The sequence below is a fragment of the Kitasatospora sp. NPDC049285 genome (assembly GCF_040678815.1).
Taxonomy (GTDB): domain Bacteria; phylum Actinomycetota; class Actinomycetes; order Streptomycetales; family Streptomycetaceae; genus Kitasatospora.
Genome location: NZ_JBFAQR010000006.1, coordinates 1 through 57,671, shown reverse-complemented (window position 1 = coordinate 57,671; position 57,671 = coordinate 1). Strand labels below are relative to the sequence as shown.

Sequence of the window (57,671 nt, the reverse complement as noted above, 5' to 3'; positions counted from 1 at the left end):
GCCGGCTCCCACTTCGCCACCTGGGACGCCACCAGCCCGGGCAGGCCGGATTGGGAAGAAGCAATGAGCCAGTTGCAAGCGTCCAGGGGCCCGGGGAACGGCGGGGGCACGGGGCGGTGACGGTTCCGGGGCGCTGAAAGGTCTGGGCGCATAGAGGTCTCCAGAGACCTACAGCCAAGCTCAGACCACCACGCACTCGCCTCGCAGTTCCCCGAGCCCCTTGATGGTGCAACTACTCTGGGGGCGTGAATGTGGAGATGGATGCGCCGCTGGCCCCGCTGACCACGCTGCGGTTGGGCGGGCCGGCGAGGCGGTTGGTGACGGCGGAGACGGACGCCGAGGTGGTGGCGACGGTTCGCGAGGCGGACCAGGCGGGTGAGCCGCTGCTGGTGATCGGTGGTGGCTCGAACCTGGTGATCGGCGACGCCGGCTTCCCGGGGACGGTGCTGCGGATCGCCACCAAGGGGTTCGCGCTGGACGGGACCCTGCTGGAGCTGGCGGCCGGCGAGGTGTGGTCCGAGGCGGTGGCCCGCACCGTCGCGGCGGGCCTGGCCGGGATCGAGTTCCTGGCCGGCATCCCGGGCTCCGCGGGGGCGACCCCGGTGCAGAACGTGGGGGCGTACGGGCAGGAGGTCGCCGAGACCGTCAGCGAGGTGGTGGCGTACGACCGCCTGCTCGGCGAGACGGTGACGCTGGCCAACGCCGACTGCGCGTTCTCCTACCGGCACAGCCTGTTCAAGGCCGACCCGGACCGCTACGTGGTGCTGCGGGTGCGGTTCCGGCTCGCCGACGAGGGCGGGCTGTCCGCGCCGGTGAAGTACGCCGAGGTGGCGCGCTCGCTGGGGGTCGAGGCCGAGCAGCGGGTGAAGCTGCAGGACGCGCACGACGAGGTGCTGCGGCTGCGTGCGGGCAAGGGCATGGTGCTGGACCCGGCGGACCACGACACCTGGTCGGCGGGCTCGTTCTTCACCAACCCGATCCTGACGGAGGGTCAGTTCGCCGCGTTCAGCGCTCGGTTGGGCGAGCTGCGGGCGCCGAGCTACCCGGCGGGGGAGGGGCGGACCAAGACCTCCGCGGCCTGGCTGATCGACAACGCGGGCTTCCGCAAGGGCCACGGCAGCGGCCCGGCGACGCTCTCCACCAAGCACACGCTCGCCCTGACCAACCGTGGCGCGGCCACCACCGAGGACCTGCTGGCGCTGGCCCGCGAGGTCCGCGACGGCGTGCGCGCGGCGTTCGGCGTGGAGCTGGTCAACGAGCCGGTGATGGTCGGCGTCACCCTCTAGGGTCGGCCTCGCGCTAGGCGTCCAGCAGCCAGCCGTCGATGTCGGCGAGCAGTTCCTTGACGACGTGCTCGGGGGCCCGCGACGAGCGGACCGACTGGCGGGCCAGTTCGGCGAGTTCGGCGTCGGTGAAGGCGTGCGACTCGCGGGCCAGGGTGTACTGGTCGGCGAGCCGGGAGCCGAACAGCAGCGGGTCGTCGGCGCCGAGGGCGAGCGGGACGCCGGCCTCGAAGAGGGTGCGCAGCGGGACGTCCTCGGGGCGCTCGTAGACGCCGAGGGCGACGTTGGAGGCGGGGCAGACCTCGCAGGTGATCTGGCGGTCGGCGAGGCGTTGGAGCAGCCGGGCGTCCTCGGCGGCGCGCACCCCGTGGCCGATCCGGCCGGCGCCGAGGTCGTCCAGGCAGTCGCGGACCGAGCCGGGCCCGGCGAGCTCGCCGCCGTGCGGTGCGGCCAGCAGTCCGCCGTCCCGGGCGATGGCGAAGGCGCGGTCGAAGTCCCGTGCCAGGCCCCGGCGTTCGTCGTTGGAGAGGCCGAAGCCGACCACCCCCCGGTCGGCGTAGCGGACCGCCAGGCGGGCCAGCGTGCGGGCGTCCATCGGGGACTTCATCCGGTTCGCCGCGACCAGCACCCGGATCCCCACCCCGGTCGCCTCCGAGGCGTCCCGGACCGCGTCCAGGATCAGCTCCAGCGTCGGGGTCAGGCCCCCGAGCAGCGGGGCGTACGAGGTCGGGTCGACCTGGATCTCCAGCCACCGGGAGCCGTCGGCGCGTTCGTCCTCGGCGGTCTCCAGGACCAGGCGGCGGATGTCGGACTCGTCGCGCAGGCAGGACCGGGCGGTGTCGTAGAGCCGCTGGAAGCGGAACCAGCCGCGCTCGTCGGTCGCCCGGAGCTTGGGGGGATGGCCCGAGCTGAGCGCCTCCGGCAGCCGGACGCCGTGCTTGTCGGCGAGTTCCAGCAGGGTGGCGGGGCGCATCGAACCGGTGAAGTGCAGGTGCAGATGGGCCTTCGGCAGGCTCCGGACATCACGCAGGCGATCCATTCACCGATCCTGCCGTAAAACCCGCCCGATGTGGAACCGCCCTCCGCACATCCCCCGAAGGGGTGAGATGCGGAGGGCGGCTCCGAAAGGCGTCGGAGGCGTCGGGAGGCGTCAGGCGCGGGCCTCGCCGAGCAGCTTCTGCAGCCGGCTGATGCCCTCCACCAGGTCGGCGTCGCCCAGCGCGTAGGAGAGCCGCAGGTAGCCGGGGGTGCCGAAGGCCTCGCCGGGGACGACCGCGACCTCGGCCTCGTCCAGGATCAGCGCGGCCAGCTCGGCGGAGGTCTGCGGGCGCTTGCCGCGGAGCTCCTTGCCCAGCAGGGCCTTCACCGACGGGTAGGCGTAGAACGCGCCCTCCGGCTCGGGGCAGTAGACGCCCTCGATCTCGTTCAGCATCGCCACGATGGTGCGGCGGCGGCGGTCGAAGGCGGTCTTCATCTCGTCGACCGCGGACAGGTCGCCCGCGACGGCGGCCAGCGCGGCGCGCTGCGCCACGTTGGAGACGTTCGAGGTGGCGTGCGACTGCAGGTTCGCGGCGGCGTTGACGACGTCCTTGGGGCCGATCATCCAGCCCACCCGCCAGCCGGTCATCGCGTAGGTCTTGGCCACGCCGTTGACCACGATGCACTTGTCGGCGAGCTCGGGCAGCAGGGCCGGCAGCGAGGTGAACTTCGCGTCGCCGTACACCAGGTGCTCGTAGATCTCGTCGGTGAGCACCCACAGCCCGTGCTCCAGCGCCCAGCGGCCGAACGCCTCCGCCTCGGCCTCGGTGTACACCGCGCCGGTCGGGTTGGACGGCGAGACGAACAGCACCACCTTGGTGTTCTCGGTGCGGGCCGCCTCCAGCTGCTCCACCGAGACCTTGTAGCCGGTGGTCTCGTCGGCGACCACCTCGACCGGGGTGCCGCCCGCGAGCTTCACCGCCTCCGGGTAGGTGGTCCAGTACGGGGCGGGGATGATCACCTCGTCGCCCGGGTCGAGGATCGCGGCGAAGGCGTTGTAGATCGCCTGCTTGCCGCCGTTGGTCACCAGCACCTGCGAGGCGTCCACCTGGTAGCCGGAGTCGCGCAGCGTCTTGGCGGCGATCGCGGACTTCAGCTCCGGCAGGCCGCCGGCCGGGGTGTAGCGGTGGTTGGCCGGGTCCTGGCAGGCCGCCACGGCGGCGTCCACGATGTAGCCCGGGGTCGGGAAGTCGGGCTCGCCGGCGCCGAAGCCGATCACCGGACGGCCGGCCGCCTTGAGGGCCTTGGCCTTCGCGTCCACGGCGAGGGTCGCGGACTCGGCGATGGCGCCGACCCGGGCGGAGACCCGGCGGTTTGCGGGGGAGACGTTCTCGGGGGTGGGTGCGCTCATGCCTGCATGGTCCCAGAACGCAAGGGGGCGGAGCACGACGGTTTCAGCATGCGTACCGCTGCGTCCACGATCCGTACGCCCGTCGCCGTGGACTCCGGATTGGCGGTTACGGAAAGGCGGTGAATGAGGTTCGACCAATCGGCGAAGAACCCGTACACTCACTGCTCGATGGCTCCCGAAGTGCGGATCCGTCCGCCGGGTTCACCACTTGGCGGTCCGGATGCGGTAGGTTGGGGGCCGCGCCGGAGCCGCAAGGTTTCGAAGGGCACTAGCTCAATTGGTAGAGCACCGGTCTCCAAAACCGGCGGTTGGGGGTTCGAGTCCCTCGTGCCCTGCTGCTTGATCCGTACCAAGCCCGTTCGCTCCGCAGAGCGAGCGGGCTTGATGCGGAGAGGGCCCCACCCAGCACTGCTTTCGCCGGATCGCCCGTGCACCAGGCACGGAAGCTCCGCAGGACCCGGATTCAGGTGAGGACGAGTGACGGAGACCACGGGCTCCACCGCAACGCCTGAGAGCGGCAACCCCGAGGGGACCGACGGCGCGGCGGACGAGACCACCGCGGCGGACGGCAAGCTGTCCCGCCGCGAGCGCCGGCGGGCCAACAAGGCCTCCGGCGGTGACGGCAAGAAGTCCGGCAAGCGGGCCAAGAAGGGCCTGTTCGCCCGGATCGCCGTCTTCTACCGGCAGATCATCGCCGAGCTCCGCAAGGTGGTCTGGCCGACCCGCAGCGAGCTGATCCAGTACACCACCGTCGTGGTGACCTTCGTGATCGTGATGATGCTCCTCGTCGCCGGTCTCGACTGGTGCTTCTCGAAGCTGAGCTTCTGGGTCTTCGGCTGACGCCGGACCCCCATACCGAACTCACCGGGATCCCGCGGGATCCTCGCGCGAACTCCACCCGACCCGGGCCGAACCCTTCGGCCCGGGTCGAGCTGTCGGCGCGAAGCACCGCGGGCGACTACCGTTGAGTCGGTACTGTTGAGGTAACCGTTCCAACCAGGAAAGAAGCAGCGACCGTGTCTGAGTCCCCCCTGTACGACGCCGACGAGACCGTCCGCGAGGCGGATGTCGCCGCCGAGCTGGACGCGGCCGAGGCTGCCGACGTCGAGGCCGCCGAGGAGATCGTGGACGAGGCGGACGCCGCGGAGGACGAGGTCGAGGCCGCCGACGAGGAGGCCGGCGAGCCGGCCGAGGTCGCCGCCGTGCACGAGGTGGACGAGGCCGAGGCCGCTGCGGAGGAAGCCGTCGCCGAGGAGGCCGCGGACGCCGAGGAGACCGAGGAGCCGGCCGAGGAGGTCGAGAGCGACCCGGTCGCCGAGTTCCGCGAGCAGCTGCGCCGCGCCCCGGGCGAGTGGTACGTCATCCACACCTACGCGGGCTACGAGAACCGGGTGAAGCAGAACCTGGAGCAGCGCTCCGTCTCGCTGAACGTCGAGGACTACATCTTCGAGTCCCAGGTTCCGCAGGAGGAGGTCGTCCAGATCAAGAACGGCGACCGCAAGACCATCCGGCAGAACAAGCTCCCCGGCTACGTCCTGGTGCGCATGGACCTCACCCCGGAGTCCTGGGGCGTCGTGCGCAACACCCCCGGTGTCACCGGCTTCGTGGGCAACGCCTACGACCCGTACCCGCTGACCCTGGACGAGGTCGTCAAGATGCTCGCCCCGGACGTCGAGCGCGCCGCCGCCAAGGAGGCCGGCAAGCCGTCTCCGGTCAAGCCGAGCGAGATCCAGGTGCTGGACTTCGAGGTCGGCGACTCGGTCACCGTCACCGACGGTCCGTTCGCCACCCTGCAGGCGACCATCAACGAGATCAACCCCGACTCGAAGAAGGTCAAGGGCCTGGTGGAGATCTTCGGCCGGGAGACCCCGGTGGAGCTCTCCTTCGACCAGATCCAGAAGAACTGATCCACGCGCTTCGGTTCCGGGGCGGGGGCGAAGGCCTCCGCCCCGGAACCGTTTTGGTCCAGCACCGCATCAGCGGTTAGCCTGGTCGGATGTGTGCCTTGGCGGCCGGGTTTCGCCCCGGAGGCCGGGCGCATCAGCACTCACCTCTCGGAAGGACCCGGAGAGACATGCCTCCCAAGAAGAAGAAGGTCACGGGGCTTATCAAGCTCCAGATCAACGCCGGTGCGGCCAACCCGGCGCCGCCGGTCGGCCCCGCGCTGGGTCAGCACGGCGTCAACATCATGGAGTTCTGCAAGGCGTACAACGCGGCCACCGAGTCGCAGCGCGGCATGATCGTGCCGGTGGAGATCACGGTCTACGACGACCGTTCCTTCACCTTCGTCACGAAGACCCCGCCGGCTGCGCGCCTCATCCTGAAGGCCGCGGGCATCGACAAGGGCTCCAAGGAGCCGCACAAGACCAAGGTCGCCAAGCTGACCTCGGCCCAGGTGCGCGAGATCGCCACCACCAAGATGCCCGACCTGAACGCCAACGACCTGGACGCCGCGGAGAAGATCATCGCCGGCACCGCCCGGTCGATGGGCATCACCGTCGAGGGCTGATCAGCCCGTACGTCCTCCGTGGTAGGGCCGGCGCGGCCCGTGAATACCACGAACTCCAATAGCCACCAGGAGCAGCAGTGAAGCGCAGCAAGGCCCTCAAGGCCGCGGACGCCCAGGTCGACCGCACCCGGATCTACGCCCCCCTCGAGGCCGTTCGCCTCGCCAAGGCGACCTCCACCACCAAGTTCGACGGCACCGTCGAGGTCGCCATGCGTCTGGGTGTCGACCCGCGCAAGGCCGACCAGATGGTCCGCAGCACCGTCATCCTCCCGCACGGCACCGGTAAGACCGCTCGGGTCCTGGTCTTCGCGAACGGTGAGCGTGCCGAGGCCGCGCGTGCCGCGGGCGCCGACATCGTCGGCTCCGACGAGCTGATCGACGAGGTCGCCAAGGGTCGTCTGGACTTCGACGCCGTCGTCGCCACCCCGGACCTCATGGGCAAGGTCGGCCGCCTCGGCCGCGTGCTCGGTCCCCGTGGCCTGATGCCGAACCCGAAGACCGGCACCGTGACCCCGGACGTCGCCAAGGCCGTCAACGAGATCAAGGGCGGCAAGATCGAGTTCCGCGTCGACAAGCACTCGAACCTGCACCTGATCATCGGCAAGACCTCGTTCTCCGATGAGCAGCTGGTCGAGAACTACGCCGCCGCGCTGGACGAGGTCCTCCGGGCCAAGCCGTCCGCCGCCAAGGGCCGCTACATCAAGAAGATCGCGTTCTCGACCACCATGGGCCCGGGCGTCCAGGTGGACCCGAACCGCACCCGCAACCTCCTCGTCGAGGAGGACCCGGCGGCGGTCTGACCTCCGGTCAGTTCGTAGCACGGTCGAGCCACCGGGCCCGCACCCCATTGGGGTGCGGGCCCGGTGGCGTTTGCCATTGGTTTGCACAGCGGTCGGGGGGATCGGATACAGTCCGCGTCGCGTCTCTTCAATGAGAATCGGATTAGAGGGGGGATATCCGTGCGCACCCTGCGTACCGTTGCCGCCGCCTGTCTGGCGGCCGGACTGCTCACCGCCTGCACGTCCACCGGGTCGACCGGGGGAGCCTCCGACAACAAGCCCGGCGGCGCGGCCGCCGCCTCGGGCAGCGCCGCGGCCGGCGGATCGGCCGGCGCCACCGGGTCCGCCGCCCCCGGGTCGGCCGCCCAGGGCGGGGCCGCCAAGCCGGCGCCCAAGGAGGCCCTGCTGGCCTCCGCCGCCGTCATGGAGAAGGCCGGCAGCGCCAAGGTCACCGTCACCCCCGGGGACGGCAACGGCAGCGGCGGCACCGGCGAGTACGTCTGGAAGAACCCGCCGTCCTTCCTGCTGAACACCGAGATCGACGGCCAGCAGGGCAAGATCCTGTTCGTCGCCGACGCGATGTACCTCGGCGCTCCGGCCGAGCTGGCCACGCTGGCCGGCGGCAAGAACTGGATGAAGCTCGACCCGCGGGACGCCGTGACCGGTGTGCCCGGCAGCACCGACATCGTGCCGTTCGCCACGATGATGCAGCTGATGGACCCCGGCGTGCAGCTGGTCGCCGCCGCCCCCACCGCCACCCTGGTCGGTCCGGAGACCGTGGCCGGTCAGGCCACCGTCCACTACCGCAGCGAGGTGCAGGTGGACACCCTGGTCGGCGCGATGAAGCTGACCCCCGAGCTGAAGACCAAGGTCAACGCCCAGCTCAAGGCGAGCGGCGCCAGCGCCGTCACCGACTACTGGATCAACGCCAAGGGCGAGCTGGTGCAGCAGTCGAGCACCGACCTGGCCACCACGAAGACCGACAAGCCGAGCACCGTGGTCTACAGCGCGCTCGGCACCGTCCAGGCCACCAAGGCCCCATCCGCGTCCGAGGTCTTCAACCTCGGCGACATCCTGAAGTGAGTTCCCGCAAAGTGCGTCTGCTCCGCTCCGTCCCCGCCCTCGCCCTCACCGCCGCGCTGGTCGGCGGCCTGACCGCCTGCACCGGCGGCGGCTCCGGCAGCCACGACGCCGCGCCGGCGGCCTCCTCGGCCGCGGCCAAGCCGTCCTCCGCCTCGCCGAGCCCCACCCAGGACCCGGCCACCCTGCTGCGCACCGCCGCCGCGAGCCTGCAGCAGGCCGGGGGCGCCAAGTTCACCATGTCCGGCGGGGTCGAGGACGGCTCCGGCGTGATGGTCTGGAAGAGCCCGGTCGGCTTCTCCTTCGTCGGCTCCGACGGCGCCGAGGAGTCGCAGTACCGGTTCGTCGACGGCACGGTCTACCTCGCCACCTCGGCGAAGGACCGCGACAGCACCTTCAAGGGCAAGCACTGGCTGAAGTACGACGCCAAGTCGGTCACCGACAAGGCGGCCGGCGCCGACTCGGCCGCGCTGGTCGGCGTGCTGTTCCTGTCCCGCAACCCGGTGGCCGACCTGACCACCGCGGTCGAGAAGGGCACCCCGACCCTGGTCGGCCCCGAGGCGGTCAAGTCCGTCCCGGCCACCCGCTTCAAGGCCACCTTCACCGCGGACGACCTGGTCGGTGCGCTCGCCGGCCTGACGGACGATCAGAAGGCCCGCACCGTGGCCGACTACAAGAAGAACGGCACCGGCAGCATCACCGTCGACTTCTGGCTGAACGCGAAGGGCGAGCTGATCCAGCTCCGGGAGACCGCCGGCTCCGGCAAGCCCACCGTGATCGGCCTGACCGAGTACGGCACCACGACGCTGGAGGCCCCGGCGGCGAGCGACTGCTTCAACCTGGCCGATCTGCTCAAGGGCTGATCCAGGGCCCACCGGGGCCGCATGGCATGGTGGGGGTGTGACGGACCGGACGGCGGCGGGAGGAGGGGCGATGGCGGTGCGCTGGCAGGTGGCGGCGGCCGGGCTGACGGCCGGGCTGCTGCTGGCCGGGTGCGGCGGCTCCGGCGGGGGCGGCGCCACGCCCGGGCCGAGCAGCCCGCCGTCCTCCTCCTCCGCCCAGCCGACGCCCACCGACCGCTCCCCGCACGGGGTGCTGCTCTCCGCCCAGCTGGTGCTGCACGACGCCCGGCGCGCGGAGTTCCGCTCCACGCTGGGAGGGGAGCGCGCCAAGGGGGCGCTGTTCTGGGCGCCCAAGACCGTGCTGCAGTACCGGCCGGACACCGAGACCCGCCAGCTGATCGTCCTGGACACCTCCGCCTACCTGGGCGGCGACCCGGACACCGCGGCCCGGCTCGGCGGGCCGCACTGGCAGAAGTACGTCGCCAAGGACATCCCGTACGCCGGGCTGGCGGACCGGCTCAACCCGCTGGTCGCCGCCACCGCCGCGGCCGCCGCCGCCCAGCCCGAACTGGTCGGCGACGAGAAGCTGCAGGACAGCACCGTGCACCACTACCGGGCGGTGCTCAGCGCCGCCCGGTACGCCGCCGCGCAGACCCAGCTCACCCCGGCCCGCCGGCAGGCACTGGAGACCGCGCTCGGCCCCGGCGACGTGGTGCTCGACCTCTGGCTCAACGACCACGACCAGCTGGTCCAACTCCGCCGCGCCGCCGCCGACGTGGACACCATCGCCTACACCGAGTTCGGCGCCTCCTCGCTCTCCGTCCAGGCCCCGGCCGAAGCGGACGTCCAGGACGCCGGCACCGCCACCCCGCCCCCGGTGCCCGGATAGGCGATTTGGTCCAGCCGGACGGGTCCCGTAAGCTGACAGAGCCAAAGACCGCTGGTCGTCGCCGTGTCCCCGCAAGGGTGGACGGCACCGAAGGATCCGTACCTCATTCGGATCGCCCGCGCAGGTTATGGAGCAGAGAAGATCTCCGGACCGTTCCGGTCCGTCGAGGTCGTTTCAAGCCCCGTGCGCCTGCGCGCCGGGGCTTCTTCGCTTCCTGGGGTCCGCGGTGTTTGATGGTCGACTTCTCGAAGGTCGGCCCGACTTCGACATCACGGAAGGAGGCGTAAGCCTATGGCCAGGCCCGACAAGGCTGCCGACGTCGCCGAGATCACGGACAAGTTCCGTGCCTCCAGCGCCGCCGTTCTGACCGAGTACCGCGGTCTCACGGTGAAGCAGCTGAAGACGCTGCGTCGCTCGCTCACCGGCAACGCCGATTACGCCGTGGTGAAGAACACGCTGACCAAGATCGCGGCCAACGAGGCCGGGATCTCCGAGCTCGACGACCTGTTCGCCGGTCCGACGGCTGTCGCCTTCGTCACCGGTGACCCGGTGGAGTCGGCGAAGGCTCTGCGTGACTTCGCCAAGGAGAACCCTGCTCTCATCATCAAGGGCGGTGTCCTTGAGGGTAAGGCGCTGACCGCCGATGAGATCAAGAAGCTCGCGGACCTCGAGTCCCGCGAGGTGCTGCTCGCCAAGCTGGCGGGTGCGATGAAGGCCAAGCCGTCCCAGGCTGCCGCGGTCTTCCAGGCGCTCCCGTCCAAGCTCGTTCGCACCGTGGAAGCGCTGCGCGAGAAGGTCGAGCAGGGCGGTGCCGGTACTCCGGCTCCCGCCGAGGACGCGGAGTAACCACTCCCCGTCCCAGCGGGCCCGTATGCACGCCCGCCAATCCGTACATCCGGCACCTGCCGATTTAGTGGAAGGACGCCAATCATGGCGAAGCTCAGCACCGAGGACCTGCTCGAGCAGTTCGAGGGCATGACCCTGATCGAGCTCTCCGAGTTCGTGAAGGCCTTCGAGGAGAAGTTCGACGTCACCGCCGCCGCCCCGGTCGCCGTTGCCGGCCCGGCCGGCCCGGCCGCCGCCGAGGCCGCTGTCGAGGAGCAGGACGAGTTCGACGTCATCCTCGACGGTGCCGGCGACAAGAAGATCCAGGTCATCAAGGAGGTGCGCGCCCTCACCTCCCTCGGCCTGAAGGAGGCCAAGGACCTCGTCGACACCGCCGGTGCGAAGGTTCTCGAGAAGGTCGCGAAGGACGTCGCCGAGAAGGCGAAGGCCCAGCTCGAGGGCGCTGGCGCCAAGGTCACCGTCAAGTGACTCGTTCCTCTCTCTGAGAGGTTCTCCGCAGGCCGGGTCGGCCACCCTTCGGGGTGGCCGACCCGGCCTGCTTTCGTCCCCGGCGGCCACCTGACGGCCATCGGGCCGTCCCCCGATGGCCCAAGCCGGACTCGGTCGTTGTCGGCGCCCGGGGGTAGGGTGATCGCTGTCGTCGGGGCCCCTGGCTCGGTGCGGTTGTAACGCGCGCAGCGGGTCCGACGATGAGTGGGGCAAGAGGTCCACACCCTGGTGGGGGCCTTGACGAACAGCACGAGGCGCGCGATTCTCAAGGCGCGTGTCCAAGCGGAACCGTCTCCGATGCATATTCGGCGGCGGCACTGGGAAGGTTCCCGGTGACGCAGACGTGGGTGCGACGGCCCGGCCGGTGAGGGATCACTGCCCGGGTTGTCGGTTGTACGGGAGGAGCGTCCGATTCGGTCTCCGAATCAGGGCTTGCTAGCAGTGTCGCCTTTGGCTACACTGTCCCTTTGCGCTGCCTGTTAGCTGCTCCGTGACTCGTCGCCCGGAGTGGCCCCTGTCCTGACCTGGGGTTTCCGCCTCGGCCAAGGCCCGGAGGGTATGCGCGTAGTGAGCTCCGAGCCCTCGGAAGGACCCCCCTCTTGGCCGCGCCGCGCAACGCCTCGAACAATTCCGCATCCACCGCCCCGCTCCGCGTCTCGTTCGCGAAGATCAAGGAGCCCCTCGAGGTTCCGAACCTCCTGGCCCTGCAGACCGAGAGCTTTGACTGGCTGCTCGGCAATGCGGCCTGGAAGTCTCGGGTCGAGGCCGCCCTGGAGAGTGGTCAGGACGTCCCCACGAAGTCCGGTCTGGAGGAGATCTTCGAGGAGATCTCCCCGATCGAGGACTTCAGCGGGTCGATGTCCCTGACCTTCCGGGATCACCGTTTCGAGCCGCCGAAGAACTCCATCGACGAGTGCAAGGACCGCGACTTCACCTTCGCGGCCCCGCTCTTCGTCACCGCGGAGTTCACCAACAACGAGACCGGTGAGATCAAGTCCCAGACGGTCTTCATGGGCGACTTCCCGCTCATGACCAACAAGGGCACCTTCATCATCAACGGCACCGAGCGTGTCGTCGTCTCGCAGCTGGTGCGCTCCCCCGGCGTCTACTTCGACTCCACCCTGGACAAGGTGTCCGACAAGGACATCTACTCCGCCAAGATCATCCCCTCCCGCGGTGCCTGGCTGGAGATGGAGATCGACAAGCGCGACATGGTCGGTGTCCGCATCGACCGCAAGCGCAAGCAGTCGGTCACCGTGCTGCTGAAGGCACTCGGCTGGACCAACGAGATGATCATCGAGGAGTTCGGCGAGTACGAGTCGATGCGCGCCACCCTGGAGAAGGACCACACCCAGGGCCAGGACGACGCGCTGCTCGACATCTACCGCAAGCTGCGCCCGGGCGAGCCGCCCACGCGTGAGGCCGCGCAGACGCTGCTGGAGAACCTGTACTTCAACCCGAAGCGTTACGACCTCGCGAAGGTCGGCCGCTACAAGGTGAACCGGAAGCTGGGCAACGCCGAGTCCCTGGACTCCGGCGTGCTCACCGAGCCGGACATCATCGGTGCGATCAAGTACCTGGTGAAGCTGCACGCCGGCGAGACCGAGTGGCGGGACGGCGAGAGCCGCGACATCGTCATCGAGGTCGACGACATCGACCACTTCGGCAACCGTCGTCTCCGCAACGTCGGCGAGCTGATCCAGAACCAGGTCCGTACGGGTCTCGCCCGCATGGAGCGCGTCGTGCGCGAGCGCATGACCACCCAGGACGTCGAGGCGATCACGCCGCAGACCCTGATCAACATCCGGCCGGTCGTCGCCTCCATCAAGGAGTTCTTCGGCACCAGCCAGCTGTCGCAGTTCATGGACCAGACGAACCCGCTGTCGGGCCTGACCCACAAGCGTCGTCTGTCCGCGCTCGGCCCCGGTGGTCTGTCCCGTGAGCGGGCCGGCTTCGAGGTCCGTGACGTGCACCCCTCGCACTACGGCCGCATGTGTCCGATCGAGACCCCCGAAGGCCCGAACATCGGTCTGATCGGCTCGCTCGCCTCCTACGGCCGGGTCAACGCGTTCGGTTTCATCGAGACCCCGTACCGCAAGGTCGTCGACGGTGTCGTCACCGAGGCCGTGGACTACCTGACCGCCGACGAGGAGGACCGCTACGTCATCGCGCAGGCCAACGCCCCGCTGACCGCGGAGCTGACCTTCGCCGAGCCGCGTGTCCTGGTCCGCCGCCGTGGCGGCGAGATCGACTACATCCCCGGCACCGAGATCGACTACATGGACGTCTCGCCGCGCCAGATGGTGTCGGTCGCGACCGCCATGATCCCGTTCCTCGAGCACGACGACGCCAACCGCGCGCTCATGGGCTCGAACATGATGCGCCAGGCGGTGCCGCTGCTGCGCAGCGAGGCCCCGCTGGTCGGCACCGGCATGGAGTACCGCTGCGCGGTCGACGCCGGCGACGTCATCACCGCCGAGAAGGCCGGTGTGGTGCAGGAGGTCTCGGCCGACTACATCACCGTGGCCAACGACGACGGCACGTACACCACGTACCGCGCCGCCAAGTTCACCCGCTCCAACCAGGGCACCGCCTTCAACCAGAAGGTGCTCGTGGACGAGGGCGCCCGGGTCGAGGTCAACCAGGTGCTGGCCGACGGCCCCTGCACCGACCAGGGCGAGATGGCGCTCGGCAAGAACCTCCTCGTGGCGTTCATGTCGTGGGAGGGCCACAACTACGAGGACGCGATCATCCTGTCGCAGCGCCTCGTGCAGGACGACGTCCTCTCCTCGATCCACATCGAGGAGCACGAGGTCGACGCCCGTGACACCAAGCTGGGCCCCGAGGAGATCACCCGGGACATCCCGAACGTCTCCGAGGAGGTCCTCGCCGACCTCGACGAGCGCGGCATCATCCGGATCGGTGCGGACGTCGTCACCGGCGACATCCTGGTCGGCAAGGTCACCCCGAAGGGTGAGACCGAGCTGACCCCGGAGGAGCGCCTGCTCCGCGCGATCTTCGGTGAGAAGGCCCGTGAGGTCCGCGACACCTCGCTGAAGGTGCCGCACGGTGAGTCCGGCAAGGTCATCGGCGTCCGCGTCTTCGACCGCGAGGAGGGGGACGAGCTTCCCCCGGGCGTGAACCAGCTGGTCCGCGTCTACGTCGCCCAGAAGCGCAAGATCACCAACGGTGACAAGCTGGCCGGCCGTCACGGCAACAAGGGCGTCATCTCCAAGATCCTGCCGGTCGAGGACATGCCGTTCCTGGAGGACGGCACCCCGGTCGACATCATCCTGAACCCGCTGGGTGTCCCGTCCCGAATGAACCCGGGACAGGTCCTGGAGATCCACCTCGGCTGGCTCGCCCAGCAGGGCTGGGACGTCTCCGGTCTCGCCGACGAGTGGGCCAAGCGCCTGCAGGCGATCGGCGCCGACACGGTCGAGGGCGGCACCAACCTGGCCACCCCGGTCTTCGACGGCGCCCGCGAGGACGAGATCACCGGCCTGCTGGACAACACCACCCTCACCCGTGACGGTGAGCGCCTGGTGAACTCCACCGGCAAGGCGCGGCTGTTCGACGGCCGCTCCGGCGAGCCGTTCCCGATGCCGATCTCGGTCGGCTACATGTACATCCTCAAGCTGCACCACCTGGTCGACGACAAGCTCCACGCCCGCTCGACCGGTCCGTACTCGATGATCACCCAGCAGCCGCTCGGTGGTAAGGCGCAGTTCGGTGGTCAGCGCTTCGGTGAGATGGAGGTGTGGGCCCTTGAGGCCTACGGCGCCGCGTACGCGCTGCAGGAACTGCTCACCATCAAGTCCGACGACGTCCTCGGCCGTGTGAAGGTCTACGAGGCCATCGTCAAGGGCGAGAACATCCCCGAGCCCGGCATTCCCGAGTCCTTCAAGGTCCTCATCAAGGAAATGCAGTCGCTCTGCCTCAACGTGGAGGTGCTGTCCTCGGACGGCCAGTCCATCGAGATGCGGGACTCCGACGAGGACGTGTTCCGCGCCGCCGAGGAGCTCGGCATTGACCTGTCCCGGCGCGAGCCGAGCAGCGTCGAAGAGGTCTGACGGAGGCCGGGTCGGCTCTCGCACGTGAGAGCCGGCCCAGCCCCCAGGCCCCCCTCAGACCAACAGACAGACTCTCGAATCACGAAAGAGGGCTTGACGACCAGTGCTTGACGTCAACTTCTTCGACGAGCTCCGCATCGGACTGGCCACCGCCGACGACATCCGCCAGTGGTCGCACGGCGAGGTGAAGAAGCCGGAGACCATCAACTACCGCACGCTGAAGCCGGAAAAGGACGGCCTTTTCTGCGAGAAGATCTTCGGTCCCACCCGGGACTGGGAGTGCTACTGCGGCAAGTACAAGCGCGTCCGCTTCAAGGGCATCATCTGTGAGCGCTGCGGCGTCGAGGTGACCCGCGCCAAGGTGCGCCGTGAGCGGATGGGCCACATCGAGCTGGCCGCTCCGGTCACCCACATCTGGTACTTCAAGGGCGTGCCGTCGCGCCTGGGCTACCTGTTGGACCTGGCGCCGAAGGACCTCGAGAAGGTCATCTACTTCGCCGCCTACATGATCACCTGGGTGGACGACGAGCGCCGTCAGCGCGACCTGCCGTCCCTCGAGGCGCACGTCTCGGTCGAGCGCCAGCAGATCGAGAACCGCCGCGACGCCGACCTGGAAGGCCGGGCCAAGAAGGCCGAGTCCGACCTGGCCGAGCTGGAGGCGGAGGGCGCCAAGGCCGACGTGCGCCGCAAGGTGCGCGAGGGCGCCGAGCGCGAGATGAAGCAGCTGCGCGACCGCGCCCAGCGCGAGCTGGACCGGCTCGACGAGGTGTGGACCCGCTTCAAGAACCTCAAGGTCCAGGACCTCGAGGGCGACGAGCTGCTCTACCGCGAGCTGCGTGACCGTTTCGGCACGTACTTCTCGGGCTCGATGGGCGCGGCGGCCCTCAAGGACCGCCTCGAGTCCTTCGACCTGGCCGAGGAGGCCGAGCGCCTCCGCGAGATCATCCGCACCGGCAAGGGCCAGAAGAAGACCCGTGCGCTCAAGCGCCTCAAGGTCGTCTCCGCCTTCCTGCAGACCAGCAACAAGCCCAAGGGCATGGTGCTCGACTGCGTCCCGGTGATCCCGCCGGACCTGCGTCCGATGGTCCAGCTCGACGGTGGCCGCTTCGCCACCTCCGACCTGAACGACCTGTACCGCCGCGTGATCAACCGCAACAACCGCCTGAAGCGGCTTCTCGACCTCGGCGCGCCCGAGATCATCGTGAACAACGAGAAGCGCATGCTCCAGGAGGCCGTCGACGCGCTCTTCGACAACGGCCGTCGTGGTCGCCCGGTCACGGGCCCCGGCAACCGTCCGCTGAAGTCGCTGTCCGACATGCTCAAGGGCAAGCAGGGTCGTTTCCGTCAGAACCTGCTCGGCAAGCGCGTCGACTACTCGGCCCGTTCGGTCATCGTCGTCGGCCCGCAGCTCAAGCTGCACCAGTGCGGTCTGCCGAAGGCCATGGCGCTGGAGCTCTTCAAGCCGTTCGTGATGAAGCGCCTGGTCGACCTGAACCACGCGCAGAACATCAAGTCGGCCAAGCGCATGGTCGAGCGCGCCCGTCCGGTCGTGTGGGACGTCCTCGAAGAGGTCATCGCCGAGCACCCGGTCCTGCTGAACCGTGCGCCCACCCTGCACCGCCTCGGCATCCAGGCCTTCGAGCCGCAGCTGGTCGAGGGCAAGGCCATCCAGATCCACCCGCTCGTCTGCACCGCGTTCAACGCGGACTTCGACGGTGACCAGATGGCCGTCCACCTGCCGCTCTCCGCGGAGGCGCAGGCCGAGGCCCGCATCCTGATGCTGTCCTCGAACAACATCCTGAAGCCGGCCGACGGTCGCCCCGTCACCATGCCGACCCAGGACATGGTGCTCGGTCTGTTCTTCCTCACCTCGGACCGCGAGGAGGTCAAGGGCAAGGGCCGTTCCTTCTCCTCGACCGCCGAGGCGATCATGGCCTTCGACGCCCGCGAGCTGGACGTCCAGGCCCCGATCGACCTGCGGATGGCCGCCGGCACCGTGCCGCCGCGCGGCTGGACCCCGCCGGTGGACGAGGACGGGCAGCCGACCTGGACCGAGGGTGAGCCGTTCCGGATCACCACCACCCTGGGCCGCGCGCTCTTCAACGAGCTGCTGCCCGAGGACTACCCGTTCGTCGACTACGAGATCGGCAAGAAGCAGCTCTCGGCGATCGTCAACGACCTCGCCGAGCGCTACCCGAAGGTCGTCGTCGCCGCGGCGCTCGACAACCTGAAGGCGGCCGGCTTCCACTGGTCGACCCGCTCGGGTGTCACCGTCTCGATCTCGGACGTCATCGTCCCGCCGAGCAAGCCCGCCATCCTGGAGGGCTACGAGGCGCAGGCGGAGAAGGTCCAGCGCCAGTACGAGCGCGGTCTGATCACCGACAACGAGCGCAAGTCCGAGCTCATCGGCATCTGGACCCGTGCGACCAACGAGGTCGCCGACGCGATGGCCGCGAACTTCCCGAAGACAAACCCCATCTTCATGATGGTCGACTCGGGCGCCCGCGGAAACATGATGCAGATGCGTCAGATCGCCGGTATGCGTGGTCTGGTGTCGAACGCGAAGAACGAGACCATCGCGCGTCCCATCAAGGCCTCGTTCCGTGAGGGCCTGTCCGTGCTGGAGTACTTCATCTCCACCCACGGTGCCCGTAAGGGTCTGGCCGACACCGCGCTGCGTACCGCCGACTCGGGTTACCTGACCCGTCGTCTGGTGGACGTCTCGCAGGACGTGATCATCCGCGAGGAGGACTGCGGCACCGAGCGCGGCCTCAAGCTGTCGATCGGTTCGGTCGGTGCGGACGGCGTGCTGCGCAAGGCCGACGACGTCGAGACCAGCGTGTACGCCCGCATGCTGGCCGAGGACATCACCATCGACGGCAAGCTGCTGGCCACCGCCAACACCGACCTCGGCGACGTCCTGATGGACGAGCTGATCCGGCACGGCGTGAGCGAGGTCAAGGTCCGCTCGATCCTGACCTGTGAGTCGGCGGTCGGCACCTGTGCCTTCTGCTACGGCCGTTCGCTGGCCACCGGCAAGCTGGTCGACATCGGTGAGGCGGTCGGCATCATCGCCGCCCAGTCCATCGGTGAGCCCGGCACCCAGCTGACGATGCGTACCTTCCACACCGGTGGTGTGGCCGGTGACGACATCACCCAGGGTCTGCCGCGTGTCGTCGAGCTCTTCGAGGCCCGTACCCCCAAGGGTGTGGCCCCGATCTCGGAGGCGCAGGGCCGGGTCCGGATCGAGGACACCGAGAAGACCCGCAAGGTCGTGGTGACCCCCGACGACGGCACGGACGAGATCGCCTACCCGGTCTCCAAGCGCGTCAAGCTGCTGGTCAGCGAGGGCGAGGCGGTCGAGGTCGGCCAGAAGCTGACCGTCGGTGCGACCAACCCGCACGACGTGCTGCGGATCATGGGCCAGCGTGCCGTCCAGATCCACCTGGTGGCCGAGGTCCAGAAGGTCTACAACTCGCAGGGTGTGTCGATCCACGACAAGCACATCGAGATCATCATCCGGCAGATGCTCCGCCGCGTGACGATCATCGAGTCGGGCGACGCCGAGCTGCTGCCGGGCGAGCTGGTCGAGCGCGGCCGCTTCGAGACCGAGAACCGTCGCGTGGTCTCCGAGGGCGGTCACCCCGCCTCCGGCCGTCCGCAGCTGATGGGTATCACCAAGGCCTCGCTGGCCACCGAGTCCTGGCTGTCGGCCGCCTCCTTCCAGGAGACGACCCGGGTGCTCACCGACGCGGCGATCCACGCCAAGTCGGACCCGCTGCTGGGCCTCAAGGAGAACGTCATCCTCGGCAAGCTCATCCCGGCCGGTACGGGTCTGCCCCGCTACCGCAACATCCGGGTCGAGCCGACCGAGGAGGCCAAGGCCGCGATGTACTCGGCCGTCGGCTACGACGACTACGACCTGTCGCCGTTCGGCGCGGGCTCCGGTCAGGCCGTCCCGCTGGACGACTACGACTACGGTCCGTACACCGGCTGAGCGATCGGCTGATCCGCAGGGCGGTCACCCCACACGGGGTGGCCGCCCTGCGGCGTTCCACCTAGGGGATCCCCCAGGGGACGGAGGTGGGCGAACCCCACTCCAGAGGGAGGCGGGCGGGGGTACGGGGGCGGGAGACTCGGGGGGAGCGAACGGACTGAGGGGGAGCGGTGAAGCGGATCACGGGGGCGTTGCTGGTGGCCGGGGTGCTGGTGGCCGGGGCGGTGGGCTGCGACCGGTGGGACGAGAACCACAAGACGGTGTCGTACGAGGTGCCCGGGCAGGTCACCGAGCTGGTGCTGGACGGGAAGGTCGGCGGCATCGAGGTGATCGCCTCGGACGGACCGGTGCGGGTGATCGAGAAGCAGGGCTGGCGCGACCAGGAGCCGAACGCCACCCACACCCTGGAGGGCGGGGTGCTGAAGCTGGCGTACTCCTGCTCGGACTGCGGGATCGGCTACCAGGTGCGGGTGCCCGCGGGCACGAAGCTGCGGCTGACCGAGGACACCGGTGGGATCAAGCTGGTCGACATGGCCGGGGAGATCGACGCCCGGGCCGACACCGGCGGGATCCAGGCGACCGGGCTGCGGGCGCAGCAGGTGAAGCTGACCGTGCAGACGGGTGGGATCCAGGCGCGGTTCGCCGTCGCCCCGGCCTCCGCCGAACTGCGCACCGACACCGGCGGGGTGGACCTGGCGGTGCCCGGCGGCGCCGACTACCAGGTGGACGCGCACGCCGAAAGCGGTGGCAGCGACTCGTCGGTCCCCTCACAGGCCGGGGCGACGCACAAGCTGGTGGCGCGGGCCGGCAGCGGCGGGGTGCGGGTGCACACCGGCTGATCGGGTGATCAACTGTCAGTGCCGGGGCCTAGATTGGTGGGTGTCGGCAGGTGGCGAGGCCCCTCCCGGTATCCCGAAACCCGTTGCCCGAAAGGGGAGTCGGCCATGTCTGCCACCGTTTCCGCGGAGCCGCAGGTGACCTACCTGGAGCTGTCCGAGGACCAGGGGAGCGCGCACAAGTTCTACGAAGTGCGGCTCGCCGGAGCCGAGTTGACGATCCGCTACGGCCGGATCGGCGACGAGGGGCAGGCCAAGACCACCTCGTACCCGAGCGCCGAGAAGGCGGCGGCCGCGGCCGCCAAGAAGGTCGGCGAGAAGGTCCGCAAGGGCTACGCGCCGGCCGTCCTGGGGGTGCGCCAGCGCCGGGCGGTGACCCGCCGTCAGATCACCTCGTCGCGCTCCACCGCCCGCCAGGCACCGATGCTGTGGCGCTTCCGCTCCGGCTCGCCCGCGTTCGGGGTGTTCGTCGGCGAGGAGCACGCGTGGGTCGGAAACGAGAACGGCGACGTATACACCCTCACCCACACCGGCGAGGTCACCGGCCGCTTCGGCCTGCCCGACGGCGTCAAGTGCATCGTCGCCGACGACTGGTGGATCTACGCCGGCTGCGACGACGGCAAGGTGTACGACCTGGGCGGCAAGGTGCCGCGGGTGGCGTACGAGATCGCCCAGGACGTCGACATCTACTGGCTGGACATCCACGACGGCGTGCTCGGCGTCGCCGACGAGCGCGGCGGGCTGACCACGGTCGACCACGAGGACGAGTTCCAGTGGCGGCGCAACGCCGAGGGCCGGGCCGGCTGGATGGTGCGCTGCGACGCCGAGGCGGTCTACCACGGCCACTCCGCGGGCGTGGCCCGGTACGCGAAGCGCGGCGGCGAGCAGCAGTGGCACACCCGGACCAAGGGGCAGGTGCTGTTCGGCTGGCAGGAGCCCACCGAGGTGTTCGCCGGCACCTCGCAGGGCTGGGTGCACCGGCTGCGGAAGTCCGACGGGTCCGAGGTCGCCGCCTACAAGTGCGACGCCGCGGTGTTCTCCTGCGCGGCCTCGCCCGACGGCGAGTTCGTCTTCGCCGGCGACAACCACTCCTCGGTGTACTGCTTCGCCGCCGACGGCACCCGGCTGTGGAAGCTCGGCACCGGCTGCGGCTCCGCGTACAGCATGCAGTACCGCGACGGGCGGCTGTACGTGGTCACCACCGACGGTTCGCTGGCCTGCCTGGACGCCTCGCCGGACGCGGTGCAGGCCGCCGAGCAGGGCTCGCTGCCGGCCACCGCCGAGGTGCAGGGCGGTGGCATCGAGCGGGTGGTGCCGAGCGCCGAGCTGGAGACGGTCAGCGTCGCGGCGGTCGCCTCCGGTGGCGGCGTCGAGGTCGAGTGCGTGGCCGAGGCGGGCCGGCTGCGGGTCCGGGTGGTCTCGCCCGGCTTCGACCCGAGCTGGCGGGTGCAGTTCCCCAAGGAGGTCCGGGTCGCCGGTGCGCGCTACCTGGTCGCCGAGGTGCGGGAGTCCGGTTCCGGCGGCTTCTACCGGGCGCGTGGGGAGATCAAGCGGCTGCTGTGACGGTCCGTCACCGCGCGGAGGGCGCTCCCGGACGGGGGCGCCCTCCGGCGCGTTGCGGGACGACCGGCGACGGATGGGAGGATGCCCGGATGGGTGACGGGGGAGCGGCTCTGCTGGGCTGGTGGCGGGCCCGGCCGTGGCTGGTCGACGGGCTGCTGGTGGCGCTGTCCGCCGGGGTGTCGCTGTGGGCGGTGGCCAACGACGAGCCGTCCTGGCCGTGGTGGGCCTACGCGCTGGCGCTGGCGAGCGCGGTGCCGCTGTGGTGGCGGCGCCGCCGGCCGTGGGCGGTGATGGCGGCCGCCGGGGCGCCGACCATGGCGCTGTCGGTGCTGGCGCACTCGGCGATGCCGCAGGTCCAGGTCTGCATGGTGGTCGCGATCCACACGCTCGCCGACCGCGGCAAGGACTGGCAGCGCTGGACGCTGCTCACCCTGCTGGTGGTCGGCAACGTGGTCGGCACCCGCTCGCCCAACGGCATGCTGTTCAGCCTGGTCGTCTCGGTCGGCAGCTTCGTCTTCGGCAGCCTGGTCCGCGAGTTGCGCCGGCTCGCCACCGCCGAGGCCGACCGGGCCCACCAGGTCGGCCTGCGGGCCGCCAGCGACGCGGCCCGGGCCGTCGCCGAGGAGCGGGCCCGGATCGCCCGCGAGATGCACGACATCCTCGCCCACGCCGTCTCCCTGATGGTGATTCAGGCCGAGGCCGGCCCGCTGGTGGTCCGCTCCGACCCCGACCGGGCGATCCGCGCGTTCGACGCGATCGCCGACTCCGGCCGCGACGCGATGGTCCAACTGCGGCGGGTGCTGGGCGTGTTGAAGGAGGCCGGGGCAGCGCCCGCGCTGGTGCCGCAGCCGCGGCTGGCCGAACTCGGCGAGGTGCTGGAACGGGTCCGCGGCTCCGGGGTGGAGGTGGACGCGGCCGTCGAGGAGGCCGGGCCGGCCGAGGTCCAGGCCGCCGCCTACCGGATCGTCCAGGAGGCGCTCACCAACGTGGTCAAGCACGCCCGGGCCCGGCGGGTGACCGTCCGGGTCGGGGTGCGCGGCGGCGACGTGCTGGCGGTCTCGGTCACCGACGACGGACGCGGCTCCGGTGCGACCGGTGGCGGTGGCGGTGGCGGTGACGGCTGGTCGGGCGGGCGCGGGCTGGTGTCGATCCGGGAGCGGGCCGCCGCATGCGGGGGCACCGCCCGGATCGGTCCGGGGGCGGACGGCTCCGGGTTCGTGGTGGCGGCCGAGCTGCCGCTCAAGGCGTGAGGGAGAGGGACGGGTTGACGATTCGGGTGGTCATCGCGGATGACCAGGAACTGGTGCGGGCCGGCTTCGGCATGATCCTGGACGCCCAGCCGGACATCACGGTGGTCGCCGAGGCCGCCGACGGGGCCGAGGCGGTCTCCGCCGTGCGCGAGCACGGGCCGGACGTGCTGCTGCTGGACGTCCGGATGCCCGTGATGGACGGGCTGGAGGCGGCGCGGCGGGTGTGCGCGGAGTTCCCCGACTGCAAGGTGATCATGCTGACCACCTTCGACGTCGACGACTACGTGTTCGACGCGCTGTACGCGGGCGCGAGCGGCTTCCTGCTGAAGGACGTGCGACGCGACGACCTGGCGCACGCGGTGCGGGTCGTCGCGTCCGGTGACGCGCTGCTGGCGCCGTCGGTGACCCGGCGGGTGATCGGCGAGGCCACCGCGCGACGCGGCGCGGCCGGCGCGGTCGGCTCCGGGCGCCCGCCCGCCCGACTGCTGGAGCGGCTCACGGTACGGGAGTTGGAGACCCTGCGGCTGGTCGCCCGGGGCATGTCGAACGCGGAGATCGCGGCCGAGCTGGTGGTGAGCGAGCACACGGTGAAGACGCACGTGAGCAACGTGCTGGCGAAGCTGGCCCTGCGGGACCGGGTGCACGCGGTGGTCTTCGCCTACGAGGCCGGGGCGGTGGTAGCGGGCGGGGAGTGAGCGCGGCGACTCCCTAGTGGACGTCCCCTACCCCTCGCGGGGGAGGCCGCCGTTTCGCCGGTGCGGGGGAGGTGCACGGGAGGCGGTGGCGGCAGGGTTGGGGGTGTCGGAGATGGCACTCGGGTAGGGGAGTCGGGCGATGGTGACGGGGCGTCGGGCGTTGGGGTGGTCCGCGGGGCTGCTGGCGGTGTACGGACTGGTACGGCTGGTACCGGGGTCGCGCGGGATCGGGGCCGGGTGGATGGTCGGGCACCTGGCACTGTTCGCGGCGCTCGCGCTGCTGGGCGTCGGACTGGGGGAGTTGGCGCGGCTCGGCGGCGGGCGCGGGGTGTGGGGCCGGATCTGGCGGGACCTCGGGTGGGCGGGCATCGCGGCCTCGCTGGTGCAGACCGGGATCGACCTGTACGTGGGCGCGGTGGCGAGGAACGTGGCGGACCGGTCGGAGCTGTTCGACAAGGTGCAGTCGGTGCCCGGGGTGATGCCGGTGGTGTACACGGTGGTGCCGATGCTGGTCTACGTCGGCCTGCTCGGACTGCTGGTGCGGGCGGTGCTCGCGGGCGCCGCGCCGTGGTGGAGCGCGGCGCTGGTGCTGGTGGGCACGGTGGTGATGGGGGCGTCGCTGGACTTCCTCGCGGTCGGGGCGGTGCTGTACGGGCTGGCCTTCCGGCCGGTGATAACCGGTGGTCACAAGGGGCCGCGGGCCGTACCGTCCGGAGCATGACTGAGAAGCGTCCGCTGGTGGCGGTGTTGACGGGGGCGGGGATCTCGACGGACTCGGGGATCCCCGACTACCGCGGGCCGCAAGGGCTCTGGCAGCGCGATCCGAGCGCGCAGGAACTCGTGACGATCGGGCCGTACCTGGAGAGCACCGAGGTGCGGCGCCGGTCCTGGCTGCTGCGGCGGGACGCCGGGGCGGGGTCCGCCGAGCCGAACCCGGGGCACCTGGCGCTGGTCGAGCTGGAGCGCTCCGGCGTGCCGATGCGGGTGCTGACGCAGAACGTGGACGGGCTGCACCAGAAGGCGGGCCTGCCGGCCCGGAAGGTGATCGAACTGCACGGCACCGCGGCCGAGGTGCAGTGCGTCGGCTGCGCGGCGGTGACGACGATGGCGGCGGCGCTGGAGCGGGTGGCGGCGGGGGAGGACGACCCGGGCTGCGCGCAGTGCGGCGAGGTGCTGCGACCGCGCACGGTGATGTTCGGCGAGCCGCTGGACGACCGGGTGGTGGAGCAGGCGGCCACCGTCGCGAGCGCCTGCCAGCTGTTCATCGCGGTGGGCACCAGCCTCCAGGTGACGCCCGCGGCGTTGCTGCCCGCCGAGGCGCTGGAGAACGGCGCGAAGCTGATCATCGTCAACGGCGAGCCCACCCACTACGACGGCGACGCCGCCGAGGTGATCCGGGAGCCGATCTCCGAGGCGCTGCCGAAGCTGGTGCGCCGGATCGTCGACGGCGACCTGTCCCGCGGCTGACCGTCGGACCCGCTCGTCGGGCTGTTTACCATGGCAGCCCGACGAGCAGGGAGAAGATCGATGGCGAGTGCGGCGTTCGACCCGTGGTCGGCCGAGTTCGTGGCCCACCCGTACCCGGCCTACGCGCAGCTGCGGGAGCAGGCGCCGGTGAGCCACTACGCGCCGAGCGACCAGTGGCTGATCGCCCGGTACGCGGACGTCAGCGCCCTGCTGAGGGACCGTCGACTCGGCCGGACCTACACCCACCGCTTCACCCACGAGGAGTTCGGACGGCCCGCGCCGGATCCGGCGCACGAGCCGTTCCACACCCTCAACGACCACGGGCTGCTGGACCTGGAGGCCCCGGACCACACCCGGATCCGGCGGCTGGTGTCCAAGGCGTTCACGCCGCGGATGGTGGAGTCGCTGCGCCCGGCGGTGGCCCGGCTGGCGGGCGAGCTGGTCGACGGACTGCTCGCGGACGGCGGCGGCGACCTGATCGCCGCGGTCGCGGAGCCGCTGCCGGTCGCGGTGATCGCCGAGATGCTGGGCGTGCCCGAGTCCGACCGGCACCAGCTGCGGCCCTGGTCGGCCGACATCACCGGGATGTTCGAGCTCAACCCGAGCCCCGAGACGGCCCGCCGCGCGGTCGCCGCCAGCGTCGAGTTCTCCGACTACCTGCGGGAGTTGATCCGCCGTCGGCGCGCCGAACCGGGCGGCGACCTGATCTCCGCGCTCGCGCAGGCCGCGGAGGACGGCGACCGGCTGAGCGAGCAGGAGATGGTCTCCACCTGCGTGCTGCTGCTGAACGCCGGCCACGAGGCGACCGTCAACACCACCGGCAACGGCTGGTGGGCGCTGTTTCGCAACCCCGGCGAACTGGCCCGCCTGCGCGCCGACGTGGACGGGCTGCTGCCCACCGCGATCGAGGAACTGATGCGCTACGACACCCCGCTGCAGATGTTCGAGCGCTGGGTGCTGGACGACATCGAGGTCGGCGGGGTGCGGATCCCGCGCGGCGCCGAGGTGGCGCTGCTGTTCGGCTCCGCCAACCGCGACCCGGAGCGGTTCGCCGACCCGGACCGGCTCGACCTGGGCCGCGCCGACAACCCGCACATCACCTTCGGCGCGGGAATCCACTTCTGTCTCGGCGCTCCGCTTGCCAGACTTGAGCTCACCGAGTCCTACGGCGCACTGCTCCGCAAGGCCCCCGGGCTGTCGCTGGTGCGCGAGCCCGAGTGGCAGCCCGGCTACGTGATCCGCGGGCTGAAGGAACTGCCGGTCGAGGTCCGGTAGGCCGAGGTCAAGGGGAGGACGCCGTGGGGCGGGCGACGGGCGCGATGCTGGGGTTGGCGATCGGCGACGCCATGGGCAAGCCGACCGAGTTCCTGACGTACGACGAGATCCGGCTGCTCAGCCCGGACTGGCGGCGGCTGCCGCTGCCGAAGCGGGCGAAGGTCACCGACGACACCCAGATGACGCTCGCCGTGGCACGCGCCCTGCGGGCGGCCCTGGCGGACGGTCCGCTGGTCCCGCTGCGCCTCGAACTGCCGCTGCGCGACGAGTTCGTGGACTGGTGGCGCTCCCCGGACAACGACCGCGCGCCCGGCATGACGTGCCTGCGGTCCTGCTTCCGGCTCTCCACCGATCGGGCCTGGCAGGACGCCAGCGACCTCGGCTCCAAGGGCTGCGGCGCCAACATGCGGGTCGCCCCGGTGGGCCTGGTCCGGGAGTTGAGCGACCGCCAGGTCGCCGGTGCGGCGCAGCTGCAGTCCGGCCTCACCCACGGCCACCCCACCGCGCTGGCCGCCAGCGAGCTCACCGCGTTCACGGTGCGCTGGCTGGCGCAGGGCGCCGACCCGGCCGGCCTGCCCGCCCGGCTGCGCGCGCACGCCCTCGAACAGCGGCTCAGCTACGACGAGTTCTGGCTCGGCGAGCTCGCCGAGAAGGCCCAGGACCACTCGCGCGAGGCGTTCATCGCCCGCGGCTGGGACGACTGCCTGCTCGCCCTGGACCGGCTCGACGCGGCGCTCGCCGCCGGCGAGGTGGACGCCGATCCCTGCGAGCGCACCGGCGCCGGCTGGGTGGCCGAGGAGGCGTTCGCCACCGCGCTGCTCTGCTTCCTGCTGCTGCCGGACGACCCGGTGGCGGCGGTCCGCCGGGCCGCCGCCTCCTCCGGCGACTCCGACTCGCTGGCCTGCCTGGCCGGCGCGTTCGCGGGCACCGCGCACGGCGAGCAGGCGTGGCCGCAGGAGTGGGTGGAGCGGATCGAGTACCGCGAGGAGCTGCTGGCCTTCGGCAAGCTCTGGGACTGACGCCGGGCTCCGGGGCCGGTGCCGCCCCGGTCCGACGCCCCGTCAGTTCCCGGCCAGCGCTGACCGGACGTCGGCGGCGTGCGGGCCGTCCCACCAGGGCACCGCGCGGGCCAGCAGCGGGCGGCTGCCGGACGGCAGCACCAGCACCCGGCCGGCCGGCAGCGCGGCCAGCTCGGCCACGTCCAGCAGCGGTAGCTGCACCTCGTTGCGGGTGACGGTGCGGGCGGCGGCGCCCGGCTGCGCGAGGTGGCCGACCTGGAAGCGGGCCGCGGTGTGCGACCCGGTCAGTTCGGAGAGCATCCGCAGGAAGGCGGGCTCGGCGACGCCGCCGCCGTAGACCCGCACCGTCGCCGCCGACCAGAGCTTGCGCATCCCGGTCTCACCCCAGGCCTCCGCGCCCTGGGACCAGGACTGCAGCAGCGTCAGCAGGCAGATCCCGCGCGAGCCGTAGTAGGCGTACAGGTCCGGCAGGCGCCGCCAGCGGCAGACGGCGGCCGCGTCGTCCAGGACGCCGACCAGCGGGGTGGCCAGCCGGCCGAGCCGCTGGTCGGCGGCCCGGCGCTCGGCGGTCTCCAGCGCGGTCACGGTCAGCGCGGCGGTCAGCGGGCCGGCCGGGTCGGCGCCCTGCCGGGAGAGCGCGTACAGGGTGCCGCCGGCGTCGAGGAGTTCGCCGAGGTCCAGCCGGGGGCGGCCGCCGCCCGGGGTGATCCAGGCGGCCGCCCGCGGGTCGGTCAGGCAGGCGGTCTGCGCCAGCGCGGCGGCGTGGACGGCCAGCCGGTGCGCGTCCGGGGCCTGGGTCCCGGCGGCCAGGCTCTCCGCGGCCCGGTCCTCGCCCGCCTCGCACAGGATCCGCAGCGCGGCGTCGTCCTTCGGCCGGGACAGCCAGGTGCGCACCCGGGTGACCGGGGCGCCGGAGAGCGCGGCGGCCAGCAGCAGACAGGCAGTCAACTCCTCGGCCGCCGGGTCGGGGAGCTCGTCGGAGCGGGCCCCGCCGGGCCGGGCGCCGTCCGCGAACACCCCGGCCAGGGTGCGGGCGGCGGCCAGGTCACCCACCGTGTCCAGCGGGTTCCACCACCACTCGGCCCGCTCGCCGGTCAGCTGCTGCGGGTCGAACACCCGGACCGGGCCGCGGCGTTCGCGCAGCGCGCGGGTGGCGAGCAGCAGCTCGCGCCCGGTGGAGGTGGCCAGCACCGGGCCCGGCGCGTCGAGCACCGCCGGGATCGCCCGGGCGGTGGTCTTGCCGGCCCGCGGACCCCACACGTCGAGCTGCTGGTCCTCGTAACTTCCGTACAGCGGTCGGCCGGTGGCCAGTTCGTCGGCGATCCGCGGGCCGGGCACGGCGCCCTCCGGCAGGACGGTGCCGTGCCGCTCGGCGACCGTGCGGGCCCGCTCGGCGGACAGCCGGTCGGCGGCCGCGACGGGCACCATCAGCCGGGCCACCGTCTCCAGCGGCGCCGGGCCGGAGCGGCGGGCCTGCGCCCGGGCCACCGCCGCGGCCAGCACCGTGCCCAGCTCCAGCGTCGCGTGCTCGCCCTCCGGGTCGCCCAGCAGCGCGGGCAGCACCGGCAGGCCGTCCCAGCGGCCGGCCGGCTCGGCGGCCAGCACGTCGGCCGGCGCGTCGGCGGCGGCGACCAGCAGGTCCGCCGCGGACTGCACGCTGTCCAGCAGGTCCCAGACCGCGCTCTCGACCGCGGCGTCGTCCTCCCGGGCCATCGCGTCCCGCAGTCGGCGCACTCGTTCCAGCATGACGATTCCCCCGAATCACCCTTGTACGACGCCTGGTTGAGGCATCGTCACCGGGTGGGATGCCCCCGCCCGGCCGCCGGTTCCAGTATCCCGCGCCGGTCAGACAGCGCCCAGGACGCCTGCCGCCGCCGCTGCCCGCAGCCACTGCGGGAACTCCGAGAGCAGCCGGTCGTACAGCACCTCGTCGGGCACCGCGCGCGGGTCGCGGCCGGCCGGGAAGAACCCGGCGTTGTCGACCGGCCGGCGGCGCGGCACGGGCAGTTCGTCCAGCCGGTGCAGGAACGCGAACTCCCGGTCGGCGGGGTCGCCGAACCCTACGAACTGCCAGAACATCGGCAGTTCCGCGGCGAGGCAGAGCATGTCCTGCGCCGCGGTCCGCGAGGTCGGACCGCCGTCGGTCTGGAACACCACCAGCGCGGGCGCGGTGTTCCCGGAGCGCAGGTAGTGCCCGATCACCGCCTTCATCGCCACGTGGTAGCTGGTCAGGCCCATCCTGCCCATCGCCTGGTGGGCCTGGTCGATCCGGCCCCGGTAGTCGTCCACCGAGAGCTCGGCCACCCCGTCCACGCCGGTGGAGAAGAACACCACCGGCACCGTGCCGTCGTCGTCCAGGTGCGCGGAGAGCGCCAGCACCTGCTCGGCGAAGTGCTGCACCGCGCCCGAGCGGTAGAACGAGCGCATCGACCCGGAGCGGTCCAGCACCAGGTACACCGCGGCGCGCGTCCCGGTCAGGCCGGTCTTGTCCAGGCTGACCTTGGCCGACTTGTACAGGACGACCAGGCCGGGTGCGGTGCGCGCCAGCTTCTCCAGGCTCACGCTCACCGCGGCGCCCCCGGGTAGCGGTCGGCGACCTCGGCCGGCCGCCGCTCGGCGAAGACCGCCAGCAGGTCGTCGGCCACCCGCAGCACCGTCGCGCGGCCCTCCACCTCGGTGCACCAGTCGGCGGGCAGCCCGGCGGTGCCGTGGAGCGCGCCGACCAGGTTCCCGCAGACCGCACCGGTCGAGTCGCTGTCGCCGGAGTGGTTCACCGACAGCACCAGCGCCGCCCGGGCGTCCGCTCCGGCCAGCGCCGCGTACACCGCGATCGCCAGGCACTCCTCGGCGATCCAGCCGAGGCCGACCCGCTCCACCGTCTCGGCGGCGGGCGGCTCCTCGGCCGCGAGGCGCACCGCGCGGCGCAGCGCCTGCGCGGTCTCCGCGCCGCCCGGGTGCTGCTCGACCTGCGCGATGGTCTCCTCGACCGCCGCGGGCAGCTCCGCCCCGGCGGCGAGCCGCTCCACCAGCGCCGCGAACGCCCCGGCGGCCAGGTAGCCGGTCGGGTGTCCGTGCGTCAACTGGGCACACTGGGCGGCCAGTTCGAAGGCCTGCTCGGCGCCGAGGCCGATCAGCCCGAACGGCGCCGAGCGCATCACGGTGCCGCAGCCCTTGGACTGCGGGTTCACCCGGCCGTCCTGTCCGAACGGCACCAGGCCCCGGAACTCCGGGCTGCCGCCGATCCCGGACAGGCAGGCGCCGCCCGGCGCGCGCGAGGCGTACAGGAACGGCTGGGCCAGCAGCCAGCCGTCCGGCTGCCGCTCCGGGCCGGGCAGTCGCTGCGTCAGCAGCCAGCGCCGGTACGCCTGGTGGAGGTCGGACGGGCGGCCGCCGCGGATCAGGCCCTCCGCGGTGAACAGCGTCATCTGGGTGTCGTCGGTGACCTCACCGCCGCGGCCGCCCGCCGCCAGGCCGGTCAGGCCCGCCGGGCCGAACCGCGCCCGGATCTGATCCAGCTGCAGGAACTCCACCGGCCAGCCCAGGGCGTCGCCCAGCGCCCCGCCCAGCAGCGACCCGCGCACCCGCTCCGCGTACTCCAACTCCCGCCCCTCACCCTCGAGTCGATATGTCGTCAGCTCGATACGTGGCCCGCTCGAGCCGACGTCAGCGGGCGATCCGGCCCGCCGCGCCGTGCAGCGAGGCCCGGTCGGCGGCGGCCCGGCCCTCGTGCCAGCCCTCGCCGTCGCTCACCCGCACCCGCTGCGACACCAGCTTCGGGAACATCTTCCCCACCGCGTCGTCCACCGCCTCCGCCCGGGCCGCCAGCACCGGCAGCAGCCGCTCGTCCGGCAACGGCCGCTCGTCCGGCGCGAGTTGCACCTCGGCGCCGTCCTCGTCCAGAGGTCGCCCGGCGGCCGCGTCCTCGGTCGCCCGCTCGGTCGCCGCCGCCAGCCGCTCGCGGATCCGCGCAGCGTACGCGACCAGGAACGACTGCCGGAAGGCCTTGGTGCGCGGCGCCCCGTCCTTGTGCTTGCGGCTGCCCGCCCGGTGCATCGCCGCGGTCGCCTGCACCAGCAGCGAGGTGTACAGCAGCTCCACCGCGTCCAGGTCCGCGTCGAACCCGATCACCGTGCAGAAGCCGAACTCCTTCGCCCACACCACCCGGCACCGGTTCGCCGCCGCCACCGCGTCCAGCAGCATCGTCTTCGGGCCCTCGTACGGGTTGTCCACCCCGATCCGCACCGCCCCCGGCTCGTCCGCGGACGGACCGCCGACCGCCAGCAGCGCCTCGTCGATCGAGTGACGGGCCATCAGCTGCTGGGCCTTCGCGGTCAGCGCCTCCGCCTCCTCCGGGAAGCCGGTCGACTCCGCCTTCGCCAGCAGCGCCCGGATCCGGCCCAGCATCCGCGGCTCACCGCCGCGCGGCGCCCGCACCGACGTGGACGCCTGCTGCCCCGGGACCGGCCCCACCGGGGTGATCGGCGGCAGGTGGGCCCAGGTCCGCAGCAGCTCCAGGGCGGCCGTCGCCAGCGCGAACCGGTCCAGCCGGTGCCGCTCGGCGAACCGCTGCAGGAACTCGTCGTCCGACGGCCACCACGGCTCGGCCTCCAACTCCCGCAGCTGGTCCTGCCAGCGGCGGTCCAGCGCGGCCGCCGGATGGCGGCGGCCCTCCGCGGCGATCAGGTCCACCGCCAGCGCCAGGTGCGCCGGGTCCAGCTCCCGCCGGGCCACCCGCACCAGGTCCGCGGGCCGCCAGCCCGCCGTCCAGCACCGGCCGATCGAGCGCTCCGCCAGTCCCAGCAGCGCCCGGCTGACCAGCGGCCAGCGCTCCACCGACGCGGCCAGCACCGACGCCGCGCCGTCCACCACGTACTCCAGCCCGTCCGCGGGCGCCGCCACCACCTGCTGCACCGCGCCCGCCAGCAACTCGTCGACGGACTGCTCGCTGGTGGTCACGGGGTCCTGCTTCCTTCGGGGTGTCGGCCGCTGTCCATGATGCCGGAGGCCGCCCGCAAGGCCGTCAGCGCTCGACCACCCGGGCCAGGATCTCGGGGGAGCGGGTCAGCAGCCGCCCGGCGGCCAGCCGCATGCCCAGCAGCGCCAGCGCCGCGCCGTACAGCACGCCGACCGGGAGCACCGGCCAGGCGGCGCGGTGGTCCAGCAGCAGCCAGCCGAGCAGCGCGCCGACCGGCAGGCAGAGCACGGCGACGCCGATCATCGAGCCGAAGGCGTTCAGCATCACGACGCCGTTCTGGCCCGGCGCGGCGTTGCGCATCGGGTTGCCGTCGGCGGGCAGCGCGAACGGGGCGAGCACGCTGAGCAGGCAGCCCAGGCCCGCGCCGGCGCCGAGCGCCGCCATGGTCAGGCCGAGTGCGGGCGCCAGGTTCGCCCAGTCGCCGGTGACGGCGGCCAGCAGCGGGGCGAGCACCAGCACCAGCGGGACGGCGTAGCCGAGGATCGCGTAGACCCGGCCGGCGAGTTCGTCCCGGGCGTCCTGACGGGTGCTCAGCGCGGCGGCGACCATCCAGAACGCGGAGCCGTCCATGCCGAACAGGTTGGCGGTCTGCAGGCCCAGCATCAGCCCGCCGGCGCAGATCACGTACACCGAGCTCCAGCCCTGCACCACCGAGAGCACGGCGAAGACGCAGGTCATGCCGACGCCGGTGAAGATCGCGGCCTTGGCGCGCGGCTCCCGCCAGGCGTACCGCAGGTGCCGCTGCAGCACCGCGCCGACCCGGCCCTGCGGGAGCAGCCGCCAGGCCCGGGTGGAGCGTGCCGAGGAGGTGTCCACCAGCGTGGAGGCGTCGCCGCTGACCATCAGGTTTTGCAGGCTGCGCAGCCACCAGCGCAGCAGCAGCGCCAGCAGGCCGCCGGTGAGCGCCAGCTGCAGCGCCGCGAACGCGTAGTCGCCGTCCCCGGCGGAGCGCACCGCGTCCAGGCCGGAGACCGGCGGGATCCAGCGCAGCACGGCGGCGTACGGGTGCAGCGGCGAGAGGTCGAGGCCGCGGCCCGGGTCCTTGACGGCGCTCTGGAAGCCCAGGTTGCCGATCTGCACCAGCACCGCGAAGGCCAGCCCGCCGAAGATCGCGAAGTCCTTGCCGCGGCGCGAGGAGAGCAGCCGGGCGTTGCCGGCCGCCACCGAACGGGACAGCGCCAGCAGCGTGACCAGGGTGAGCGGCACCGCGACCACCGCCACCACGGCGGACGCCGGGCCCGCGCCGGCCGCGACCGCGGCGCCCGCGAGCAGCAGCAGGCCGATCGCCGGGCCCGGGCCGATCAGGCTGCCCAGCAGGGTGCCGCGCAGCAGCGCGGGCGGGCGCAGCGGCAGCATGGTGAGCCGGGTCGGGTCGGCGCTCTCGTCGCCCGCGAACAGGAACAGCGGCAGCGAGGCCCAGCAGAGGGTGAGCGCGGCGGTGAGCACCGCGGCGGCGTCGGCGGCGCCCGGGTGCCCGTGCAGCACCGCGAAGCCGGTGGCCACGCCGGCGGCCAGCAGCACCCCGAACACGGTGCCCAGCACGTACCCGACGGCCCGCCCGGGGCTGCGCCGCAGCCCGTTGCGCAGCAGCCGCACCTTCAGCGCGACCAGGGCCCGGACGACGGTCCGGTCGTCGGCGGTGACGGTGGAGCTCACCGGTTGCCCCCGCCCAGCCAGTCCAGCGCCTGCCCGTCGTCCTCGCGCACCCCGACCAGGCCGAGGAAGGCCTGGTGCAGCGAGGTGGCGCCGCGGACCTCGTCCAGCGGACCGGCGGCCACCACCTGCCCGGCGTTGATCACCGCCACCCAGTCGCACAGCGACTCGACCAGCTCCATCACGTGGCTGGAGAAGACCACGGTGGAGCCGGAGGCGGCGTAGCGGCTCAGCACGCCGCGGATGGTCTGCGCGGAGACCGGGTCGACGCCCTCGAAGGGCTCGTCGAGGAACAGCACGTCCGGGTTGTGCAGCAGCGCGGCGGCCAGGCCGATCTTCTTGCGCATGCCGGTGGAGTAGTCGGCGACCAGCTTGTCCGCGGCGCCGGTCAGGTCGAGCACGGCCAGCAGCTCCTCGGCGCGCCGGTCGGTCTCCGGGCCGGGCAGGCCGCGCAGCCGGCCGTTGTACTGCAGCAGCTCCCGGCCGCTGAGCCGCTCGAACATCCGCAGGCCCTCCGGCAGGATGCCGATCCGGGCCTTCACCGCGACCGGGTCCTGCCAGACGTCGGCGCCGTGCACCAGCACCGTCCCGTGGTCCGGCCGCAGCAGGCCGGTGACCATCGACAGCGTGGTGGTCTTGCCCGCGCCGTTCGGCCCGACCAGGCCGATGAACGACCCGGCCGGCAGGTCGAGGCTGAGTCCGGCGACCGCGGTCTGCGCGCCGAAGCGCTTCCACAGGTCGCGGATCGAGACGGCGGGCGGCGAGGTGGGCGCCTGCATGGCGGGGGATCTCCTTCTCGGACCGGGGCGGGGCGGATCAGTACGACCCTATGATCGCCGCCCCTCCTCTCCCATCCCCCGTTCGGCGGTACCCGTACCCCGCCGACCTGCCCGGCCGCGTCGGCAACTACCCGGGCCCGCCGTTCGTCCTGCATCCTGGGAGCACCCGCAGCGCGGGGAATCGGGAGGGAGGCCGTGATGGCCGGACAGTGGGGACCTCCGGCGCCGTACGGGCAGCAGCCCTGGCAGCCGGCGCCGACGCAGCAGTCCGCCATGCGGGCCGCGCACACCGACCGTGAGCGGACCGTCGACGTGCTGAAGGCCGCCTACGCGGAGGGCCGGCTCAGCGCCGCCGAGTACGAGCACCGGATGGGCGCCGCCCACCAGGCCGCCACCTACGGGCAGCTCGCCGCGCTGGTCGCCGACCTGCCGGCCGGCCCGATGGTCGCCCCGTTCGGCGCCGCCGTCCCGCTCGTGCCGCCGACCTTCCTGCCCAGCCCGCCGCGCCCGCGCAACGGCATGGCGCTGGCCGCCGCGGTCCTCGGCGGCCTGTGCATCCCCACCATGGGCACCACCGCGCTGCCCGCCGTGATCACCGGCCACATCGCCCGCGCCCAGATCCGCAGCACGCGCGAGGACGGCGACAACCTGGCGGTCCTCGGCCTGGTCCTCGGCTGGGTCTCGATCGCCGGCTGGGCGCTGCTGCTCGGCCTCACGGTGCTGGTCGGCGTCACCGGCGGGTGACCCGCCGGCGCCCGCCGGCACCCACGCTGAACTGGCCTTCCGCTCAGGGCTGTGCTAGCCGCAGCCGGTCTGGACCTGCCCAGTAGGATGCGTGGTCGCTGCCCCTGTGCGGCGCCGGACGACGACCAGCAAGAGGAAACCACCTGTGACTGTCAGTACCGAGGGGTCGGCGGGCGTGCTGCCCGGCCCCGAGAGCCGCGCCGCCGCGCGCGGGCGCGGACGGGCCGGGTGGGCCCGGCTGGCGGGGTCCGCGCCCGCCCTGCTGGCCATGGAGGCGGCGGTGGCGTTCCTCGCCGCGCTGATCCTCCCGTTCATGGCCCGGAGCTTCCAGCTCGACCCGCTGGACCGGATCGCCCAGGTCAGCGGCCTGGCCGCGATCCAGCTGCGGTTCGCGCTGCTCGGCCTGGTCTGCCTCGCCGCCGTGGTGATCGCCATGCGGCTGCGCCGTGGCCGGCACTTCGACCTGGTGGTGCGGTTCGCCAGCGCCGCCATAGCGGGCCTGGCCAGCGGCTTCGTCGCGGCCGGCGCCGTGATGGCGCTGCTCGGCACGCCGTGGCCGATGTTCGGCCTGAACGGCGACAGCGGCCGGATCGTCGAATGGGCGCAGGCCGTCGCGCACGGCCAGCCGTCCGGCTCCGCGGTCTACCCGCCCGGCCCGCTGTACACCCTCGGCTACTACGCGCAGTGGTTCCACGACGGCAACACCGCGTACGCCTTCAAGGACCTGCAGATCCTCGGCGCCGCCGCGTTCGGCCCGCTGACCTACCTCGCCTGGCGGATGCTGCTCAGCCCGCTGCGCGCCCTGGCCTTCGGCGTCGCCCCGGCGTTCACCCTGATCGACGCCTACAAGCCGTACAGCCAGACCGTGCTGGCGGTGCTGATCCCCACGCTGATCGCCCTGGTGGTGGCGCTGCGGCGGAGCGGGAACCAGCGCTGGCCCAAGCTGCTGGCGATCGGCGCCGGCTTCGGCGTGCTGCTCGCCCTGCTCTTCCTCACCTACTCCGGCTGGTTCCTGTGGAGCGCCGCCGGCGTGCTGGTCGCCGCGCTGCTGTACTTCCCCTGGCGCACCGCCCCGGGCAAGGGCGCCGCCTTCCTGGGCTCCACCGTGCTGGCCTTCCTGCTGCTGGCCGGCAGCTACCTGTCGGTGATGCTCACCGAGGGCCAGAGCACCAAGGACTCGAACTTCCGGTTCGACAACTTCACCGACCCCGCCTACTACCTGATGTGGCGCACCGACATGCCCGGCAAGGTCACCGACTGGCCGCCGCCCGGCGAGTACGGCGGCCTCGGCCTGTTCGCGGTGGTCACCTTCGTCTGCCTGGGCGTGGCCCTCTGGCTCGGCATCCGCCGCCCGCTGGTGGTCACCGTGGTGGCGATGTTCGTCAGCGCCTGGCTGATGCGGATGTACATCGCCTCGCACATGTACGAGACGCACACCGTCCAGCTGTACACCCGCACCGACAACCAACTGCTGTACTGCGGCATGATCCTCTGCGCGCTGGTCGCGCACGTGGTCACGCTGCGACTCGCCGAGCGGCAGCGCGCCACGGGGGACAACGGGCCCGCCGCACTGCTCGGCACCATCGGCCGGCCCGCCGCCGTGATAGGCGCGCTGTGCGGCCTGCTGCTCCTCCTGGGTACGGTCTCCTCCTCCATGTCGGACCGCTACCTGCCCGCCAACGACGGCACCTACCGGGTGCTGCCGTGGGTCTCGCACACCGTGCGCAAACTCGACGGCACCTGCCCGAAGTTCGCACCGAATCACCAGTGTTCCAAGGACGGGGACCAGACGTGGCTGACGTACATCCGATGAGCGCGCAGAGCCGGACGACGGCCCGCCTGAGCCGCCTCGCCGACCGGATGACCCGTTCCCCGCGCCGCCTGTGGCTGGTCTCCTTCGCGCTCTTCATGGCGCTGGCCGGCGCCTGGTCGGCCGCCACCCCGCTGGGCGCCTCCCCGGACGAGCACGCGCACTTCATCCGCGCCGCCGCGGTCGCCCGCGGCCAGTTCGGCGGCACCGAGGTGATGGTCAAGCACACCGTGGCCGGCGTCGACGGCTACTTCGCCGAGACCGGCGTCCAGCTGCCCGCGTGGTACCGCGACCTGTCCTCGGACTACCAGTGCTACGCCTGGGAGCCCCGCAACACCGCGAACTGCATGCCGAAGATCGGCTCCGGCGGCCCGACCGTGCAGGCCACCACCGCGGCCGGCCGCTACCACCCCGCCTACTACCTCTTCACCGGCCTGCCCACGCTGGTCACCAGCGGCCCGGCCGCGCTGTACCTGATGCGCCTGCTGTCCGCCGGGCTGTGCGCCGCGCTGCTGGCCAGCGCCATGGTCGGGGTCAACGAGTGGCGGCGCAGGGCGCCCGCGATGCTCGGCCTGCTGGTCGCGGCCACCCCGATGGCGCTGTTCATGGCCGGCATGGTCAACCCCAGCGGCGGCGAGATCGCGGCCGGCATCCTGGTGTGGACCGCGGCGCTGTCCATCCTGATGTCGCCCGACCCGCTGCTGCTCAACCGCCGACTGGCCAGACTCGGCCTGGGCGGCGTGGTGCTGATCAACATCCGCCCGCTGGGTCTGTTCTGGTTCGCCGGCGCGATCGCCTTCGCACTCCTGCTCCAGCAGCGCGGCGCGGTCCGCCAGGTGCTGCGCCGCAAGGCGCTGTGGCTCTGGGCGGCCCTGCTCGGCGCCTCCGCGGTCGGCGCGCTGGCCTGGGCCGCCGCGCACCCCGACAACTCGGTGATCGACATCCCGTACTGGTACAACCCCTGGTACGCCGCCAAGACGACCTTCGCGTACGGCATGGAACACATCGAGCAGATGATCGGCTTCTTCGGCTGGCTGGACACCAAGGCCCCGCCGATCACCTGGGTGGTGTGGATCGGCGCGACCGGCCTGCTGGCCATGCTGACGGTCACCCTGGGCAACCGCCGGCAGATCTTCGCGGTGATCGCGATGACCCTCGCCACGCTCTTCGTCCCGGCCGCCGCGCAGGCCGCCCAGTACCAGCTCGGCCCGGTCTGGCAGGGCCGCTACCTGCTGCCCTTCGCGGTCGGCCTGCCGCTGCTGTGCGGCTTCGTGCTGTCCGCCAAGGACGAGGAACGGCCGATGCTGCCCTGGCGCCGGCTGACCGGCATCACCGCGGTCTCGATGGCCGGGGTCAACGCACTGGCGTTCTACTGGACGCTGCGCCGCTACGCCCTGGGCACCGACGGCTCCTGGCTGATCCACCACGCCCGCTGGCTGCCGCCGCTGGGCTGGCTGCCGTGGCTGGCGATCTACACCGCGGCCGCGCTGTTGGTGCTGGTCCCGGCGTTCGCGACCAACCGCGCCCCGGGCGAGCGCCCGGAGCGGTTCTCGGGCTTCGGCACCGGTCGCCGGAGCTCGCGACTGGCCTCGGTGGACTGAGCCGAACGCCGCACACCCCGGGCGCGCCCCATTTGTTTTGACCGCCGCCCATGCGCTAGGTAGGCTCTGACCTTGTGCCTGGGGTGTGCCCGGGTCCTTGTGCGTGCCAGCAGACCGGCCGCCGCGGCGGAGTTTCCTCCCGTCCGGCCTGTGCCGTCGCCGCAGCTCAGCTCATGGGATTCCGTGATTCTTCCCCCGAAGAGGCCCAACACGCCCGACCGCGTGGGTCGGTGGTGGTGGGAGAACACCGCAGGTTAGTTTTACCAAGCCTTGGCACACAGAAAACGGAGAAACGGTGCCTACGATCCAGCAGCTGGTCCGAAAGGGCCGGCAGGACAAGGTCGAGAAGAACAAGACGCCCGCACTGAAGGGTTCGCCCCAGCGTCGCGGCGTCTGCACGCGTGTGTACACGACCACCCCGAAGAAGCCGAACTCGGCTCTCCGTAAGGTCGCCCGTGTGCGCCTCACCAGCGGGATCGAGGTCACCGCTTACATTCCGGGCGAGGGCCACAACCTGCAGGAGCACTCCATCGTGCTGGTTCGCGGTGGTCGTGTGAAGGACCTTCCTGGTGTCCGCTACAAGATCATCCGCGGTTCGCTCGACACCCAGGGTGTCAAGAACCGCAAGCAGGCTCGCAGCCGCTACGGCGCCAAGAAGGAGAAGTAAGAATGCCTCGTAAGGGCCCCGCCCCGAAGCGCCCGGTCATCATCGACCCGGTCTACGGCTCCCCGCTGGTGACCTCGCTGGTCAACAAGATCCTGCTGCACGGCAAGCGCTCCACCGCCGAGCGGATCGTCTACGGCGCCCTCGAGGGCGTCCGTGAGAAGACCGGTGCCGACCCGGTCGTCGCGCTCAAGCGCGCGCTGGAGAACGTCAAGCCGACCCTCGAGGTCAAGTCCCGCCGCGTCGGTGGCGCCACCTACCAGGTGCCGGTCGAGGTCCGTCCGGGCCGCGCCAACACCCTGGCGCTGCGCTGGCTGGTCGGTTACTCCCGCGCCCGTCGCGAGAAGACCATGACCGAGCGTCTGCTCAACGAGATCCTCGACGCCAGCAACGGCCTGGGCGCTTCCGTGAAGCGTCGCGAGGACACCCACAAGATGGCCGAGTCCAACAAGGCCTTCGCGCACTACCGCTGGTAGTCCGAACCCCGTCACTAGACAGAGAGAGAACGAGCCACCATGGCTGCAACCTCCCTTGACCTCGCCAAGGTCCGCAACATCGGGATCATGGCGCACATCGACGCGGGCAAGACCACCACCACCGAGCGGATCCTGTTCTACACCGGTGTCTCGTACAAGATCGGTGAGGTCCACGATGGCGCTGCCACCATGGACTGGATGGAGCAGGAGCAGGAGCGCGGCATCACCATCACGTCGGCCGCGACGACCTGTCACTGGACCCTCGACGACTCCGACCACACCATCAACATCATCGACACCCCGGGCCACGTCGACTTCACCGTCGAGGTGGAGCGTTCGCTGCGCGTGCTCGACGGTGGCGTGACGGTGTTCGACGGCGTCGCCGGTGTGGAGCCCCAGTCCGAGACCGTGTGGCGGCAGGCTGACCGCTACGGCGTCCCGCGCATCTGCTTCATCAACAAGCTGGACCGCACGGGCGCCGACTTCTACTTCTGCGTGCAGACCATCGTGGACCGCCTCGGCGCCACCCCGCTGGTCATGCAGCTGCCGATCGGCGCCGAGGGCGACTTCGCCGGTGTCGTCGACCTGGTGAAGATGAAGGCCCTGGTCTGGTCCGCCGACGCGCCCAAGGGCGAGATGTACGACACCGTCGACATCCCGGCCGACCTCGCCGAGAAGGCCGCGGAGTACCGCGAGGCCCTGCTCGACACCGTGTCGAACGTCAGCGACGAGGTGATGGAGCTCGCCCTCGAGGGCGAGGACATCCCCGAGGAGCTGCTGGTCGCCGCGATCCGCAAGGGCACGCTGAACTCGGACTTCACCCCGATCTTCTGCGGCTCGGCGTTCAAGAACAAGGGCGTCCAGCCCCTGCTCGACGCGGTTGTGAAGTACCTGCCGTCGCCGCTCGACATCGAGGGCATCGAGGGCACCAAGCCGAACAACCCCGACGAGAAGATCGTCCGTCAGGCCTCGGACGACGAGCCGCTCGCCGCGCTCGCGTTCAAGATCATGTCTGACCCGCACCTGGGCAAGCTCACCTTCGTCCGCGTGTACTCCGGCCGCCTGGAGTCCGGCACCTCGGTGCTGAACTCCGTCAAGGGCAAGAAGGAGCGCATCGGCAAGATCTACCGCATGCACGCGAACAAGCGTGAGGAGATCGACTCGGTGGGCGCCGGCGACATCATCGCCGTCATGGGCCTCAAGCAGACCACCACCGGTGAGACGCTGTCCGACGAGAAGCAGCCGGTCATCCTGGAGTCCATGGACTTCCCGGCCCCGGTCATCCGCGTCGCGATCGAGCCCAAGTCGAAGGGCGACCAGGAGAAGCTGGGCGTCGCGATCCAGCGTCTGGCCGAGGAGGACCCGTCCTTCCAGGTCAACACCGACGAGGAGACCGGCCAGACCATCATCGCGGGTATGGGCGAGCTGCACCTCGAGGTGCTGGTCGACCGTATGCGCCGTGAGTTCAAGGTCGAGGCCAACGTCGGCAAGCCGCAGGTCGCGTACCGCGAGACGATCCGCAAGGCCGTCGAGCGCATCGACTACACGCACAAGAAGCAGACCGGTGGTTCCGGCCAGTTCGCGAAGATCCAGATCGCGATCGAGCCGCTGGAGTCCGGCGAGGGCTACGAGTTCGTCAACAAGGTCACCGGTGGCCGCGTGCCGAAGGAGTACATCCCCTCGGTCGACGCCGGTTGCCAGGAGGCCATGGAGTTCGGCGTGCTCGCCGGCTACCCGCTCCAGGGCGTCCGCGTGAGCCTGCTCGACGGTGCGTCGCACGACGTCGACTCGTCCGAGCTCGCGTTCAAGATCGCCGGTTCCATGGCGTTCAAGGAAGGTGCCAAGAAGGCGTCGCCGGCTCTGCTCGAGCCGATGATGGCCGTCGAGGTCACCACCCCCGAGGACTACATGGGCGACGTGATCGGCGACATCAACTCCCGCCGTGGCCAGATCCGGGCCATGGAGGAGCGTCACGGTGCTCGCGTCGTCAAGGCGCTTGTGCCGCTCTCCGAGATGTTCGGCTACGTCGGTGACCTGCGCAGCAAGACCTCTGGTCGCGCAAGCTACTCGATGCAGTTCGACTCGTACGCCGAGGTTCCGCGGAACGTGGCGGACGACATCATCGCCAAGGCCAAGGGCGAGTGACCTCCCGGTAATCGGGACGAATCGCAACCTTTAGGCTTGAAGGAGGGCACCCGGGCGCAATCCGTCCGGGTTCCGCCCGGGAGCCCTCCGGCACCCCACCCCGCGGGACGGCATGGGGCGCGACCAGCGCCCCGTTCCCAACCCGATCCAGACCAACTGACGTCGTACGGCGTACAGAACTGTCCCCAGGAGGACTGCAGTGGCGAAGGCGAAGTTCGAGCGGACGAAGCCCCACGTCAACATCGGCACCATCGGTCACATCGACCACGGCAAGACCACGCTGACCGCGGCCATCACCAAGGTGCTGCACGACGCGTACCCGGAGATCAACCCCTTCACGCCGTTCGACCAGATCGACAAGGCGCCGGAGGAGCGGCAGCGCGGTATCACCATCTCGATCGCGCACGTCGAGTACCAGACCGAGGCGCGTCACTACGCCCACGTCGACTGCCCGGGTCACGCCGACTACATCAAGAACATGATCACCGGTGCGGCCCAGATGGACGGCGCGATCCTCGTCGTCGCCGCCACCGACGGCCCGATGCCGCAGACCAAGGAGCACGTGCTCCTGGCCCGCCAGGTCGGCGTCCCCTACATCGTCGTCGCCCTGAACAAGGCCGACATGGTGGACGACGAGGAGATCCTGGAGCTCGTCGAGCTCGAGGTCCGTGAGCTCCTCTCCGAGTACGAGTTCCCGGGCGACGACCTGCCGGTCGTCCGCGTCTCCGCGCTGAAGGCGCTGGAGGGCGACAAGGAGTGGGGCGAGAAGCTCCTCGGCCTGATGGCCGCGGTCGACGAGGCCATCCCGACCCCGGCTCGCCTCACCGACCAGCCGTTCCTGATGCCGATCGAGGACGTCTTCACGATCACCGGTCGTGGCACCGTCGTCACCGGTCGTATCGAGCGTGGCATCCTCAAGGTCAACGAGACCGTCGACATCATCGGCATCAAGACCACCAAGACCACCACCACGGTCACCGGTATCGAGATGTTCCGCAAGCTGCTCGACGAGGGCCAGGCCGGTGAGAACGTCGGTCTGCTGCTCCGCGGCATCAAGCGCGAGGACGTCGAGCGCGGCCAGGTCATCATCAAGCCGGGTTCGGTCACGCCGCACACCGACTTCGAGGCCCAGGCCTACATCCTGTCGAAGGACGAGGGTGGCCGCCACACCCCGTTCTTCAACAACTACCGCCCGCAGTTCTACTTCCGTACCACTGACGTGACCGGCGTCGTGACCCTCCCCGAGGGCACCGAGATGGTCATGCCGGGCGACAACACCGCCATGACGGTCGCGCTGATCCAGCCGGTCGCCATGGAGGAGGGCCTGAAGTTCGCCATCCGTGAGGGTGGCCGCACCGTCGGCGCCGGCCAGGTCACCAAGATCGTGAAGTAATTTCACATCTTCTGACCATCGGTCATTCGGAGGGCCCGGCCCCGTCCCGCAAGGGAGGGGGCCGGGCCCTCCGGCGTTACCCGGTATGCTCCTGCGGTGCCTGCGTCTGCTGTTGTGGAAAATGTAAAGGCCCGGCGCCGCCTACCCGGGCGGAAGACCGCCGCCGGCCGCGACCTCTCCCCGGTCGCCCTGGCCGCCGGGCTCGCCGGGGCCTGGCTGGTCCCGTTGCTCACCCACCTGGCAGGCGTCGACCTGCTGCTGCTGCCGCTCCTGGTGCTGGCGGTGGCGAGCGTGCTGCGGATCGGCGGCGGGCTGGTCGACCGGCTGGTTGCGGCCGGACTGGTGACGGCCGGATCGGTGATGGTCTTCGGCCTGCTGTTCTCGGTCTGGCCCTGGGGCCTCGCCCCGGTGCCCACCGTCGGCACCATGCTGACCGCGGTCGTGCTCACCGCCTGGCTGGCCGACCGCCGCCCCGAACTGCCCTGGCGGCGGCTGCGCGGAACCGACCTGGTGATCGCCGGCGTCGGCGCGGTCGTCCTGTACTACCTGCACGGCACCATCCGCGGCCGCTCGGCCGCCGACCGGCTGCCGTACTTCCTGGTCTCCGAGGACCGGATGGGGCACTTCTCGTACTTCGAGGGCATCCGCGAACTCGGCGGCTACGCCTTCCTGCACCAGGACGCCGCCCGGACGTACATGATGACGCCCGCCGAGGGCGTCTACCCGCAGGGCTCGCACTTCCTGCTCGCCTGGATCGACGCGCTGGTCCGCGGCGGCAACGACGCCGGGCCGGTGCTCGGCGAGATGAACCGGTACTTCCTGTACGTGCTGGCCGCCAACGCCCTGCTGTGCGCGGTCGTGGTGTGGGCAGCCCGCTGGGTCGGCGGACCACGCCTGCGCGGCTGGCGGGCGGCCGCGGTGGTCGCCGTGGTCGGCGCGCTGATGCTCTCCGGACTGACCGTCAAACTCTCGCTGCGCGGCTTCGATTCGGAGCTGATCGGCCTGCTCTTCCTGGCCGCCGCGATGGCGCTGCTGATGCGGCCCGCGATGGGCGCCGCCGAGTTCGCCGCCGTCTCGGTCGCCGCGCTGGTCACCGTCACCTACACGTACAACCTGTACGGCGCCTTCGTCGGCCTCGCCCTGGTGGTGGTCTGCTGGGTCTACCGGCGCCGCTTCGCCGGCCGCCGGCGGGCGCTGCTCGCGGTGCTGCTCGGCGGGCTCGCGGTCGCCGCGATCCCCAGCGTGGTCTCGGTGCTCGGCGAACTCGACGTCGCCAAGACCTCCAACCTGCCCGGCCCGATGGCCTCCGCGGACCGCCCGCTGCTGGTCGGCGGCGCCTTCCTGGTGCTGCTCGCCCTGCTGGTCCCCGGCAACCGCCGCACCGGCGTGGCCCGCACCCTGCTGCTGACCCTGCTCGGCAGCGGAAGCGTCCTGCTGGTCTTCGGCCTCTGGCAGAAGGCCACCATCGGCTACTACTCGTACTACTTCGAGAAGCTCGCCATGGCGGTCCTGATCACCGCCGTGATCGCCTTCGGCACCACCGGCTGGCTGCTCCAGCCCCTGGTCCGCCGCCGCCGCGACCACCTGCTGCTCTCGGTCCTGGCCACCGGCGCCGCCTTCAGCCTGATCGCCGGCATCCAGTGGGGCTTCCCCTCCGCCGAGGGCATCCCGGAGAAGAAGAACAGCCCCACCGCCTTCGAGACCGGCGACCTGGTCGCCTTCGCGAAGGGCTCGAGCAAGGTCGACGACTCGCAGACCAGCCAGGTGCTCGCCCGGCGCGACATGAAGCGGATCGACCAGAGCCGCCCGGTGATCGCGCTGTACAGCACCTACTCGTTCCAGAACCTGCGGCAGACCTTCCTGGCCCAGCTGCTGTCGAAGCAGGCCGGGGACATGGTCCCGCTGTACGAGATCTACAACGTCAAGATGGGCGGCAGCCCGGCGCCCGGCGAGATCGACTACCAGAAGTCGCTCACCAGCCTGCGCAAGGCGATCTCCGGCCTCTCCGAGCCGCCCACCGTACTGGTCGGCGACTGGACCCTGACGAACCGCCTCAAGCACGACCTGGGCCCGTCCGGCGTGACCGTCCTGTACGCGCCGGTCGACGGCACGCCCTGACCGGTCCGCACCGGGAGTGAGACGGCCGGGCGGCCCCCCTCGCGGGGAGGCCGCCCGGCCGCTGTCGTCCCGTCAGTCCGACGGGCCGTCAGGCCTGGTTCAGGGTGCGGTAGAAGTCCTGGCAGGCCTGGTAGTCCGGGAGCAGGCCGGACTCGCGGGCCTCGGCGAAGGACGGGGCGGCGGCGTCGCGGGCGGAGAGCTGCGGGTCGTCGGCCGGCCACTCGATGCCCAGGTCGGGGTCGAGCGGGTGGACGGAGTGCTCGGCGGTCGGGTTGAAGGTCTCCGAGCACAGGTACGACAGGGTGGCGTCGTCGGTCAGCGCGCAGAAGCCGTGGCCCATGCCCTCGGGGATGTACACCCCGCGGCGGTCGGTGTCGTCCAGCCGGACGCCCTCCCAGCGGCCGAAGGTGGGGGAGCCCACCCGCAGGTCGACGATCACGTCGAGCACCGCGCCGCGCACGCAGGTGACGTACTTCGCCTGGCTCGGCGGCACGTCGGCGAAGTGGATGCCGCGCACCACGCCGCGGGCGGAGACCGACAGGTTGGCCTGCGCCAGCTTCAGCGGGTGGCCGACCACCTCGGCGAGCCGGTCGAAGCGGTACCACTCGGTGAACAGGCCGCGCGGGTCGCCGTGCAGCTGCGGGGTGACCTCGAAGACACCCTCGATGGAGAGCTCGCGGAACTTCACTTCGCGTCCTCCTCTTCCAGCAGGCGCACCAGGTACTGGCCGTAGCCGCTCTTCAGCAGCGGCTCGGCGAGCGCGCGCAGCTGCTCGCCGTCGATCAGCCCGGCGCGCCAGCACGCCTCCTCGATGCAGCCGATCTTGAAGCCCTGGCGCTCCTCGATGACCCGGACGAACTCCGAGGCCTGCACCATCGACACGTGGGTGCCGGTGTCGAGCCACGCGGTGCCGCGGTCCAGGATCGTCACCTGAAGTTCACCCGCGTTCAGGTAGGCCTCGTTCACCGCGGTGATCTCCAGCTCGCCGCGGGCGCTGGGCTTCAGGCCGCGGGCGATCTCCACCACCTGGTTGTCGTAGAAGTACAGGCCGGGCACCGCGTAGCGGGACTTCGGCTTCTCGGGCTTCTCCTCGATGGAGATGGCCCGGCCGGCCTCGTCGAACTCGACCACGCCGTACGCGGTCGGGTCGGCCACCGGGTAGGCGAAGACCCGGCCGCCCTGGGCGCCGGTGTGCTCGGCGAGCCGGGTGCCCAGGCCGCTGCCGTGGAAGATGTTGTCGCCGAGGATCAGCGCCACGGACTCGTCGCCGATGAAGTCCGCGCCCAGCAGGAAGGCCTGGGCGATGCCCTCGGGGCGCTCCTGGACGGCGTACTCCAGCCGCAGGCCGAACTGCGAGCCGTCGCCGAGCAGCCGCTCGAACTGGGCCCGGTCCTCGGGCGTCGTGATGATGAGGATCTCGCTGATACCGGCCATCACCAGAGTGGACAGCGGGTAGTAGATCATCGGCTTGTCGAAGACGGGGAGCAGCTGCTTCGAGACTGCCCGGGTCAGCGGCCACAACCGGGATCCGGTACCGCCGGCCAAAAGGATTCCACGCATGGCAGCACCCTATTCGACGCAGGTGTCCGCCCGGTCGGCCCGGGGCCGGGGTACCCCGGCGCGGGCGATAGACTCGCGACACTATGCGCATCCTTGTGACCGGCGGCGCCGGCTTCATCGGTTCTGAGTTCGTCCGCCAGCAGCTGGGAGCGGACGCCACTGCCCAGATCACGGTCTTCGACAAGCTCACCTACTCGGGTGTCGAGGAGAACCTCGCTCCGGTGGCCCACCTCCCGGGCTACCGCTTCGTGCAGGGCGACATCTGCGACGTCGAGGCGGTCGACCAGGTGATGGCCGGCCACGACGTGGTCGTCCACTTCGCCGCCGAGTCGCACGTCGACCGTTCGATCGCGGGCGCGGGCCCGTTCGTGATGACCAACGTGGTCGGCACCCAGGTGCTCCTGGACGCCGCCCGCAAGCACGGCGTCGGCCGCTTCGTGCACATCTCCACGGACGAGGTGTACGGCTCGATCAGCGAGGGCTCCTGGACCGAGGAGTGGCCGCTGGAGCCGAACTCCCCGTACTCCTCCTCCAAGGCGGCCTCCGACCTGCTGGCGCTGGCCTACCACCGCACCCACGGCATGGACGTGGTGGTGACCCGCTGCTCCAACAACTACGGGCACTACCAGTTCCCGGAGAAGGTCATCCCGCTGTTCACGACCAACCTGATCGACGGCAAGAAGGTCCCGCTGTACGGCAACGGCGGCAACATCCGCGACTGGCTGCACGTCTCGGACCACTGCCGCGGCATCGACCTGGCGATGCGCGGCGGCCGCGCCGGGCAGGTCTACAACATCGGCGGCGGCACCGAGGTCACCAACAAGGAGCTCACCGGCCTGCTGCTGGACGCGGCCGGCGCGAGCTGGGACATGGTCGAGTACGTCGAGGACCGCAAGGGCCACGACCTGCGCTACTCGATCGACATCTCCAAGATCAGCAGCGAGCTCGGCTACCAGCCGCAGGTCAAGTTCGAGGACGGCCTGGCCGCCACCATCGCCTGGTACCGCGAGAACCGCGCCTGGTGGGAGCCGCTGAAGGCGAAGGCGGCGCTGCAGAAGTGACCGCGAACACCGCGGGCGCCACCCGCTGGCTGGTCACCGGCGCCGCCGGGATGCTCGGGCAGGACGTGCTGTCCCGCCTCGCCCAGCTCCCGGGCGCCGAGGCCACCGCGCTCGGCCGCGCCGACCTCGACATCACCGACCCGGCCGCCGTGCTCGCCGCGGTCGAGGGCCACCAGGTGGTCGTCAACTGCGCCGCCTGGACCAACGTCGACGGCGCGGAGACCGCCGAGGCCGACGCCACCGCCGTCAACGGCGCCGGCGTCCGCAACCTCGCCGCGGCCTGTGCCAAGGTCGGCGCGGTGCTGCTGCACGTCTCCACCGACTACGTGCTGCCCGGCGACGCCACGCAGCCGTACCCGGAGGACGCCGCCACCGCCCCGGTCAACGCCTACGGCCGCTCCAAGCTGGTCGGCGAGCAGGCCGTGGCCGAACTGCTGCCGGAGCACGGCTACGTGGTCCGCACCGCGTGGCTGTACGGCGAACACGGGAAGAACTTCGTCGCCACCATGCTGCGGCTGGCCGCCCAGCGTGACACCCTCGACGTGGTCGACGACCAGCAGGGCCAGCCCACCTGGTCGTACGCGCTGGCCGGGCGACTGGTCGAGCTCGGCACCGCCGCGCTGGCCGGCACCGCCCCCGCGGGCGTCTACCACGGCACCGCGAGCGGCCGCACCACCTGGTGCGGACTGGCCCGGGAGACCTACCGGCTGGCCGGCCTGGACCCCGAGCGGATCCGCCCGACCACCTCGGCGGCCTTCCCCAGTCCCGCCGTCCGACCCGCTTTCAGTGTGCTCGGCCACGACCGCTGGGCCGCGGCCGGCCTCGCCCCGCTGCCCGACTGGCGCGAGCAGCTGGCAGCCGCGCTGGCCACCCCGGTCTTCGCCGAGCTCGCCGCCGCCGGGAGAAACCGATGAGAGGCGTGTTCGCCAAGCTCGCAACGGCGCTGCCGCCGGGGACCGTCGCGGTCGCCGGCGGCACCGTCGTGCTCGGCGCCGCGTCCTACGTGCACCTCGGCGTGGCCGGGCACAGCCTGTCCACCGACGCGATGGCCAACGTCTCGGTGCTCTGGACGATCGTGATGTCGGTCGGCATCGGCGTGTTCTTCCCGATCGAGCAGGAGCTCACCCGGATCGTCGCCGCCCGCGCGGTCGACGGCCACGGCGCCACCCCGGTGCTGCGCCGGGCCGGCGCGCTGACCGCGGCGATCCTCGGCGCCACCCTGCTGGCGCTCGGCCTGGCGGCCGACCCGCTGGCCGACGCGCTGTTCCACGGCGACCGCTCGCTGGTCGCCGCGCTCGGCGGGGCGTTCACCGGAATGGCCCTGTGCTACCTGACCCGCGGCATCCTGGCCGGCCTCGGCCGGTTCGGCGCCTACGGCACCCAGCTCGCCGTCGACGGCGGCCTGCGGATCGTGCTGGCGGCCGGATGCATGGTGGCCGGGCTGCACTCGGCGCTGGCGTTCAGCCTGGTGCTGGCGGTCGCCCCGGTGGTCGCCGTGCTGGTCACCCTGCCGCCGCTGGTGCGCGGGCTGCGGCCCGGCGGGGTGATCGGCTGGCGGGAGCTGTCCGGCGGCCTCGGCCTGCTGATCTGCTCCACCCTGCTGTCGCAGGTGGTGGTCAACGCCGCGGTGATGAGCACCAAGCTGCTCGCGCCCACCGACAGCGTGCTGATCGCCGCGCTGCTGAACGCGCTGGTGCTGGCCCGGGTGCCGTTGTTCGTCTTCGGCTCGCTGCAGGCCTCGCTGCTCAACGGGCTGTCCGCGGCCTTCGCGGCCGGCGACCGGGCGGCGTTCTCCGCGATGCTGCGCAAGATCGGCCTGGTGGTGGGGGCGCTCGGCGTGGCCGGCGGCATCCCCGCCACGATGCTCGGCCCGTGGCTGATCCAGGTGCTGTTCGGCGCCAAGCCGGTCCTCGGGCACCTGGACTTCTTCCTGCTCTCGCTCGGCACCGTCGCCTACATGTTCGCGATGGTGCTCGGCCAGGCGCTGATGGTCTTCCACCGGCACCACCTGCAACTGCTGTGCTGGGCGGTGGGAACGGCCGTCCTGGTCGGGGTCACCTTCGTGCCCGGCGACGTCGCGACCCGGGTGATCCTGGCGTACGCGCTTGGCTCGCTCGCCACCGTGCTCGGTATGCTGACCGCGCTCAGGCTGAGCTTCCGCGACCGCGCCGCAGCGCCGTCGGCCGAAGCCGACCGCGCCGGAACCGGTCCCGTGCGCGCCTCCGTCTCCGGGGAGTAGAGCGTGCCGATCCTCGACAAGATACCGACCACCGCGCCACCCCCGGCGCGGCCGTCCCACGTTGGAGCCTCTGTGTCCCTATACGACGATGTCTGGCTGGTGATCCCGGCCTACAACGAGGGCCAGGTGATCGCCGACGTGGTGGAGGAGGCCCGCAAGACCTTCCCGAACATCGTCGTGGTGGACGACGGCAGCGCCGACGACACCGCGAAGCACGTCGGCGAGACCGGTGCCCACCTGGTCCGCCACCCGGTGAACCTGGGCCAGGGCGCGGCGCTGCAGACCGGGTTGAAGTACGCCCTGGAGCAGCCCGGCGCCGAGTTCTTCGCCACCTTCGACGCCGACGGCCAGCACCAGACGGCCGACGTCGAGAAGATGGTCGAGCTGCTGCGCACCGGCACCGCCGACGTGGTGCTCGGCTCGCGCTTCATCGAGCAGAACGGCCAGGTGCCGTGGATCAAGCGGGTCGTGCTGCGCACCGCCGCCGCGGTCAGCCCGACCGCGCGCAAGCTCAAGCTGACCGACGCCCACAACGGGCTGCGGGTGCTCAACCGTGAGGCGGCCGGGCGCATCCGGATCACCATGAACGGCATGGCGCACGCCTCCGAGATCGTCAGTTTCCTGGCCGGCTCCGACCTGCGGGTCGCCGAGCTGCCGGTCGACATCCTGTACACCGAATACTCGCGCGCCAAGGGTCAGTCCCTGATCAACGGCGTCAACATCCTCTTCGACATCTCCTTGCGGGAGCGTGGCCGCCGATGAAGTTCTTCTGGATCCAGCTGGTCCTCATCCTGGGCTCGGTCTCGCTGGCACTGATGTTCATCCGGCGCTGGGACCGCGCCAACACCCGCGCCTGGAAGCGCATCGCGTTCTCGGTCTTCGTGATCGCGAACATCTACGCGGTGCTCCGCCCGGGCGACGTCACCTGGCTGGCCCACCAGCTCGGTGTCGGCCGCGGCACCGACCTGGTGCTGTACGTGATGGTGCTGGGCGTCGGCTTCCTGACCCTGAACACCTTCCTGCGCTTCCGCTCGATCGAGAAGAAGCTCACCGACCTGGCCCGCACCGTCGCGATCAACGAGGGCGTGCGCAGCAACGAGGAGCGGCTCAGCACCGACGAGCCCAAGCCCTCCTCCACGCTGAAGGTCTGACCCGGTGGCCGGCTTCGACTTCATGCTCCCGTACTACGGGGACGTGCGACTGATGCAGGACGCCGTGCGCAGCGTCCTGGCCCAGACCGACGGTGACTTCCGCCTCGTGGTGATCGACGACGGCCGCGAGCCGGAGGTCCCCGGCTGGTTCGCCTCGCTCGGCGACGAGCGGGTGCACTACCTGCGCAACGAGCAGAACCTCGGCATCACCAAGAACTTCCAGAAGTGCGTGCGGCTCTCCGAGGCCGAGCACGTGGTCATCATGGGCTGCGACGACCTGCTGCACCCGACCTACCTGGAGACCGTGCGCGCGGTGCTCAAGGAGCACCCGGGCGCGGGCATGGTGCAGCCGGGCGTCGAGGTGATCGACGGCGACGGCAACGTCACCTCCGGCCTGGTCGACCAGACCAAGCGCCGGCTGTACGCGCCCAAGGTGGAGGGGCGCCGGCTGATGGGCGGCGAGGAGCTGGCGGCCAGCGTGCTGCGCGGCAACTGGCTGTACTTCCCGTCCATCTGCTGGCGCGGCGAGGCGCTGCGGCAGGTCAACTTCCGCGACGACTACTCGGTGATCCAGGACCTGGCGCTGGTGGTCGACCTGCTGGAGCTGGGCGAGCAGATGGTGATCGACGGCGGCGCCCCGGTCTTCCAGTACCGCCGGCACGCGGTCAGCGAGTCCTCGGTGCAGGCCTTCTCCGGCTCCCGGTTCACCGAGGCCGAGAAGTACTTCACCGCGGTCGCCGAGCGGATGGACGCCCGCGGCTGGCCCAAGGCCGCCCGCGCGGCCCGGTTCCACAGCGCGTCGCGGCTGCACGCGCTGACCATGCTGCCGGGCGCGCTGCGCCACGGCCGAGCGGACGGCGCCAAGGTGATGGCCCGGCACGCACTGACCGGCGGATCGCGGCAGAGCGGCTGACCATGCCGACGGACAGTCAGGGGGAACGGCGGGTGGACACCATAACCGGCACCGCGGCACGGACCGCGGCGGCGGACGGGCCGGCGCAGCGCGAGCCGTCCGGCGGCGCCGAGCGGCCCGGCAGGCGCGGCCTGTGGGCGTTCGCCCTGCTGGCCGGGTACCTCGCCCAGGCGGCCTTCCGCTGGGTGCTGTCGCGCGGCCACACCTTCCCGGTGATCCACGCGGACGAGGCCTCGTACCTGGCGATCGCCCGGGTGCTGGCCGGCCATCCGACCACCGAGATGCCGGTCGGCGTGGTCATCCCCGGCGGCTACCCGCTGCTGCTGGTCCCGGCCTACCGGCTGGGCCACGACGCGGAGAGCATCTTCCGGCTGGTGATGGCGACCAACGCGCTGGTCAGCGCGCTGGTCTTCCCGCTGGCCTACCTGGCGCTGCGCCGGCTCGCGCTGTCCCGCCCGGCGGCGCTGCTGATCGGCACGGCCGCCGCGGCGCTCGGGCCGGTGGTCTTCTACGCCGAGTACGCGATGTCCGAGACGGTCTTCACGGTCATCCTGCTGGCCTGGGCGATCACCATGCACGGCTGGCTGTCCGCGGGCACGGTGCGCCGCCGCTCCTGGTACGCGGCCGGCACCGGCGCGCTGGCGGCGTACGCGATGGCCACCCACGACCGCGGCGGCGTGGTGGTGGCGCTGACCTGCCTGGTGCTGGTGGCGGCGCTGGTGCGGCGCTGGGCGCCCAGGCGGGCCTCCTGGACCGGGCTGGCGGTGCTGGCGGTCGGCGGCGTGCTGGACAAGCTGTTCGCGATCTGGGTGCAGGCCCAGTTCAAGGACAGCCCGGCCAGCTCGGTCGGCACCCAGGTGGTGAAGAACCTGATCGACACCCACCTGCTGCTGCGCACGCTGAAGCGGGTGGTCGGCCAGTGGTGGTACTTCACCACCAGCTCGTACGGCCTGGCCGCGGTGGCCGTGGTGCTGTGCCTGGTGGCGGTGTTCAGCCGCCGCTTCGCGGTCGCCGACCGGGTGGTCTCGTTCTGCCTGCTCGCCCTGGTGGCCGGGGTGGCGCTGGCCTCCTCGGCGGGCCTGGGCAACGACGCGCGCGTCGACAACTGGGTGTACGCCCGCTACCTGGCCCCGCTGGTGCCGGTCTTCTTCGTGATCGGGGCGGCCGCGCTGGTCCGGCTGACCCGCCGTCAGGTGCTGTGGCTGTGGGCCGGCGGCTCGCTGTTCATGGTGGCCACCGGCGGCGTGGTGGTGCGGCTGGTCGGCCCGGCGCTGCACAAGGTCGACATCATCCCGTGGACCATGCCGGACGCGCTGTTCCTGGCCCACAACTGGACCGAGCTGCACCTCTGGCGCACCACCGCGGGCGCCCTGCTGGTGCTGGCCGGCTGCGTGCTGGTGCGGCTGCTGGCCGGCCGCCGCTCCGGCTGGCTGCTGGGCGTGCTGCTGACCGGCTTCGCGGTGCTGGCCACCTCGGTGATGAGCACCCACATCACCAACCGCTACTACACCGGCTACAAGAAGGCGATCGCGGTCGGCTTCGCCCAGGACGCCGAACTCCGGCCCGGCGACAACCTGGTGATGGAGTGGGACGTCGACTGGGGCCTGCGGATGGCCCAGAGCTACCTGGTCTACCCGGGCCGGGTCTGGACGGTCAGCCTGCGCTACGGCACCCCGCCGCCGGCCGCGGCGAACGTCGCCGTGGTCCCGCTGCCGAAGGACGCCCCGGACGCCGACCCGGCCACCAGCTGGCCGAAGGCCCCGTCCGGCTGGCACGTCGTCAAGGTCAACAAGCACCCCGACCGCGAGTACGGCGGCGGCTACGTGATCTGGCGCCGCTGAGCCCCGTCGAACGTCTGACCAGCTCACCCGCTCGGGTGGATCCGATCATGGTCGGATCCACCCGATTGGCGTCTCGGCCGCGTTCTGTGGCAGGATGTCCGGGTTGCTCGGTTGAGTGCCGATGCTGCGCGCCTCCCGCCGGGAGGACCGGAAGCGAGTCCCATGTACTCGTCGTTCCCGTGAATGGCCGTTCATGTGCCCACGTGCTGTATGTGGGTGCAGTGGTGTGTAAGCGACACCGCGGCAGCTGCGGGGCGAAAGTACGGGAATCTTCCGGGAAGCGTGTGCGGGGCCTCGATCCGGCTCACCTCCCCCAGCAATTCGAGACCGACGAGATTCTTCGCCGGTTTTTTGCAAGCGCGAGTGCGACACGCCCGAGCGCGGGGGTCGGAGGAGGAGTCGTGCGGCAACTCACGAACGAAGGACTACAAGGTAGCCATGGCGGGACAGAAGATCCGCATCCGGCTCAAGGCCTACGACCACGAGGTCATCGACTCCTCGGCGAAGAAGATCGTCGAGACGGTGATCCGTACTGGTGCGCAGGTCGCGGGCCCGGTGCCGCTGCCCACTGAGAAGAACGTGTACTGCGTCATCCGCTCGCCGCACAAGTACAAGGACTCGCGCGAGCACTTCGAGATGCGCACTCACAAGCGTCTGATCGACATCCTCGACCCCACGCCGAAGACGGTTGACTCGCTGATGCGTCTCGACCTGCCGGCCGGTGTCGACATCGAGATCAAGCTCTGAGAGGCGCACCGAAGATGGCTAAGCAGATTAAGGGCATCCTGGGCGAGAAGCTCGGCATGACCCAGGTCTGGGACGAGAACAACCGGGTCGTCCCGGTGACCGTCGTCAAGGCTGGGCCCAATGTCGTGACCCAGGTCCACACCGCCGACAGCCCGGCCGGCTACGACGCCGTGCAGATCGGCTTCGGCGAGATCGACCCCCGCAAGGTGAACAAGCCCCTCCAGGGCCACTTCGCCAAGGCCGGTGTCACCCCCCGCCGCCACCTGGTCGAGCTCCGTACCTCGGACGCGTCCGAGTACACCCTGGGCCAGGAGATCACCGCCGAGCTGTTCGAGGCGGGTGTCAAGGTCGACGTGACCGGCACCTCCAAGGGCAAGGGCTTCGCCGGTGTCATGAAGCGTCACAACTTCAAGGGCCTCGGCGCCGGTCACGGCACCCAGCGCAAGCACCGTTCCCCCGGTTCCATCGGTGGCTGCGCCACCCCGGGCCGTGTGTTCAAGGGCATGCGTATGGCGGGTCGGATGGGTCACGAGCGCGTGACCACCCAGAACCTGACCGTGCACGCGGTCGACGCGGAGAAGGGTCTGCTGCTCATCAAGGGCGCGATCCCGGGTCCGAACGGCGGCCTCGTCCTCGTCCGCACCGCGGCGAAGGGGCTGTGAAGGATATGAGCACCATTGACATTCTGTCGCCGGCCGGCGACAAGGCCGGCAGCCTCGAGCTGCCCGCCGAGATCTTCGACGCCAAGGTCAGCGTTCCGCTGATGCACCAGGTCGTCGTGGCGCAGCTCGCTGCGGCCCGTCAGGGCACTCACAAGGTCAAGCGTCGTGGCGAGGTCCGTGGTGGCGGCAAGAAGCCGTACCGCCAGAAGGGCACCGGTCGTGCCCGTCAGGGCTCGACCCGCGCGCCGCAGTTCGCCGGTGGTGGCGTCGTGCACGGTCCCGTGCCGCGTGACTACTCGCAGCGGACCCCGAAGAAGATGATCGCCGCCGCGCTCCGCGGTGCGCTCACGGACCGGGCCCGCCACAACCGCATCCACGTCGTCACCGGCGTGGTTGCCACCGAGGCGCCGTCGACCAAGGCCGCGAAGAGCCTGCTCGGCAAGATCTCCGAGCGCAAGAACCTCCTCCTGGTGGTCGAGCGCGAGGACGAGCTGGGCATCCTGTCCGCCCGCAACCTGGCGAACGTGCACATCCTGGACGCCGGCCAGCTGAACACCTACGACGTGCTCGTCTCCGACGATGTGGTCTTCACCCAGGCCGCCTTCGAGCGTTTCGTGGCCGGTCCGGCCGCGTCCGCCAAGGCCGTTGCTGCTGAGGGCGAGCTCGAAGGGACTGCCGCCTGATGAGCGAGATCACCTCCAAGACGTTCACGGACCCCCGTGACGTCCTGATCAAGCCGGTCATCTCCGAGAAGAGCTACTCGCTCCTCGACGAGAACAAGTACACGTTCGTCGTGGCTCCCGGTGCCAACAAGACCCAGATCAAGCAGGCCGTCGAGGCGGTCTTCTCGGTCAAGGTCGAGGCCGTGAACACGCTGAACCGCCAGGGCAAGCGCAAGCGCTCCCGCACCGGTTTCGGCAAGCGCAAGGACACCAAGCGCGCGATCGTGACGCTGGCCGAGGGCAACCGCATCGACATCTTCGGTGGTCCGGTCGCCTGACCCTAGGGTCAGGGACTGCGATCGTCGTCAAGGACGAGGACAGAAATGGGTATCCGCAAGTACAAGCCGACTACGCCGGGCCGCCGTGGCTCCAGCGTGGCCGACTTCGTCGAAATCACGCGGTCCACGCCGGAGAAGTCGCTGGTTCGCCCGCTGCACAGCAAGGGCGGCCGTAACAACGCCGGTCGTGTCACTGCTCGCCACCAGGGTGGCGGTCACAAGCGCGCCTACCGTCTGATCGACTTCCGTCGTCACGACAAGGACGGCGTGCCGGCCAAGGTCGCGCACATCGAGTACGACCCGAACCGCACTGCGCGCATCGCGCTCCTGCACTACGCGGACGGCGAGAAGCGCTACATCATCGCCCCCCGCGGCGTGGCGCAGGGTGACCGGATCGAGAACGGCCCCGGGGCCGACATCAAGCCGGGCAACAACCTGCCGCTGCGCAACATCCCGGTCGGTACCACCATCCACGCGGTGGAGCTCCGTCCCGGCGGTGGCGCCAAGATGGCCCGCTCCGCGGGTGCCGGCATCCAGCTGCTCGCCCGTGAGGGTCGCATGGCGCACCTGCGCATGCCCTCCGGCGAGATCCGCCTGGTGGACGCGCGCTGCCGCGCGACCGTCGGCGAGGTCGGCAACGCCGAGCAGTCGAACATCAACTGGGGCAAGGCCGGCCGTATGCGCTGGAAGGGCGTCCGCCCGACCGTGCGTGGTGTGGCCATGAACCCGATCGACCACCCGCACGGTGGTGGTGAGGGTAAGACCTCCGGTGGTCGCCACCCGGTCTCGCCGTGGGGCAAGCCCGAGGGCCGCACCCGTCGCCCGAACAAGGCGTCGGACAAGCTCATCGTGCGCCGC

51 protein-coding genes and 1 tRNA gene (1 of these 52 running past the window's edge) are annotated in these 57,671 nt (G+C 71.2%); 42 read left to right on the top strand and 10 right to left on the bottom strand.

Annotation, left to right across the window (positions count from 1 at the left end; all coding sequences use genetic code 11):
* Nucleotides 1–120: the end of an antibiotic biosynthesis monooxygenase gene (locus tag AB0K51_RS06370; protein ID WP_363451141.1), read on the top strand. 300 nt of this gene lie to the left of the window's left edge; the window shows 120 of its 420 coding nt (coding positions 301–420); its start codon lies beyond the left edge, outside the window; its stop codon occupies nt 118–120.
* 125 nt (nt 121–245) lie between these two features.
* Nucleotides 246–1,286, top strand: coding sequence for a UDP-N-acetylmuramate dehydrogenase (locus tag AB0K51_RS06365; RefSeq protein ID WP_363451139.1), 1,041 nt, complete (start codon nt 246–248; stop codon nt 1,284–1,286).
* A gap of 13 nt (nt 1,287–1,299) precedes the next feature.
* Here the strand turns inward: AB0K51_RS06365 and AB0K51_RS06360 are convergent, their stop codons facing one another.
* Entirely contained in the window at nt 1,300–2,322 is a 1,023-nt protein-coding gene (locus AB0K51_RS06360; protein WP_363451137.1) for an adenosine deaminase, read from the bottom strand.
* Nucleotides 2,323–2,433: 111 nt separating this feature from the next.
* Nucleotides 2,434–3,672 carry a pyridoxal phosphate-dependent aminotransferase gene (locus AB0K51_RS06355; RefSeq protein ID WP_363451135.1) on the bottom strand — a complete coding sequence of 413 codons (1,239 nt, stop codon included), beginning with the start codon at nt 3,670–3,672 and terminating at the stop codon, nt 2,434–2,436.
* A 262-nt stretch (nt 3,673–3,934) separates the two neighbouring features.
* On the opposite strand from AB0K51_RS06355, the gene AB0K51_RS06350 reads away from it, so the two are divergent.
* From AB0K51_RS06350 to AB0K51_RS06255, 20 genes are all read left to right on the top strand, one after another.
* Nucleotides 3,935–4,007: transfer RNA gene (locus tag AB0K51_RS06350), tRNA-Trp, on the top strand.
* 238 nt (nt 4,008–4,245) lie between these two features.
* The gene (gene secE / locus AB0K51_RS06345) at nt 4,246–4,512 is read left to right on the top strand and encodes a preprotein translocase subunit SecE (protein WP_363451410.1); all 267 of its coding nucleotides are present in this window, start codon (nt 4,246–4,248) and stop codon (nt 4,510–4,512) included.
* A 239-nt stretch (nt 4,513–4,751) separates the two neighbouring features.
* Complete coding sequence (nusG, locus tag AB0K51_RS06340) at nt 4,752–5,579, top strand: transcription termination/antitermination protein NusG (protein WP_363451408.1); 828 nt, start codon at nt 4,752–4,754, stop codon at nt 5,577–5,579.
* Nucleotides 5,580–5,746: 167 nt separating this feature from the next.
* Nucleotides 5,747–6,181 (top strand): 50S ribosomal protein L11, encoded by a 435-nt coding sequence (gene rplK / locus AB0K51_RS06335; RefSeq protein WP_030457453.1) that lies wholly within the window; start codon nt 5,747–5,749, stop codon nt 6,179–6,181.
* A 77-nt stretch (nt 6,182–6,258) separates the two neighbouring features.
* Nucleotides 6,259–6,981, top strand: a complete 723-nt coding sequence (gene rplA / locus AB0K51_RS06330) for a 50S ribosomal protein L1 (RefSeq protein WP_363451132.1) — start codon at nt 6,259–6,261, stop codon at nt 6,979–6,981.
* A gap of 159 nt (nt 6,982–7,140) precedes the next feature.
* On the top strand, nt 7,141–8,043 hold the full coding sequence (locus AB0K51_RS06325) for a hypothetical protein (RefSeq protein WP_363451130.1): 903 nt from the start codon (nt 7,141–7,143) through the stop codon (nt 8,041–8,043).
* Nucleotides 8,040–8,903: a hypothetical protein gene (locus AB0K51_RS06320; RefSeq protein ID WP_363451128.1), complete on the top strand. Its 864-nt coding sequence runs from the start codon at nt 8,040–8,042 to the stop codon at nt 8,901–8,903. The genes AB0K51_RS06325 and AB0K51_RS06320 overlap by 4 nt, the downstream gene beginning before the upstream one ends.
* A gap of 70 nt (nt 8,904–8,973) precedes the next feature.
* Entirely contained in the window at nt 8,974–9,771 is a 798-nt protein-coding gene (locus AB0K51_RS06315) for a hypothetical protein (RefSeq protein ID WP_363451126.1), read from the top strand.
* A 291-nt stretch (nt 9,772–10,062) separates the two neighbouring features.
* Nucleotides 10,063–10,617, top strand: coding sequence for a 50S ribosomal protein L10 (gene rplJ / locus AB0K51_RS06310; protein WP_363451124.1), 555 nt, complete (start codon nt 10,063–10,065; stop codon nt 10,615–10,617).
* Nucleotides 10,618–10,701: 84 nt separating this feature from the next.
* Nucleotides 10,702–11,085, top strand: coding sequence for a 50S ribosomal protein L7/L12 (gene rplL, locus AB0K51_RS06305; protein ID WP_363451122.1), 384 nt, complete (start codon nt 10,702–10,704; stop codon nt 11,083–11,085).
* A 620-nt stretch (nt 11,086–11,705) separates the two neighbouring features.
* Nucleotides 11,706–15,179: a DNA-directed RNA polymerase subunit beta gene (gene rpoB, locus AB0K51_RS06300; protein WP_363451120.1), complete on the top strand. Its 3,474-nt coding sequence runs from the start codon at nt 11,706–11,708 to the stop codon at nt 15,177–15,179.
* 103 nt (nt 15,180–15,282) lie between these two features.
* Nucleotides 15,283–19,176, top strand: a complete 3,894-nt coding sequence (locus AB0K51_RS06295) for a DNA-directed RNA polymerase subunit beta' (protein WP_363451118.1) — start codon at nt 15,283–15,285, stop codon at nt 19,174–19,176.
* A gap of 170 nt (nt 19,177–19,346) precedes the next feature.
* A complete protein-coding gene (locus tag AB0K51_RS06290) occupies nt 19,347–20,015 on the top strand; it encodes a DUF4097 family beta strand repeat-containing protein (RefSeq protein WP_363451116.1) in 669 nt (222 codons plus the stop codon).
* Between the two features lie 105 nt (nt 20,016–20,120).
* On the top strand, nt 20,121–21,575 hold the full coding sequence (locus AB0K51_RS06285; protein ID WP_363451114.1) for a WGR domain-containing protein: 1,455 nt from the start codon (nt 20,121–20,123) through the stop codon (nt 21,573–21,575).
* 89 nt (nt 21,576–21,664) lie between these two features.
* On the top strand, nt 21,665–22,825 hold the full coding sequence (locus AB0K51_RS06280; RefSeq protein ID WP_363451112.1) for a histidine kinase: 1,161 nt from the start codon (nt 21,665–21,667) through the stop codon (nt 22,823–22,825).
* Nucleotides 22,826–22,839: 14 nt separating this feature from the next.
* The gene (locus tag AB0K51_RS06275; protein WP_363451110.1) at nt 22,840–23,520 is read left to right on the top strand and encodes a response regulator transcription factor; all 681 of its coding nucleotides are present in this window, start codon (nt 22,840–22,842) and stop codon (nt 23,518–23,520) included.
* A 139-nt stretch (nt 23,521–23,659) separates the two neighbouring features.
* On the top strand, nt 23,660–24,241 hold the full coding sequence (locus AB0K51_RS06270; RefSeq protein ID WP_363451108.1) for a hypothetical protein: 582 nt from the start codon (nt 23,660–23,662) through the stop codon (nt 24,239–24,241).
* Complete coding sequence (locus AB0K51_RS06265; protein WP_363451106.1) at nt 24,238–24,987, top strand: Sir2 family NAD-dependent protein deacetylase; 750 nt, start codon at nt 24,238–24,240, stop codon at nt 24,985–24,987. The genes AB0K51_RS06270 and AB0K51_RS06265 overlap by 4 nt, the downstream gene beginning before the upstream one ends.
* Before the next feature lie 60 nt (nt 24,988–25,047).
* Nucleotides 25,048–26,262 (top strand): cytochrome P450, encoded by a 1,215-nt coding sequence (locus AB0K51_RS06260; protein ID WP_363451104.1) that lies wholly within the window; start codon nt 25,048–25,050, stop codon nt 26,260–26,262.
* A 44-nt stretch (nt 26,263–26,306) separates the two neighbouring features.
* The gene (locus AB0K51_RS06255) at nt 26,307–27,281 is read left to right on the top strand and encodes an ADP-ribosylglycohydrolase family protein (RefSeq protein ID WP_363451406.1); all 975 of its coding nucleotides are present in this window, start codon (nt 26,307–26,309) and stop codon (nt 27,279–27,281) included.
* 42 nt (nt 27,282–27,323) lie between these two features.
* Here the strand turns inward: AB0K51_RS06255 and AB0K51_RS06250 are convergent, their stop codons facing one another.
* The 6 genes from AB0K51_RS06250 to AB0K51_RS06225 form a co-directional block, all read right to left on the bottom strand.
* A complete protein-coding gene (locus AB0K51_RS06250; RefSeq protein WP_363451102.1) occupies nt 27,324–29,027 on the bottom strand; it encodes a TraM recognition domain-containing protein in 1,704 nt (567 codons plus the stop codon).
* Between the two features lie 99 nt (nt 29,028–29,126).
* Nucleotides 29,127–29,849 carry a VWA domain-containing protein gene (locus tag AB0K51_RS06245; RefSeq protein WP_363451100.1) on the bottom strand — a complete coding sequence of 241 codons (723 nt, stop codon included), beginning with the start codon at nt 29,847–29,849 and terminating at the stop codon, nt 29,127–29,129.
* The gene (locus AB0K51_RS06240; protein WP_363451098.1) at nt 29,846–30,880 is read right to left on the bottom strand and encodes an ADP-ribosylglycohydrolase family protein; all 1,035 of its coding nucleotides are present in this window, start codon (nt 30,878–30,880) and stop codon (nt 29,846–29,848) included. Before AB0K51_RS06240 ends, AB0K51_RS06245 begins: the two co-directional genes overlap by 4 nt.
* A gap of 64 nt (nt 30,881–30,944) precedes the next feature.
* On the bottom strand, nt 30,945–32,237 hold the full coding sequence (locus AB0K51_RS06235; protein ID WP_363451096.1) for a DUF2786 domain-containing protein: 1,293 nt from the start codon (nt 32,235–32,237) through the stop codon (nt 30,945–30,947).
* A 64-nt stretch (nt 32,238–32,301) separates the two neighbouring features.
* Entirely contained in the window at nt 32,302–33,912 is a 1,611-nt protein-coding gene (locus tag AB0K51_RS06230; protein WP_363451094.1) for a transporter, read from the bottom strand.
* Complete coding sequence (locus tag AB0K51_RS06225) at nt 33,909–34,688, bottom strand: ABC transporter ATP-binding protein (RefSeq protein WP_363451092.1); 780 nt, start codon at nt 34,686–34,688, stop codon at nt 33,909–33,911. Before AB0K51_RS06225 ends, AB0K51_RS06230 begins: the two co-directional genes overlap by 4 nt.
* A 198-nt stretch (nt 34,689–34,886) precedes the next feature.
* Between AB0K51_RS06225 and AB0K51_RS06220 the strand changes: the two genes are divergently transcribed.
* From AB0K51_RS06220 to AB0K51_RS06185, 8 genes are all read left to right on the top strand, one after another.
* Nucleotides 34,887–35,432 carry a DUF1707 and DUF4190 domain-containing protein gene (locus AB0K51_RS06220; protein WP_363451090.1) on the top strand — a complete coding sequence of 182 codons (546 nt, stop codon included), beginning with the start codon at nt 34,887–34,889 and terminating at the stop codon, nt 35,430–35,432.
* 145 nt (nt 35,433–35,577) lie between these two features.
* Nucleotides 35,578–37,245: a hypothetical protein gene (locus AB0K51_RS06215; RefSeq protein WP_363451088.1), complete on the top strand. Its 1,668-nt coding sequence runs from the start codon at nt 35,578–35,580 to the stop codon at nt 37,243–37,245.
* Nucleotides 37,242–38,843, top strand: a complete 1,602-nt coding sequence (locus AB0K51_RS06210) for a DUF2142 domain-containing protein (RefSeq protein WP_363451086.1) — start codon at nt 37,242–37,244, stop codon at nt 38,841–38,843. The genes AB0K51_RS06215 and AB0K51_RS06210 overlap by 4 nt, the downstream gene beginning before the upstream one ends.
* Nucleotides 38,844–39,138: 295 nt before the next feature.
* Nucleotides 39,139–39,510 (top strand): 30S ribosomal protein S12, encoded by a 372-nt coding sequence (gene rpsL, locus AB0K51_RS06205; RefSeq protein ID WP_014144289.1) that lies wholly within the window; start codon nt 39,139–39,141, stop codon nt 39,508–39,510.
* A 2-nt stretch (nt 39,511–39,512) separates the two neighbouring features.
* Nucleotides 39,513–39,983: a 30S ribosomal protein S7 gene (gene rpsG / locus AB0K51_RS06200; protein WP_030457432.1), complete on the top strand. Its 471-nt coding sequence runs from the start codon at nt 39,513–39,515 to the stop codon at nt 39,981–39,983.
* A 39-nt stretch (nt 39,984–40,022) separates the two neighbouring features.
* On the top strand, nt 40,023–42,128 hold the full coding sequence (gene fusA, locus AB0K51_RS06195; RefSeq protein ID WP_363451084.1) for an elongation factor G: 2,106 nt from the start codon (nt 40,023–40,025) through the stop codon (nt 42,126–42,128).
* A gap of 199 nt (nt 42,129–42,327) precedes the next feature.
* Nucleotides 42,328–43,521, top strand: coding sequence for an elongation factor Tu (gene tuf, locus AB0K51_RS06190; RefSeq protein WP_363451082.1), 1,194 nt, complete (start codon nt 42,328–42,330; stop codon nt 43,519–43,521).
* Between the two features lie 114 nt (nt 43,522–43,635).
* The gene (locus AB0K51_RS06185) at nt 43,636–45,639 is read left to right on the top strand and encodes a hypothetical protein (protein ID WP_363451080.1); all 2,004 of its coding nucleotides are present in this window, start codon (nt 43,636–43,638) and stop codon (nt 45,637–45,639) included.
* Nucleotides 45,640–45,727: 88 nt separating this feature from the next.
* On the opposite strand, the gene rfbC is transcribed toward AB0K51_RS06185, so the two are convergent.
* Together rfbC and rfbA are read right to left on the bottom strand one after the other, a co-directional pair.
* Nucleotides 45,728–46,327 (bottom strand): dTDP-4-dehydrorhamnose 3,5-epimerase, encoded by a 600-nt coding sequence (rfbC, locus tag AB0K51_RS06180; RefSeq protein WP_363451078.1) that lies wholly within the window; start codon nt 46,325–46,327, stop codon nt 45,728–45,730.
* Nucleotides 46,324–47,199, bottom strand: a complete 876-nt coding sequence (gene rfbA, locus AB0K51_RS06175; protein ID WP_363451076.1) for a glucose-1-phosphate thymidylyltransferase RfbA — start codon at nt 47,197–47,199, stop codon at nt 46,324–46,326. Before rfbA ends, rfbC begins: the two co-directional genes overlap by 4 nt.
* A gap of 83 nt (nt 47,200–47,282) precedes the next feature.
* Between rfbA and rfbB the strand changes: the two genes are divergently transcribed.
* From rfbB to rplB, 12 genes are all read left to right on the top strand, one after another.
* Nucleotides 47,283–48,260: a dTDP-glucose 4,6-dehydratase gene (gene rfbB / locus AB0K51_RS06170; RefSeq protein WP_363451074.1), complete on the top strand. Its 978-nt coding sequence runs from the start codon at nt 47,283–47,285 to the stop codon at nt 48,258–48,260.
* Nucleotides 48,257–49,174 (top strand): dTDP-4-dehydrorhamnose reductase, encoded by a 918-nt coding sequence (rfbD, locus tag AB0K51_RS06165; RefSeq protein WP_363451072.1) that lies wholly within the window; start codon nt 48,257–48,259, stop codon nt 49,172–49,174. Before rfbB ends, rfbD begins: the two co-directional genes overlap by 4 nt.
* Nucleotides 49,171–50,499: a hypothetical protein gene (locus tag AB0K51_RS06160; protein ID WP_363451070.1), complete on the top strand. Its 1,329-nt coding sequence runs from the start codon at nt 49,171–49,173 to the stop codon at nt 50,497–50,499. Before rfbD ends, AB0K51_RS06160 begins: the two co-directional genes overlap by 4 nt.
* Nucleotides 50,500–50,571: 72 nt before the next feature.
* Nucleotides 50,572–51,261: a glycosyltransferase family 2 protein gene (locus tag AB0K51_RS06155; protein ID WP_363451068.1), complete on the top strand. Its 690-nt coding sequence runs from the start codon at nt 50,572–50,574 to the stop codon at nt 51,259–51,261.
* The gene (locus tag AB0K51_RS06150; RefSeq protein WP_363451066.1) at nt 51,258–51,650 is read left to right on the top strand and encodes a DUF2304 domain-containing protein; all 393 of its coding nucleotides are present in this window, start codon (nt 51,258–51,260) and stop codon (nt 51,648–51,650) included. Before AB0K51_RS06155 ends, AB0K51_RS06150 begins: the two co-directional genes overlap by 4 nt.
* 4 nt (nt 51,651–51,654) lie before the next feature.
* Nucleotides 51,655–52,563 (top strand): glycosyltransferase, encoded by a 909-nt coding sequence (locus AB0K51_RS06145; protein ID WP_363451064.1) that lies wholly within the window; start codon nt 51,655–51,657, stop codon nt 52,561–52,563.
* A 32-nt stretch (nt 52,564–52,595) separates the two neighbouring features.
* Entirely contained in the window at nt 52,596–54,404 is a 1,809-nt protein-coding gene (locus AB0K51_RS06140) for a hypothetical protein (protein ID WP_363451062.1), read from the top strand.
* A 438-nt stretch (nt 54,405–54,842) separates the two neighbouring features.
* The gene (rpsJ, locus tag AB0K51_RS06135) at nt 54,843–55,151 is read left to right on the top strand and encodes a 30S ribosomal protein S10 (protein ID WP_012785157.1); all 309 of its coding nucleotides are present in this window, start codon (nt 54,843–54,845) and stop codon (nt 55,149–55,151) included.
* Between the two features lie 14 nt (nt 55,152–55,165).
* Nucleotides 55,166–55,813, top strand: coding sequence for a 50S ribosomal protein L3 (rplC, locus tag AB0K51_RS06130; RefSeq protein WP_035863529.1), 648 nt, complete (start codon nt 55,166–55,168; stop codon nt 55,811–55,813).
* A 5-nt stretch (nt 55,814–55,818) separates the two neighbouring features.
* Nucleotides 55,819–56,496, top strand: coding sequence for a 50S ribosomal protein L4 (rplD, locus tag AB0K51_RS06125; RefSeq protein ID WP_363451059.1), 678 nt, complete (start codon nt 55,819–55,821; stop codon nt 56,494–56,496).
* Nucleotides 56,496–56,813 carry a 50S ribosomal protein L23 gene (gene rplW, locus AB0K51_RS06120; protein WP_033214018.1) on the top strand — a complete coding sequence of 106 codons (318 nt, stop codon included), beginning with the start codon at nt 56,496–56,498 and terminating at the stop codon, nt 56,811–56,813. The genes rplD and rplW overlap by 1 nt, the downstream gene beginning before the upstream one ends.
* A 45-nt stretch (nt 56,814–56,858) precedes the next feature.
* Nucleotides 56,859–57,671: 50S ribosomal protein L2 (rplB, locus tag AB0K51_RS06115; protein ID WP_363451056.1), on the top strand; the 813-nt coding region annotated here is incomplete at its 3' end.

Coding starts and splice junctions, on each gene's coding strand:
- AB0K51_RS06360 (WP_363451137.1), bottom strand. CDS start 2,322: ATGGATCGCCTGCGTGATGTCCGGAGCCTGCCGAAGGCCCATCTGCAC.
- AB0K51_RS06355 (WP_363451135.1), bottom strand. CDS start 3,672: ATGAGCGCACCCACCCCCGAGAACGTCTCCCCCGCAAACCGCCGGGTC.
- rplK (WP_030457453.1), top strand. CDS start 5,747: ATGCCTCCCAAGAAGAAGAAGGTCACGGGGCTTATCAAGCTCCAGATC.
- AB0K51_RS06315 (WP_363451126.1), top strand. CDS start 8,974: ATGGCGGTGCGCTGGCAGGTGGCGGCGGCCGGGCTGACGGCCGGGCTG.
- rplJ (WP_363451124.1), top strand. CDS start 10,063: ATGGCCAGGCCCGACAAGGCTGCCGACGTCGCCGAGATCACGGACAAG.
- rplL (WP_363451122.1), top strand. CDS start 10,702: ATGGCGAAGCTCAGCACCGAGGACCTGCTCGAGCAGTTCGAGGGCATG.
- AB0K51_RS06285 (WP_363451114.1), top strand. CDS start 20,121: ATGTCTGCCACCGTTTCCGCGGAGCCGCAGGTGACCTACCTGGAGCTG.
- AB0K51_RS06280 (WP_363451112.1), top strand. CDS start 21,665: ATGGGTGACGGGGGAGCGGCTCTGCTGGGCTGGTGGCGGGCCCGGCCG.
- AB0K51_RS06270 (WP_363451108.1), top strand. CDS start 23,660: ATGGTGACGGGGCGTCGGGCGTTGGGGTGGTCCGCGGGGCTGCTGGCG.
- AB0K51_RS06265 (WP_363451106.1), top strand. CDS start 24,238: ATGACTGAGAAGCGTCCGCTGGTGGCGGTGTTGACGGGGGCGGGGATC.
- AB0K51_RS06260 (WP_363451104.1), top strand. CDS start 25,048: ATGGCGAGTGCGGCGTTCGACCCGTGGTCGGCCGAGTTCGTGGCCCAC.
- AB0K51_RS06255 (WP_363451406.1), top strand. CDS start 26,307: ATGCTGGGGTTGGCGATCGGCGACGCCATGGGCAAGCCGACCGAGTTC.
- AB0K51_RS06250 (WP_363451102.1), bottom strand. CDS start 29,027: ATGCTGGAACGAGTGCGCCGACTGCGGGACGCGATGGCCCGGGAGGAC.
- AB0K51_RS06225 (WP_363451092.1), bottom strand. CDS start 34,688: ATGCAGGCGCCCACCTCGCCGCCCGCCGTCTCGATCCGCGACCTGTGG.
- AB0K51_RS06220 (WP_363451090.1), top strand. CDS start 34,887: ATGGCCGGACAGTGGGGACCTCCGGCGCCGTACGGGCAGCAGCCCTGG.
- AB0K51_RS06210 (WP_363451086.1), top strand. CDS start 37,242: ATGAGCGCGCAGAGCCGGACGACGGCCCGCCTGAGCCGCCTCGCCGAC.
- rpsG (WP_030457432.1), top strand. CDS start 39,513: ATGCCTCGTAAGGGCCCCGCCCCGAAGCGCCCGGTCATCATCGACCCG.
- fusA (WP_363451084.1), top strand. CDS start 40,023: ATGGCTGCAACCTCCCTTGACCTCGCCAAGGTCCGCAACATCGGGATC.
- rfbA (WP_363451076.1), bottom strand. CDS start 47,199: ATGCGTGGAATCCTTTTGGCCGGCGGTACCGGATCCCGGTTGTGGCCG.
- rfbB (WP_363451074.1), top strand. CDS start 47,283: ATGCGCATCCTTGTGACCGGCGGCGCCGGCTTCATCGGTTCTGAGTTC.
- AB0K51_RS06160 (WP_363451070.1), top strand. CDS start 49,171: ATGAGAGGCGTGTTCGCCAAGCTCGCAACGGCGCTGCCGCCGGGGACC.
- AB0K51_RS06150 (WP_363451066.1), top strand. CDS start 51,258: ATGAAGTTCTTCTGGATCCAGCTGGTCCTCATCCTGGGCTCGGTCTCG.
- rpsJ (WP_012785157.1), top strand. CDS start 54,843: ATGGCGGGACAGAAGATCCGCATCCGGCTCAAGGCCTACGACCACGAG.
- rplC (WP_035863529.1), top strand. CDS start 55,166: ATGGCTAAGCAGATTAAGGGCATCCTGGGCGAGAAGCTCGGCATGACC.
- rplD (WP_363451059.1), top strand. CDS start 55,819: ATGAGCACCATTGACATTCTGTCGCCGGCCGGCGACAAGGCCGGCAGC.
- rplW (WP_033214018.1), top strand. CDS start 56,496: ATGAGCGAGATCACCTCCAAGACGTTCACGGACCCCCGTGACGTCCTG.